The organism is Rhodococcus sp. MTM3W5.2, from assembly GCF_001984015.1.
GTDB lineage: Bacteria > Actinomycetota > Actinomycetes > Mycobacteriales > Mycobacteriaceae > Rhodococcus_G > Rhodococcus_G oryzae.
The window spans coordinates 461374-519044 of record NZ_CP019572.1; the positions used below are offsets into that span (position 1 = coordinate 461374).

Below are 57671 nucleotides of genomic sequence, written 5' to 3' on the forward strand. Positions count from 1 at the left end.
GCCGAGTCGCCGAACGCGGTGAGCACCTCGCCATTTCCGTTGTCCCACATGATGCCGAGGTCGGTGCCGAGGACGTTGGCGTCCTGGGTTCGATTGGGGCTGAGCAGGCCGGTGGCCTGGGCGATGGCCGAGGAGCGGCCGTTCAGCACGGGCAGCCCGTTGGTCCCGTTGAGCCCCGGGATGGGGTTCACAGTGTTCGGATCGGCGGCGGCCGGCCCGGCCAGCAGGAGCAGTGCCGCCGCCCCGATTGCCGAGACCTGCACCAATCGTTTCGAAGCTCCCACGATCACACCACCCCATCGACGTCCATCGTGACTTTTGGTCATGGAACACGAGTTCCCCGGGCGTGTGCGGCGACGCGCACGCCACGTAGATCCTAATCAGGGTTTGCCGGTATTGCAGGGATTCACGGGGATACCCTGGATTCATGTTGCCGGTGGTCGACTTCGGCGAACTGACCAGTGCGCGGGGCGACTGGCGTTGCGCCGGGCGACGCACGAGCTCGGCTTCTTCTACCTGACCGGTCACGGCGTGCCGAGGGTGCTGATCGACGAGGTCCTCGGGGTGGCCCACAGGTTCTTCGCGCTGCCGGTTGCGGAGAAGATGTCGATCGAGATGCTCGGCAGTCGGCATTTCCGGGGCTACACGCGGCTCGGTGGAGAGCTCACCGAGGGACGTACCGACTGGCGGGAGCAGATCGACATCGGGCCCGAGCGCGCGGCGATCCCCGGCGCGGCCGGGTACTGGAACCTGCAGGGACCGAATCGCTGGCCGAGGGCGCTGCCCGAGTTGCGGGCGACGATCATCCGCTGGGACGCCGAACTGTCGCGGCTCGGCCTGGAACTGTTGCGGGAGTGGGCGGTCTCGCTCGGGGCGAGTGCCGACGTGTTCGACCCCGCGTTCGCGACGGACCCGGCGACCCTGATCAAGGTGGTGCACTATCCGGGCCATCGAGTCGGCGATGCGGCGGAGCGGGAGAGCCACCAGGGTGTTGGCGCACACAAGGATTCGGGAGTGCTCACCCTGCTTCTTGTCGAGCCGGGGTCGAGCGGGCTGCAGGTGGAGGGTCGCGACGGCGACTGGATCGACGCCCCGCCGCTGCCGGGGGCGTTCATCGTCAACATCGGCGAGCTGCTCGAGGTCGCCACGGCGGGATACCTCAGGGCGACCAGGCATCGGGTGCTCTCGCCCCCTGGTTCGCCCGAGCGGATCTCGGTGCCCTACTTCTTCAACCCTGCACTCGACGCCGTGGTGCCGGTGCTGACGCTGCCCGCGGAGCTGGCAGGCCGGGCGCGCGGGGTGAGTGCCGACCCGGGAAACCCCATCTTCGACACCTACGGCGCGAACGCGTGGAAGAGCAGGGTGCGCGCGCACCCGGACGTGGCGGCCCGGTGGGGGTACGCCGGCTGAACCGCGCCGCCGGTACGCGATTGTGTACCGCATCACCCTTGTGGGCTGGATCACCGTCCAGTTTCTTTGGGCGCTACGGTGTCGAGCGAGGAGAGTTCGTGGGTTTCGCCCGAGCATCCCGAAGCGAAACTTTGAACAAGAGGAGATAGACCCATGGGTGCAGTGATCACGAACTCCACCGAAATCCGTAATACCGCCATGCTCGGACTCGGGGTGCACCGACCCGAGCGCGTGGTGACGAACGAAGAGATCTGCGAGTCGATCGACTCGACCGACGAGTGGATCCAGTCGCGCACGGGGATCAAGGAGCGGCGGTTCGCCAAGGCCTACCCGGAGGAGTCCGTGCTGGACATGTCCGAGTCGGCGGCCCGGTCCGCGCTCGCGGCCGCGGGAGTCGAGCCGGCCGAGCTCGACGTGGTCATCCTGGCCACGTCGACCTACCCGATGCAGACGCCGCAGGGCGCGGCGATCCTCGCCGACATGCTGGGCGCAGGCGGCCCCTCTGCCTTCGACGTCGCCGCCGGGTGCGCGGGCTTCTGCTACGCCCTCGGGGTGGCCTCGGACCTGGTCCGGGCGGGCACCGCGAACAAGGTGCTCGTGGTCGGGGTGGACCGCATGACGGACTCGACCGAGCCCACCGACCGCTCGGTGCGGGCCATCTTCGGTGACGGTGCGGGCGCTGTGGTCGTCGGCGTCTCCGACGAGGTCGGCATCAGCTCGACGGTGTGGGGATCCGACGGCGCGCAGGGCCGCTCGATCCGGCAGGAGCCGGACTGGGTCGGCTTCGCGCTGAACCCGGCGCAGAAGCGCCCCTGGATCATCATGGAGGGCACCGCCGTCTTCCGGTGGGCGGCATTCGAGATGGGCAAGATCGCCAAGACGGTTCTGGACCGCGCAGGCGTGCGGATCGACCAGATCGACGCGTTCGTGCCGCACCAGGCGAACCTGCGCATCAACGACGTGATCGTCCGGTCGATCGACCTGCCCGAGGGCGTTCCGGTCGCGGACGACATCATCGAGACCGGCAACACCTCGGCTGCGTCGATCCCGCTCGCCATGGAGAAGATGCTGCGGACCGGTCAGGTTCAGCCCGGCGCGACGGCGCTGCTGCTCGGATTCGGCGCAGGCCTGTCCTACGCCGGCCAGGTCGTCAAGATGCCGGCGCTGGCCGAGAGCTGATCGGGGCGGGGAACACCCCCGCGCCCGGCCGAGGGGGCATCCTCGCGCGACGTCGCGCGAGGATGCCCCCTTCGCGGTCCGCCGGTCAGTTGCCGGTGGTCAGGACCATGCGGAAGCGGGCCTTGCCGCTGAGCATCCGGTCGAAGGCCTGTCCCGCCTCGGCGAGGGGAGCCTCCTCGATCCAGGCCCGTACCCCGGTCTGCGCGGCGAAGCGCATGGTCGCCTCGGTGTCGAGTGCGGTTCCGGATGCGTGACCGTAGATCCTCTTGGTGCCCGTGATGAACTGCAGTCCGCTGATCCGCAGGACGTCCGGCGTCGCCCCCGCGATGATGAGTTCACCCCTGCGTCCCAGCCCGTCGACGGTGGCGGTCATGGCGTCGCCGTTGGTGACCGTGGCCAGCACGACCTTCGCGCCGCCCAGCGCCCGTAGTCCCCGGGCCACCTCCTCCGCGGTGCTGTCGATGTAGTGATCGGCACCCAGTTCGCTTGCCAATGACGCCTTTTCCGAACCACGCGCGATCCCGACGGTGACGAAGCCCATCTTGGCGGCGAACTGGACCGCCAGATGGCCCAATCCGCCGAGCCCGAGGATCGCGACCACGTCGCCGGGCCTGGCGGCGCTCCGACGGAGGGCATTGAACACGGTCACGCCTGCACACGCGAGGGGAGCGGCCTCGACCGCGGTCAGCTCGTCGGGAATCGCCGCGAGGGCGATGGCGGGGACGACGATCGAATCCGCGTATCCGCCCTGGTACGCGACGCCGGGAATCTGCAACCGCGGGCAATTGACCCCGTCGCCGTCGCGGCACGCATCGCAGAATCCGCAGCTGCCGCCGTACCAACCGACCGCCACCCGGTGGCCGACCCGCCACCCGTCGACGCCGTCGCCGACGGATTCGATCCGGCCCGCGATCTCGTGGCCGGTGGTGAGGGGAAATGTGGTTCCGGGGAACTGTCCCCCGGTGACCAGCGCGTCGGAGTGGCAGACCCCGCACGCTTCGACCACGAGGCGCACGTGACCGGGGCCGGGTTCCGCCGCGGTGATCGTGGACTGAACGAACGGCCCGCCCGGCTCGCTGACCTGCATCGCCCGGATGGTTGAGGGAGTCATGACGTGTCCTTACTCGAAGGATGTGATGGCCTCTCCAGACTGGCGCATCGGCGGGGTCACGAACAGGCCCCGCGAACGAGCAAACGGCGGGTGCGTCACCGGAAGGCGACGCACCCGCCGTGGGGTGAGCGGTTGGATCAGGAGCCGAAGATGCTGCCCGCCGAGCCGCTACCGCCGCCGGGGGTGCCCACCGCGGTCACGTTGACCACGTGAGCGTCCGAGGTGGAGCCCAGGAATCCCGCCGCGCCGCTGTAGACGGCGGTGATGCCGTGCGCGCCGACGGTGCCGAACGCGTGGGACAGCGTCGCGGTGCCGTTGGACAGCGGCACAGGGGCGCCGATCGCGGTGACGCCGTCGTAGAACTGCACGGTGCCACCCGCCTGGCTCGGTGCCACGGTGGCGGTGAGCGTCACGGCCTGGTTCTGGGTGGCCGGGGTCGGGGCGTCCAGCGTGGTGCTGGTGGTCGCCTCGTTCGGCGCCGGGACCGAGACCGTGACGGTCTTCGCGGCCGCGGTCGACGGGGCCGAGCCGGGTGCACCGCTGAACGACGCGGTGATCGAGTGGCTGCCCGCCGAGTCGAAGGTGTGCGCCAGCGTGGCCACGCCGCCCGCGACGGTCACCGGAGCGCCGATCGGGGCACCGCCGTCGAGGAACTGCACCGTGCCGCCGGTCGGTGTGGGTGCGACGGTCGCGGCCAGGCCGACCGACACCCCGGTCTTCGCGTGGGTCGGGGTGGTCAGCACCGTGGTCGTGTCGACGGTGGCGACGCCGACCTCGACCGAATGCGGCGCGGAGGTCGAGCCCGCGAACCCGGGAGCGCCGCTGTAGACCGCGGTGATGGCGTGTGCGCCCGCGGTCGCGAAGGTGTGGCTCAGCGTGGCGGTGGCGCCACTGAGGGTGACCGGCCCGCCGATGTTGTCGGCGCCGTCCTTGAACTGGACCGTGCCGCCCGCGGGGGCGGGGCTGACGGTGGCCGTGAGATCAACGGCCGCACCGGTGTTCGCGGTCGTGGGAGCGGCGACCGCGGTCGTTGTCGTCGCGTTCGGTGGGGCGGTCACATTGATCGTGGCCAGCGGGCCCGCGCCCGCGTTGAGCGGGACGCCGCTGCCGGGGTCGGTGCCGTTCTTCGGCACGCACCGGGTGGCGGACCAGTAGGACACGGAGAACACCGGGTCCTTCTCACGGACCAGCGAGGTGAAGAAGTTCTCGTCGGCCTTGTAGTTCGCGGCCGCTCCGGTGGTGCGAATCTTCGGGGTCACCACCGATCCGGCGGGACCGGCCACGGCCGTCACCTCGATGGCAGGCAGCCGGTACGAGGTGTCGCCGGAGCCCGCGGCGTTCACGACGATGCCGCCCTCGGCGCCGTCGTTGGTGGTCGGGCCGTTGCCCACGGTCTCGTTGTTTCCGGACAGGCGCAGGATCGTGCCTGCGGCGGAGGGGCTACCGTTCTCGGCCACCCGGGTGACCGTCGGCGCCGATCCGGCCAGGTTGACCCCGGTGCCGGGAACCACCGTGGCGGAGACGAACTGGGCGCCGGCGGGGATCTCGTAGTCGAACTTGATCCTGGACACGCTCGAGCGGATCCGGAGGTTCTCGCCGTTGCGCGCCAGCGTCATCGTCTCGGGCTGGAGCCGGTACGTGAAGGTCTCGCCGGTGACGACACTTGCGGGGGCCTCGACGGTCACGCCGGTGCCGATGGACTTGTGGGTGTTGTCCAGCAGGCTCTTGAATTTGCCCCAGCACGCGGCATCGAAGCCGGTGGTGGTGGGCACCGCGGTGGCCGGGGCCGCCAGTAGCAGTGCGCCCGCGGTCAATCCGGCGGCCGCGAGGGCAGCCGCGCCGCGGCGCAGGGTGGGGGATGTCAAAACAACTCCTGAGGGGGTGGGTCTAGGGAATGTGATCAGGAACCGAAGAGGCTGCCGGCCGATCCGCTGCCGCCCGGGGTTCCTGCGGCCGAGGCGGTCACCGCGAAGGTCGCGGACGTGGAGGCCACGAAGCCCGGTGCCCCGCTGTAGACGGCGGTGATGCCGTGCTCGCCAGCGGAGGTGAAGGTGTGCGCCAGGATCGCGGTCCCGTTCACGACGGTCACCGGTCCGCCGATCGGGGTGGTGCCGTCCATGAACTGGACGGTGCCGCCCGCCGGGGAGGGGGTGACCGTCGCGGAGAGGTCGATCGGCGTGTTGACGGTGGCCGTGCTCAGCGCGGTCACCTTGGTCACCGTCGCCACGTCGGTGGGAGCCGGGGCGTTGACCTCGATGGTCTGCGAGGCGGAGTTCGATCCCAGGAATCCGGCGGAACCGGAGTAGGACGCGCTGATGTTGCGGTGCCCGGTGGTGGTGAAGGTGTGCGCCAGGGTGGCCACGCCGCCCACGACCTCGACGGGTGCGCCGATCGGGGTGTTGTCGGCCTTGAACTGGACGGTGCCGCCGCTCGGGGCGGGCGCGATCGTCGCGGACAGGCCGACGGCGGAACCCGTGGTCGCGGTCGCGGGGACGGTCAGTGTGGTGGCGGTGGCGACGTCGACGGGGGCCGGGCCCTGGACATCGACGGTCGTGGCCGCGGAGGTGGAACCGGTGAAGCCGGTCGCGCCGCTGTAGACCGCGGTGATGGCATGGGCGCCCGCGGTGGCGAAGATGTGGCTGCGGGTGGCGTTGCCGCCTGTGAGGTTGACCGGTGCGCCGATGTTGGTGTCGCCATCCTTGAACTGGACGGTGCCACCGTTCGGGGCGGGCGCGACGGCCGCGGTGAGGTCGATCGCGGTGCCGGTGGTCGCGGTGGCGGGTGCGGTCAGGGTCGTGGCGGTCGCGACGGCGGCCGCGACGACGTTGACGGTGGCCAGCGGTCCGCCGCCGGCGTTGAGCGCTCCGCCGCTGCTGTCCTTGGGCACGCAGCGGGTCGGCGCCCACACGGTGCCGACGAACGGGGCGCTGGCCTTGGCCAGGGACGTGCTGTAGTTCTCATCGTTGTTGTAAGCGGCCGCGTTTCCGCCCACCCGCAGCTTCGGGGTGATGGTGCCCGCGGCTCCGGCCACGACCGTGACGTCCACGGCGGGCAGCTGGAAGACGCTGTTGCCGCCGGAGTTGTTGGTGCCGTCGAGGTTCTTCTTCAGCTTGGGCGCGGTGATGCCGCCCTCGCTGTTTCCGCTGGAGGAGGGGCCGTTGCCGATGGTCTGGTTGTTGCCGGAGAGGCGCAGGATCTGGCCTGCGGCGTCGACGGTGCCGGAGGTGTTCACGCGAAGCACGTTCGGGGCGACCCCGCCGAGGTTGGCGCCGGTGCCTGCCGCCACGACGGCATTGACGAACGTCGAGTTCGCGGGGATCTCGAAGTCGAACTTCAGCCGCGACAGTCCGGCGGTGGTGCCACCCGACTGGGAGTCCGGGTAGGAGCCGGGGCCCGGCTGGATCCGGTAGGTGAACGTGTCGCCGGGAGCGACGCTCGCGGGCGCGGTCACCGAGGCCGATGCCGCCACGACCTGGTGTTGCGGACCGGCGAGTGAGGTCGACGGCGTGGCCTGGCAGGCGGTCTGGAAGTTGACGGTGCCGGCGTGCGCGGGCCCGCCGATGAGGGCGAGCCCGGCGGTCAGGGCGAGGACGCCGACGGGCGCCACGGAGCGGCGCAGGGTTGAGCGAGGCATGGTGACCCGGTCTTTCGGAGAGGGGGGTGAGACCAAAGATCCGAGTAGAGCACAACCGGGGCCGTGTGGTTACGAGAATGAGGGAATTGATTGAACGCTTGTTTAAGTTCCCAGTTCGGGGCTATTGCCTGCTCAGGAGCCATCTGCCTTCGTGTCAGATCAGGGCGCAAACTTCCCGACGGCGTCGAGGTTGGCGAACAGCTCACCGGGGCTGACGAGGTTCGCGCCGGCAGTCTGGTTGAAGACCTGCGCGAAATACGGGGAGAAGCGGAACGGCCAGTACGTGGGGCCGATCCCGCCGCCGTGCGGCGTCATGACCGTCGGCATCATCTCACCCATGTTGTAGGTGGCGACCATCCTCTCGCCCTGGGCGACCCCGTTGATCTTCACGGTCGCGTAGGCGCCGTCCATCCGCAGCCAGATGTTCTCGGCCGCAACAGAGTTCCCGGTCTTGCTGACGAACCTCGGCCCGCCGGGGTAGTACACGCCCATGCACGCGTCGATGTGATTGGTGTGCGAGCCGATCGGCAGATAGAGACCGGTCTTCGCGGGCTTGGCCTGGAATGGCGTGATGCCCTCGACCGCGATCTCGTTGTCGTTCAGCAGTCCGACGATTCGCGGGGGAAATCGAAGTTGGCATATCCGAACGGCGTGAAGTACGGCATTCTCATGCACTCGGTCTGAGCGGTCGCCGCGGGCGCGTGAAGAGTTAGCGCTAGAACCAGGATGATCACCCCACCGACCGCTCCTACAAACGCACGCAAGATTCGCATCTCTGCTCCAATCCTCGGGTTTGTTCGCCGTGGCACCGGGCGAGAAGTAGCGCCCACCAGCGCCAAAAGCCTCACATGATAGATTACGCGCCCCGCGCCTGGCATTGAATCGCCATTTTGCTGCCAAAATCACACGGTACGGATGGGGTGGGGCGAGCACGCCGAAGGGCGCCTCCGTAAACGGAGACGCCCTTCGGAAGGTCTGACGGGTCGCGCCGTGTGGCGCGCGCCCGGAGACTAAGTCGCTTTAGACGGTGCGAACGCCGGTGGCCTGGGGGCCCTTCTGGCCCTGGCCGATCTCGAACTCCACGCGCTGGCCCTCGTCGAGGGACTTGAAGCCGCTGCCCTGGATCTCGGAGTAGTGAACGAACACGTCGGGTCCGTCACCGTCCTGCTCGATGAAGCCGAAACCCTTTTCGCCGTTGAACCACTTCACGGTGCCCTGTGCCACGTTATTACTCCTGTTACTGCGAGCCGGATCCTCAGGTCGAGAACCCTGGTCTCAGGGTAAGGATGCCACCTCGATGCCGCTGCGTCCACAGCGGGCTGTACTTTGTGGGGTTCAGGACGCTCTTAACGGGGTGCCGGACGCCTGCTTCCCACGAACTCCAGGGCCTCCCTGGCCAGCGAGAGCCACGTCAGGTCGTCGTCCACGGTGACCGTCAGCCATTCCTTCATCGGCCGCCCCTTGCCGGCCTCGAACCTGCCGCCCATTCCGCTCCCGACCAGGGACTCGACCCGGGTTCTCGGCAGCTTCACCACCAGCCGACCGCCCGTGAGCATGGCAAAGATCGAGCCGTTGACCTTGAGTGCGCCCGATCCGAAGCCCCGCCGGGTGCACTGTTCGGGCACCGTCACGCCCGCGAGGCCGGCGAACTCGTCGACCAGCGAGGTGAAGCGCTCCTCGGGGTCCACGAGTCAATTCGACCGCGTTTCGGGTGCCCGGCGCAACCCTGCCCGGCGATCGCCGATTCGAGTAGTCGGCTACTCATGTGATATCGGTCGCCCGCCGGAAGACTGGATGGTGAGCCCGCATGATCGAGGGCTGCTCCACACCCCCGCCGGTGCCGGGACGGGTTGTCCTTGGCGAGCCGGTGATGGCCGAGCCCCTGTCCCTCGAATCGGCACGGCGGGGTGTGAGCGAAAGGGATCGTGATGACCATCGTCACTCCCCGGCCCCGGGGAGAGCAGGACCGTGGCGGCGCCGCTGGATATGCGGGGACATTCGACAGGGAACGGCAACGACAGGACGAGGCCGCCGCGCGGCGCGCGCGGGAGCGGGCCCCGCAGCGGGGTGAGCACGTGAGCGTGCTCTCCGGGCCGGGCGGAGTCGCAGCGGCGGACACCCCCGAGCGCATCGCGAAGCGGCTGGATCGGCTGAGCCGTTACTACGCCGGTGAGGAGCCGTCCGCGCCGCCGACGGCGGACTCGCCGGAGACCGTGGTGGAGGAGGCGCTGAACCGGATCAGCGATGTCGCCGACGTCGACGGCAGCCCCGAGGTCGTGCTCGAAAAGATCATCAACACAGCGGATTTCGTTGGTGCCCGGTACCTCGATGCGGGCGTCGCGGCCGCGCGCGCCATCTGCCGGGTGGTCATTCGGGACGGACGCGGGATAGACCAGGGCTTCGGGACGGGGTCGCTCGTCTCACCCGCGCTGATGCTGACCAATCACCACGTGTTGCCGAACGCGGACACCGCTCGCAACAGCGTGATCGAGTTCAACTTCCAGGACGGCGTCGACGGCAAGGAACTGCCGAGGCAGACCTTCCCGCTCGACCCGGGAGCCTTCTTCGTCGCGGACCGGGAGCGGGACTTCGCCCTCGTCGCGGTTCGCGGCAGGCCCGAGTTGCTCGCACCGTTCGGCTTCAACCGGTTGATCGAGTCGGAGGGCAAGGCGATCATCGGTGACTTCGTCACGATCGTCCAGCATCCCCGCGGCGCCAAGAAGCAGATCGCCCTGCGCGAGAACCGGATCGTCGACATCCCGGAGCGGTTCCTGCACTACTCGGCGGACACCGAACCGGGGTCGTCGGGATCTCCGGTCTTCAACGACCAATGGGAGATCGTCGCCTTGCATCACGCGAGCGTGCGGGCGCCCGCGCACACCGAGTTCGGTGGGGTCCTGAACGAGGGGGTGCGGATCAGCCGGATCCTTCAACACCTCCGCGGTCTTGGCCTGCCGCCCGCGTGGCGACGACTGGTGGACGAGCTGTTTGTCGCCGACCAGGTGGAACGGGGGACACCGGTGGTGGACCTGCCCACGCCCGACGCCAGGTGGCGGGGCCAGGAGTACCGCGAGGGCGAGGTCACCGTGCAGATTCCGCTCGAGATCACCGTGCGCGTCGGCGCATCCGTGGGCGGCCAGCCGCTGTCCGGGACGGGCGGATCGCAACAGGCAGTCGGAGCCGAACCCGAGGCGATCTCCATCGACCCGGACTACCGGAACCGCGGCGGCTATGACGCGGGGTTCCTTGGTGTGCCGGTGCCGCTGCCGGAGCACGGCGGCGCGTTGGAGGCGGTCGCATCCGCGGAGCTGCGCTACCACCATTTCAGCGTCGTCATGCACCGGACCAGGGCGCTCGCGTTGTTCACCGCGGTGAACATCGACGGCAAGCAGTCGCAGGACCTGCGCCGCGAGAGCGACCGCTGGATCCTGGACCCCCGGTTGCCCGCGAACCAACAGACCGGTGAGGCGGTCTACCGGGACAATCCACTCGACCGCGGGCACCTGGTGCGCCGCCTCGACCCGGCTTGGGGTCCGGCCGCGAAGGCCGCGAACGACGACACCTTTCATTTCACCAATTGCACTCCGCAACACCACGATTTCAACGCGGGAAGCACGCTGTGGCTTGGGCTGGAGGATCACATCCTGAACAACGCCGACAATGCGGACCTCGCGGTCAGCGTCGTCGCGGGCCCGGTGCTGGCGGCCGACGACCCCCGGTACCGCGGGGTGTCGCTGCCACGGCAGTTCTGGAAGACCGTGGCCATGGTCAAGCAGGACGGTGAGCTGTCCGTCACCGGGTACCTGCTCAGCCAGGCGGCACTGCTCGACGAGTTCGCGGAGGGGGAGGAGTCGTTCTCCTTCGGCGCATATCGCACCTACCAGGTCCCGGTCCGGCGGATCGCCGCGTTGACCGGGCTCGGCATGGGGACCTACGTCGCCGCCGATCCGCTCGAGCGCATCGAGGCAAGCGGCCTGGCCCGGGAACTCGTCCGTCCACAGGACCTCATTCTCTGAAGTTTCACGGCTGCAAAGGAGTTCATCGCCATGACCAGCAACGACCCAAGTGTCGCGCTGCCGACTCGTCGTAAGTGCGGAGCGATGGAGGTGCACCGTAGGTTGCTGACCGAGTCGGAGGCCTACCGGATCGCGCGCTCGGAGATCGAGAATCAGACGATCGAGTTGGAATCGACCGGCGCGGCGGCGGCCCGCGGCCTCGCCCGTATCCCGGTCGTCGTGCACGTGGTGGCGCACACCCCGGAGCAGAACATCTCCGATGCGCAGATCGCGAGCCAGATCGAAGTGCTCAACCGGGATTTCCGCGCCGCCAACGACGACCTGTCGACGGTGCCCGGCGTCTTCGAGGAACTGGTCGGTGACGCGCAGCTCGAGTTCTTCCTCGCCACCGCGGATCCGCTGGGGCGGCCGTCGAGCGGCATCACCCGGACGTCGACGAACGTCGCCGCGTTCGACCAGGGCGACGGCGTCAAGTTCGTCGAGAGCGGCGGGGCCACCGCGTGGCCCGCCGAGAGGTACCTGAACATCTGGGTCTGCCAGCTCGCCGACGGGCTGCTCGGCTACGCGCAGTTCCCCGGCGGACCGGTCGCGACCGACGGTGTCGTCATCACGCACACCGGCTTCGGGACCGTGGGCACAGCTGCCGCCCCGTTCAACCTCGGTCGGACCACCACCCACGAGATCGGTCACTACCTCAATCTCTTCCATATCTGGGGTGACGACGGCACCGGCTGTCGCGGCAGCGACGAGGTGGACGACACCCCCAACCAGGCCGGTTCCAACGGAGGCATCCCGACCTTCCCAGAGTCACCTGTAACAACGGACCCAACGGGGACCTGTTCATGGACTACATGGACTACACCAACGACGCGGGGATGGTGATGTTCACCAAGGGGCAGGTCGCCAGGATGACGGCGTGCCTGGACGGAGTCCGCAGGCAGTTGTGGACCGAGCGGCACGCGCCCGAACCCGCGGTTCCCCGTGTGGGGGCCCCGCCTGCCACCGCCGAGGCCCCGGCGGTGGCAGGCGCGGTGTCCGTCATCGGTCAGCCAACCGTGGTTTCCACGGATTCCGGACGCATGGACGTGTTCGTGACTGCTGCGGACGGCGCCGTGCACCACAAGTGGTGGGACGGCTCGGGGTGGCGCCCCTCGCAGGACGGCTGGGAATCGCTCGGCCGACCGGACGTCGCGGGACGCACCGAGTGGCACGCCGGCGACGGCGAGGTGGCGGCCGCGCCATCGGAAATGTCGGCCTCCACGTAGCGGTGGCTGGGCGCGGCGCGGGTGATCTCCGCGGACGCTGGGGCACTCCTTCGAGGAGGACCACGACGGCCTCCAGGTGTATCGGCCTGCCGGGTTCGACTTCCCGAGGGCCCGAGGTCGTGACGGGATCGAGTTCCGGCCGGACGGTTCCTACGTCGACTGGGCGATCGGCCGGGGCGACGCCAACGAGCCGCGCGCGGGCATGTGGGTAGGGGGCGCGGAGAACGAGAGCCTCGAGCTGACCTCGGCCGCAGGTGAGCGCCGGGTCGTTCGGGTGGCCCGGGTAGACCGGGGCCGCCTGGAGCTGGAAGTGGGTGATGCACCGTGACCGGGGTCGAGTTCGCGACGGTGCCCGCGGAGTCGTTCGACTTTGCGGGTGTCGCCACGTCGGCCGCTCGCGGCGCGCTGCGGTGGGCGCGGCTGGCCGACGAGGTGGTGGTGTGGTCCGAATTTGCCGATTCTGTGCGGCGATCGACGGGCGTGGAGTCCGCGTTGGGCCGTGCCGCCGGGTTGAGCCTGGTGACTCAGGTGGGCAAGTCCTTTCAGGATGCGCACCCCGATGTGCCGGTGCTGGTCGACCACGGCCGCTACCTCGTGGTCGATCGGGATGAAGTCCCGGTGCCTACGGCGGACGAGCGCATCTGCTGGCGCGTCGAGGCCCTGGCCGCAGACGCTGTCGTCGTCGACCGTCCCCGCGCGGTGGCCCGGGAATCCGATTCGAAGATCAAGGATCTGCTCGGGCTGCTGTCAAGGTCATCGTATGAGGGACATCTCGCGCGGATCACAGGTCCCCGTACCCGGCACTCGACCAGCGGCGGGTTTCTCGCTGCGGCAGATTCAGCAGCCGCGGACCTGAAGTCCTTCAACTACACCGTTTCCCAGGTGCCCGTCTCGGTCGGGGTGGGGGACAGTCGCAACATCGTCGCGGAGCTGGCCGGTTCGAACCGCGGGCTGGTCGTGGTGACGGCGCACCTCGACTCGGTCAACCACGAGGACGGAGCGTCCGCGCCTGCACCGGGTGCGGATGACAACGCGAGTGGCGCCGCGGGTGTCCTCGAGTTGGGTCGCGTGCTGGCGACCCGAACCTGGCCTCACGATCTACGCCTGATCCTGTTCGGCGGTGAGGACCAGGGGCTGTTCGGCAGCATCGAGCATGTCGCAGGGCTGTCCAGTGGCGAGCGTGAACGGATCATCGCGGTGATCATCATGGACATGGTCGGCAGTCGCAACACCAGAGACCCGGGAGTGCTGATCGAGGGCGTCCCCGTCTCGCGGACGCTCGTCGACGATCTCGTGGCGGCGGCGGCCACGTGGACCCGACTCGTGGTGTTGATGTTCTTGTCCCCCTTCGTAAGTGACACGTGCCGTTCATCGAGGCCGACTTCCCGGCGGTGCTCACCATTGATGAGAATGGCCCTGCCAACCGAGACGCGCACAGCGCGTGCGACGTCGTGTCGACGCTCGATCCGGCGCTGGCGAGGGAGATTCTGCGGATGAGACAGCCTTGCTGGGATGTGGTGTCGGTCCCAGTGCGCGGCGGAAATCGTCCGGTGGATTTATCTGCACACCCCGATGGATGTGGGCCTGTTCGTCTGCTATGGACTGCTGCGGTGGGCCACTCTCAGGCACCTGCGCGTGATTGTCTCCACGCCCTGCCTCGGACTACTTCTCGTAGTCGAATTCCTCGAGACATCATGCTTCTGGCCTTCGGACCCTGAATGGGACCGAACGCCGCAGTCACAGAACAAGTGGGTATGGGCCGCAACGGCTCTCGCCGCGCCGAAATGTGTGGTCGGCACTGCGAAGGCAGGCCCACCCTCTCTGGGCCGACAGGGGCTGCCCGAGGGATCAGGCATCGATACCCATGCCCATGTAGCTCCGGCCATCGCTGAACTGATCGGCCATCACGACCGAGGCATGATCGATGAGGTCTGTGGTGACGCCGATGCCAGTGGGCCCCTGGGCGTGGGTCGAGATCCACATCGGAGCCACTTGGTGGTGCCCATCGTGGTCACCTCGAGGATGAATTGGCTCAAACCTCAAGCTCCGTTACACGCCGGGTTTCCAGAGCCGCATGTTCCGTTGTCGGCCGTGGCCCGCGTGCACCGGCCGACGGGTTCTGTACACGGGCGGTCACCACCCCAACTGAATTTCGGGTTGGAAGGAGCCTTACCGAGATGGGCCCTCTGACGAAGCCGTCGGTGGGGGCTCCTTCGGATGGACCCAGTCCAATGACTGCCTGACGTGCCTGCACGACGCCTTTGAAGGATCTGTGGCGGACTCGACTTTCATTGCGCCGGCCCCGCTGGAGACAGAACTCGGAGCATGCTGATCGGGCGGGGAGGGCGGGGTCGCAACGATTGACGCCGATGTGACGTTGCGATGACGGCTTGCTACGAGGGTGATCTTGTCTCATCAGTCCCGCAGCATCAGGAGGCGCCGTGCCGGTACGAATGGCAAACGCAACCTCCCGCCTTGTCACCGTGCTGCTCAATAGCGGCACCGTTGTGCACCTGCCGCCCGGCCACGCGATCGAGCCCGATCCGGTGGAGATCGAGAACAACGCAAAGGTTCGCAAGCTACGCGACTCGCTCGTGATTGCGGTCACTGGGCAGGATGGCGCAGCAGTGGATACCGAGGCGGTTGCGCGGCCCGCGGAGGATCCGGACGACCTCGACGGGCCGACCAGTCGGCGCCGCCAGACAAGCGCCTGACCCAACGAAGAGGAGCGCAACGATGGCGAGCGTGTCCTACCCCGGCGTGTACGTGGACGAGGGGTCCAGCGGCATCCGGCCGATCGCGGCCGCGGGAACCTCGATTGCGGCGTTCATCGGGCAGGCGCAGAAGGGCAGCCTCGCCGAGGCCGTCAAGATCTTCAACTTCACCGAGTACCAGAACCTGTACGGCGACTTCCTGAGCGGCTCGTTCCTGACGCACGGCGTGTTCCAGTTCTTCAACAACGGCGGGTCGCAGTGCTACATCGTGCGGGTGGCCGGGGCGAACACCGAGATCGCTAACATCGTGCTGACGGACCGCGGCACGACCGCCCAGGCGAGCCTGACTGTCGAAGCCCGCTCGCCCGGTGTGTGGGGCAACACCCTGGCGGTAGTCATCGCCGACGGTACCAACGACCCGGCGAACGACTTCAAGATCAGCGTGTTCCAGCAGGACCAACTCACAGCTGCCGAGGTCTTCGATAACGTCAGCGTGGTTCGCGGCGCACCGAACTTCGTGCAGACCGCGACAGCGTCGTCCACCCTTGTCCGTGTCACCGTCAACCCGAGCAACACCAACGTTCAAGCCGGGACCAGTCGCGGCGAGGCGGCCCCCCTGCCACTCGTGGCACCCCGATCCCGGCTCGCAATCAACATCGACGGCGACGGTTACCAACAGATCAACCTGACCTCGGCGGTCGGCGCGGGCGCAGGCCAGGTGCCCGACTTGAGCACGCCGGCCAACCTGGCAGGCGCGATCCAGTTCGCCGTGCGGACCCTGACCAGGCTGCGGAACTCAACCAACCCGGCCGCCTTCACCGGTTTCACCTGTGCCGTCGATGCCGGTGTGCTGCTGCTACGTTCCGGCTTCGTCAGCCCGGCGTCGTCGGTCTGGGTCGCCGACTCTCCGGACACCGCGGAGAACGCCGCGGGACTGTTGCGGCTCGGCAAGTCCCACGGGGGTGTAGAGATAATCGGCGCGGCCGTGACACGGCCCCGTGTCAGCCCCGCCGGTGGTCCACCCGCCAACTTCTACCTCATCGGGGACAACGCCGCACCGACCCCGGAAGTGCTGACGGTGCGCGCCGGGTCCGATGGCGACCCGATCACCAACGACCAGCCGTACATCAGCGGGTTGCAGCGTCTCAACCGACTCGACGACGTGAACCTGATCGCCGTACCCGGCATCGGATCTCCGGTACTCGTCGGCGAGGGGGTGAACTACTGCGCAGCACACCGGTCCCTATCGGACTGCTTCTTCATCGGCGATATGAGCCAGGACGACGACACCGTACTGGGGGCGGAGACGTTCATGGCCTCGGTGAGCCCGAAGAACTCGTACGGTGCGGTGTACCTGCCATGGCTCAAGATGCTCGATCCGAACGGCCTGTCGAGTGAGCCGATCCTGGTGCCGCCGTCGGGATACGTCGCCGGGGTGTACGCACGAAGCGATGCACAGCGAGGCGTGTGGCGGGCGCCCGCGGGCATGAGCCTCGGTCTCGGTGGGGCCACGGGTCTCGCCATGGACCTCACCGACGTGGAACAGGGCAACCTGAATCCCAAGAACATCAACGTGATTCGGAACTTCACCGGCTCCGGGATCGTGGTCTGGGGCTCCCGGACCATCTCTTCGGACGCCGAGTACAACTACGTCCCGGTCCGGCGGATGGCGATCTTCCTGCGAGTCAGTATCTACCGGGGTATTCAGTGGGCAGTCTTCGAGCCCAATGACGAACCGCTGTGGGGCCAACTGCGCCTCAACATACGGTCGTTCATGACCACGCTGTTCCGGCGCGGCGCGTTCCAGGGCGCGACCGCCTCGGACGCATTCTTCGTCAAATGCGACAGCGAGACAACCACCCAGGCCGACATCGGCGCGGGCGTGGTCAACGTTCTCGTCGGCTTCGCGCCGTTGAAGCCAGCCGAGTACGTGGTCGTCCGGATCAGTCAGCGAGCCGGACAAACCGCGTGATGCGGATCGGGAAGGAGCACGCGGCATGGCGAGGTTCACGGTCAACTCGGAACGGTTCGATCCGTATCACAACTTCAAATTCAAGATCAAATGGGACGGCCAGTACGTGGCCGGCCTGAGCAAGTGCAGCGCGCTGAAGAAGATCACCGAGGTCACCACCTGGCATGAGGCCAACGACCAGAGCGTGCCGCACAAGATCCCCGGCAAGACCAGCTACGATGCAATCACCCTGTCGGCCGGGGTGACCCACGACACCACGTTCGAGGACTGGGCCAACAAAGTTAACAACTTCCAGGGCGAGGCGGCCATGTCGCTCAAGTCCTTTCGCAAGGACATAACCCTGGAGGTGTGCAACCTGCAGGGCGCCACCGTCATGGCCTACAACGTCTTCCGCTGCTGGGTGTCCGAGTACACAGCGCTGCCCGAACTGGACGCGGCCGGCAATGCCGTGATGATCCAAACCCTCAAACTGGAGAACGAGGGCTGGGAACGGGACGCGTCGGTCGTCGAACCGGCCGAGAGCTGACGGGCTAGACATGATCCCAGCCACAGCTACCGCTGGTCTCGCGGCTTTGCCCGGCGGCCATTCCGACGCCCGGGGCGTGGTGCACCGCGAGGTCGAGGTCGTGGCCATGACCGGCCGGGACGAGGAACTACTGGCGGCAACCGGAACAGGTACAGCGGCACTGGTCACCGAACTGCTCACCCGCTGCGTTCGCCGGATCGGCGACATCGCTCCGGTGACCGAGGACGTGGCCCAGCACCTGCTTGTCGCGGACCGGCAGTTCTTGCTGTTGAAGGTGCGCGAGGCGACGTTCGGCACGGCAGCCCGATCCAGCATCTCGTGCCCGTGGGCCGACTGCGGGCAACGGATCGACATCGAGTTCGCCACCAGCGCGATCCCGGTCGTCGAATCCGTCGACAAAGGACCGGATTACTCGTTCTTGTTGGACGCAACCGACGCTGTGCGAGGGGCTGGGCAGGCTCATCGTGAGCTGACCTTCCGGCTGCCCAACGGCGCGGACCAGGAGGCGCTGTCGCCGTTGTTGCACCACAATGAGGCTGCCGCGCTGACCGGCCTACTAGGACGGTGCGTAACCCGGATCGGGCCGTTCTCCCCGGCACCTCCGGAACTTTTGGCCCGGCTGTCGCCGCGTGCGCGGCGGAGCGTCGAGCGGCGGATGGCGGAGGTTGCGCCGCAAGTCGACCTGACGATGGAGTCGACCTGCCCGAGTGCCGGCGGAACTATTCCGTCCCGTTCGAGATCCAGAGCTTCCTGTTCGGGGAGCTGCGGGTGAACACCGATCTGCTGCGGCGCGAGATCCACTACCTGGCCTACCACTATCACTGGAGCGAACGGGAGATCATGGAGATGCCGCGGCACCGGCGGCAACGGTACGTGACCCAGCTGGCCGACGAGATCGAGCGGTCCCATGACGACCTCTGAACCGCTGCCGGCGCCTGGGCTGCTCTACCTGTCTCTGCTCGACGGCGCGACCTCGCTGACGTACCGACCGGGCGTCCGCGGCCTGCTCGGCGGGGGCGGAGTAGTGCCGCTCCCAGCAGCACCGGTCACCGATGGCCTGGAGCTCGAACAGTTCGTAGAGGTGCCGGTGCCGTCGGCCGCCGGATCCCAGGTTGAGCCCGCTCCCGTTGCCCAGCAAGTCGTTCCAGCCGCGCCGCGGGATCTCCCCGTGGTTTCTCCCAGCGCCCCACACAAGGTTGTGACACCCTCATCACCACCAGAGGCATCGGTATTGCCAGCCCTGCCACGGCGCGCACTGTTGCCTTCTGCACCGGTGGCCGTCGACGATCAACCGCCGCCGGTATCCCCTTCTCTCCCGGCAGACCCACCGGAAAGCTTGCCGGTGCAGGTGCCGAGCCCGCCCGCATTCACGCAAGAGCCTCCCCCGACCGCACCGGGACAAGTGCTTCCCCTGTCAGGGGCGGGACAAGTGCCTCCCCTGACCGCACCGGAACGGGAGCCCGAACCGGTCGCACCAGATCGCGCCGACGCCAAGCCCCCTTCGGCGCCGCCTTCACCGGCACGGTCGGAGACGCAGAAACAGGCCACAGTGCCGCTCGACATGCCGGAGCCCAGACTTTCGCCTGCGCCGGCGGGCGAGCCGCGCACCCGAGTGGTGGAGGTACGTGGGCTGACCCCCGCCCCCACACATCTTCACCACACGGCGGCCACACTGGAAAGCCACGTGGTGACTGCTCGACCACCGACCGCTGCACGACCAGTCACCGTGGTGGAGCTGCGCCCGCCTGCGCCCGCATCAGCCCCTCCCATCAGGCCATCCACCGACTTGCCTCCACCCCAGCCTGCACGGGAATCGGCCGGCGAAGAGACCAAGGTGAAGCAAACAGACGGTCCACACAGGACAGCGAAGCCCCTGGCAGCGGCGGCAGAAGCTCCTCCGCAGCGGGACCTGCGCACCGAGTCCGATGTGGATCAACTGCGGCGCGCCCTGCGGTCACTGACTGCCAAAGTCGACAACGTGGTGACCGCGCCGCGCCCCGAACCAGAAGCCCGGATCCTTCCCACGCCGCCAGCCGTACCCGACCCGGCGCCAACCCGCGGCGTATCAGCACAATCCGCTCCATGTGTGCCGTCGGCGTACTGGGACCGCCGGCATCTGGGCATGCACCTGCGCAGAGAGGTGCGGCGATGAGCACGGCAACGGCGATCGGCATGGTGAGTGAGTCGTTGCGCGGCATGCTGTTCGCCGAGATGACGCTGACCCCCGCCGTACCAGTGACCGTGCTGGCGCCGGACGAGGCCGGTGGCCCGCGCCGGGTCAACCTGTTCCTCTACAAGGTCGACGAGAACCCGGTGTTCAAGAACGCGGACTGGCAGGTCTCGCGGGCCGACCCGGCCACACTAGTGCCGTCGCCGCTGTCGCTGAACCTGTACTATCTGATGACCGCCTACGCCCCGAACGACACGCAGAACGGCAACACCACCGCACACGCGATCCTCGGTGAGGCGATGCGGGTGTTCCACCAGAACCCAATGATCCCGCCGAGCGACCTTGCCCCCGGCCTGCAGGAGGCCAAGGAACGCATCCAGATCATCCTCAACCCGGTGAACCTGGACGAACTCAGCACCGTCTGGGCGACATTCGGCCAGCCGTTCCGAATGTCCGTGCTGTACGAGGTCACGGTCGTGCAGCTCGACCAGTCGGCCGAACTGGCGGCACCGACGCCGGAACGTGTCCGGACCATCGGCGTGCCAGACGTTCGCGCGCCGTTCGCGCCACCCTCAATCGACACCGTCACCGAAGTCTCAGGTCCGGCGGGCAGAACGGTGACCGTCTCCGGCACCCACCTGGCCGGTTGGCAAGCATCGGTCACGCTGTCGGGCGACCCGCTCGTCACCGCCCTTCCATTGACGGCCGACACGTTCCCGGTCACGCTCCCTGCCGGTCTGGCGCCTGGCTTCTACGAACTGCGAGTAGACATCTCTCGACTCACCCGTAAGACATTGTTCATCGAGGTGACGACATGAGCAGTGTCACCGAGATCAGGGCGCGGCCGTACGAGGACGGGTTCGGGCACCTCGCCGACCACCTACGGGTGCTGGACCGGCGGATCGGACGCTCGGTCGCGGTCCTGCGAACGTCACGGCGGGGGTCCGGTCTGGACGCTCGCAACCATGTCTTCGTTTCCGACGATGAGGTCGACCGGCTACTGCGCGTCGGCATCCTGGTCAGCGAGGAATCCAGCGCCGCGCCGGACGCCGGATATGAGAACGAGATCGCGGCGCGGGTCGCTGCCAGTACGGCGGAGGGCGTGGACCTCCCTCTTGACCGGCTCACCCAGATTTTCAGCCTGAGCTCCTTCGAGCGGGACGCGTTGGTGATCTGTCTGGCCCCGGAGATCGACCGCCGGTACGACCGGCTCTATGCCTACCTGCAGGACGACGCGACCCGCAAGCGCCCGAGTGTGGACCTGATCTTGCGCCTGCTCGTCGACTCGGCGGCGGATGCCTGGCGAGCCCGCGCCCTGCTGGGTCCGGACACCGTGCTGCGGCGGGGTGGCATTCTGCGCCCGGTCGACGGCGGGTACCACCTGTCCGGGTCGACGGACCTCGCCCGTTTCCTCAAGGTAGACGACCGCATTCTCCGGTTCCTGCAGGGACACGACACGGTCGACGACGCGCTGATCGACGCGGTGACCGTGATGCGCCCGAAGATCGGACTCGACGAGGTTCTCGCTGAAACGGCGCTAAAGAGCCGCCTGACGACGTTGGTCGACATCCATCTTGGTCGTTCGCCGCAGCACTGCAGCTTGATACTGGACCTGCACGGATTTGGCCAGCAGGAACTGGCTGAGGGCGTCTGCGCCGACTTGGACTGCTCTCTCACCGTGGTCCACGCGGCGCGGTGGGTCGGGTGTGAACGGGACGTACCGACCCTGTTGCCGCTGGCGTTCCGGGAGTGCCTGCTGCGTCAGGGCATCATCTATGTCGACGGCGTCGATGCGTTGGCCCGCTCCGACCCTCGGATCCTCGCCGTCCTCGGCCGGGCCGCCGCGGCGTGCAGCCCGTTGACGTTCCTCGGCACAGAGTCACCCCTTCGGCTGAAGGATCTCCCGGATCGGGTGCTGTATCACGCGATGGAGGTACCTCGACCCGGCGCCGCGGTACAGGAAGCGGCATGGCTGCGTGTGGTCGATCCTGCCTGGGCCGCGACCCTGGCCGCGACGTTCACCTTCACGCCCCGCCAGATCGCCGCCGTGGTCGACGAGACCAGGCTGACAGTTCAGCGACCGTCGCTCGACGACCTGTTCGCGGCGTGCCGAAGCCAGTGCCAGCACCAGCTCAGCGACCTCGCCACGAAGATCGCGCCTGGGCGCTCCCACCGAGATCTGGTCCTGCCGCAGCCGCAACTCGACCAGCTCGACGAGCTCTGCGCTCAGGTCCGCAACCGTGACCTGGTGTGCGGCGAGTGGGGCTTCGGGCAGGTAATGAGCCGCAGCCGCGGGGTGAGCACGCTGCTCGTCGGGGTGCCCGGCACCGGAAAGACAATGGCCGCCGAGGTGGTTGCCGGAGCGCTAGGCGTCGACCTGTTCGCCATCGATCTCTCGGCGGTGGTCAGCAAGTACATCGGGGAGACCGAGAAGAATCTCGCGGAGATCTTCCGCACCGCCGAGCACAGCAACGCGATCCTCTTCTTCGACGAGGCGGATGCATTGTTCGGCAAGCGAACCGAGGTCTCCGACGCGCACGACCGCTACGCGAACATCGAGACCAGCTACCTGCTGCAGAAGATGGAGCAATACGACGGCGTGGTGATCCTCGCGACGAATCTGCGGGAGAACATGGACGAGGCGTTCACCCGGCGCCTGCGCTTCGTCATCGAATTCCCCTTCCCCGATGAGGTCAGCAGGGCGCGGATCTGGCAGGCGCATCTGCCTGAAGTGGCACGGATCGCGGCCGACGTCGACGCGGAGCTACTCGCCCAGCAGTACCCCTTGTCCGGCGCGGGCATCCGCAACGCAGCGATCACCGCCGCATTCGCCGCAGTCGAGGACGGCGCCGGTGTCCTGGCGCTGCGCCACATCCAGCACGGGATCCGACGCGAGTACGAGAAGATCGGCAAACTCTGGACCGAGCCGATCCCGCACTGGCGTGCACCGTCGGGAACGGATTAGCGATGCGGACGATTTCTAGACAAGCAATGGCCACGCGCGAGGCGATGAGCCGGGACAACACCGCTCGGGTGGTTTCGATCCCCCGGGTTTCCGTTGTTCCCGAAGCGGACTCGAGCCTGGGCAACCACTACGCCGCACAGGCCGGCCAGCCAGGCCTGTGCGTGCAGCGCTCCGCCGACGGATCGTGCTCCGGCTGCTGCGGCGCCTGCCAAAGCGAAGAACGGACCGAGGGCAGCCAAGCCGGCCTAAAGGTCGGCGCACCCGACGGCCCGCATGAGGTCAAAGCCGATCACGTTGCCGACCAGATCGTCCAACGGCACGAGGATGAGGCCACTGAACTGGTCGGGTCGGGGTCCGGCGGCAATCCGGTGACCGACCAGATTGGGCAGCCCATTGCCGGGGACGGGATCGGCCACAAGTCCGTGTGCGGGCCTGCCGCCAACGCCGATGGAATCGCCTCCACCTTGGACCACACACGGGGCGAAGGAAAGCCGCTGCACGGCAAGGTTCGCCTGCAGATGGAGAACGCGTTCGGCGTGGACTTCGACAACGTCCGGCTGCACACCGACACTCGAGCCGCGGCGATGAGCCGACAACTTGGCGCACATGCCTTCACGCAAGGCAATGACATCTATTTCGGCGAGGGAGAGTTCGACGCCACCAGCCAAGGCGGTCGGCGCCTGCTCGCCCATGAGTTGACCCACACGTTGCAGCAGCGTGCCGGGCGCGGACGCCAACACCGGATGGACCCGGCTGAGGCGGGGGAATCATTCGACGTCCAACGAGCTTGCGGTCGAACCGAAATAGGATCCCCTACAGGATGTACGGGCTCCTCGGAAGAGCCGCCGGAGCACGAAGGGGCACGGTATCGATTCACCGTCAATTGCGATTCCTTCAGGCCGGGTGAGCGGGAGCGTCTCGCCGCAGCCGGCGCCGCAGCGTCGAAGGCCGGTACCGCGCTCGAGGTTCACGGCTACGCGAGTAGTGAAGGGGACCCGGCGTATAACGTCGATCTCTCCTGTGCCCGCGCCGTGCAGGCCGTGTCGGTTCTCGAAGGGGCCGGCGCGGTCGTGGCGCACGTCTACTCGCATGGACCGGTACACGGCGATCCTGGACTCAGGCGCAGTGTTGTGGTGAGGCACTCCGTCGTCCACCCACCGGTACCGCCGCCGACAAGGGAGTGCGTTCCGAAAGCGGGAATCGAGAACTCCGACTGTGGTCGGTATGCCAAGGAAACCTGGTGGCTACCCGAGGCGTACGTTCACAACGCGACTTGTGCGTGCAAGGAGACCCCGAACGACCCAACCGCAAAATGCGTCCGGAAGTTTCTGCAGGATCGCCTGGATCAGGTAGATCAAGCAAAGAAAGCCGAGGCGGCTCAGTGGCTGGGAGCATTGATGACCCGACGGGTCAGCAAGGACATGTATATCAACTTCGTGCAGCTCGAACTGGCACCGATGATTTTCAAAGACCACGTCGATGCGTATCGAGAATGCTGCTGTCCGTCGGGTCCCGCGCCGATCGAGGCCTGGCGAGGCGTGACGACCCTTGCTCTGCCTTGTTCGGTTGTCGGAGAGTCTATTCGACAGTTCGGCTCCTGCCATGGCACCCCAGGCAAATGGTGAACCCCGCTCTACCTTCGGGATGGGAGTAGCGATGCGGATAGCTTCTAGACAAGCAACGGCCACTCGCGAGTCGATCAACCGAGACAACACCGCGCCGGTGGTGTTGCCTTCCCGGGTTTCCGTTGTACCAGAGATAGATTCGAGCTTAGGCAATCACTACGCCGAGCAGGCCGACCAGCGCGTCCTGTGCGTGCAGCGCTCCTTCGACGGGTCGTGCTCCGGCTGCTGCAAGGCATGCCAAAGTGAGGAGCGGAGCGCCGACGGCGTTCAAGCCGACCTGGACGTGAGCGCCCCGGACGACCCGCTCGAAGTCGAGGCCGATAGCATCGCGGACCAGGTCGTCCAGCGAGCGCGGGGCCAAGACGAGGCGACGGAGCCCGCCTCGGGAGCTAATTCCATCCAGGAACAGATCCAGCATCGGTTAGCCGAAAAAGGGATCGGCCGTGAGGCATCCGGGCTCGCTCATGCCGGGGCGCGGGGCATCGATGTGGAACTAGACCGCACACGCGGCTCGGGTTCGCCGCTGCCCAGCAAGTTCAAGCGGCAGATGGAGAACGCATTCGCTGCGCACTTTGACAACGTCCGTGTGCACACAGACGAGCGCGCGGCGGCTCTCAGTCGCCAACTACGGGCGCACGCTTTCACCCAAGGCAACGACATCTACTTCGACAATGGGGAATTCGATCCGGACAGCCAGCAAGGCACACACCTGCTCGCCCATGAGCTAACCCACACCTTGCAGCAGCGCGACGATCACGTGCAGCCGCTCCCATGGCGCTCCATGACCTGGAACGGCGTCAGTAACGGCACACTGCCCACACTGGTGCAGCGGCAGAATGTCGTGCAGATCCCACCTGTCGTCATCGCCGCAGACCCTCCGAATCTTGTGCAGATCCCTCCTGTGGTCATCGCTAGTGACCCTAAGAAGGAGAAGAAGCTGCAGCAGCTCTCGGACGATGCGGTGAAGCGCCTACCCGAGGTCGGTAAGCGTTTTGTGAACGAATGGTACTCGGCGACGAACGGTGCGCTTGCGGCCTCGACCGAGCCAAATATCGCAGATGCGCTTCCGTACTGGTGGATCGCACTGGCCGGAAACCTGGCGTGGGCGGCGACATCCCTGTTCCCGTCGTCTAAGGCCGCAGTTGTGGCGGTCAGCTTCATAGGCGCCGCAGTCGGTTCCGGCTCGGTGGAGAAGTCGACGACGCCGGCCGGACCGCCGTCGGGCAAAGCCGACGTCGGACGACTGCTGGCGCGGGCTCGCGACAAGTTGGAGGCGGCGCTGCAGTCTCAGGTATTCGAAGCCGCGAGCGATATCGTCGACCAGAATGCCGAGCACACGGAGGAACAGGATAGGACCCTGTTCTCCAAACTCTTTGCGGAGGTTCCGTATGACCGCCGGTTCGAAGCCATCTACAACAGCACACTATCGGCGATCAACTCGAATCTTGCGAATTTCGCCGCACAGTACCAGGCGTGGCGGGATCAGATCCAACATTGCGCTGAGGACAAGGCGAAGAACAGGCCCATTTTCAGTGGTCCTACTGTGCAGGCATGCCACGACCCCGGGCAGCCTAACGACGCGTCGCACGCAGGACCTTCGAGGGCGACGGTCCAGCGCCAGCTCTTCCCGCCGTTGCCGATCTTCGTGCGGTCGCCAGTGGACGCGGATTTCAAAGCCTGTGAGATCGAGCATCCGTTCCAACCCAAGCTGAGCGTCCCGGGTTGATGTGAACCATCCCGGCTTTGATTCCGGCCGGAAAATACTGAGTCCTTTGCGACTAGATGAGGGAGGTGGGAAATGACGGACGGGCTCTCCAACCGGCCGAAGATCCTGCGCGGCGCATTAGTCGAGTTCGGGTTGAGCTTGCCGCCGCTGTTCGTGGTATTCCAGTTCAACCCGGTTCAGCTCACCCGCAACCGAACGTTGAGCTACTCGGCACCGGCCGGCGGTGCTGGGACCGGAAACCCGTTGCGCGAGTTTCACAAGCGGTACGACAGCCTCACCGAACTCCGCGACGCCCAACTGGTCACCATCCAGGAGGAGGTGATCGGACTGGAGATCCGGCTCGATGCCAGCGACGGCCTTGAGGAAGGCGACACGATCACCGGGCAGTTCGGGATCTCCCCGCAGCTGTCCACATTGGAACTGATGGTGCATCCGAAGGAGGAGAGCCTGATCGGCCAGGCGGTCGGCGCCCTGCTCGGCTCGCCGGGCGGGTTCAGCTTCAACAAGCGTCCCAATCCGCCGCTGACACTGTTCGTCTTCGGCCGCAAGCGGGTGCTGCCGGTCAACATCACCAGCCTCAACATCACCGAGTTGCTCTACAGCCCGGACCTCAACCCGGTCCGGGCAACCGCGACGCTCGGGCTGACCGTCATCGAGGGCACGAGCATGCCGTACCTCTACTCGAAGGCGATGAAGGAAACGATGTCCGTGCTCAACCTGGCCAACGCCGCCGACGTGGCCAACGTCGTGATTCCGGGATAGGCCGCCATGTTCTCGAAGATCTCCCGCTACCGTGCCCTCGACGACGTGGTCACCACCGACGCCGACGGACGCAGGCTGTCCTCCCGGGCGCTGCGTGTCGCGGCTGTGGCCACTGGCCAGTTCACTCACACGATCGCCGACGCAGACCGGCTCGATCAGCTCGCCACCCGCTACTACCAGCAGCCCCGAAACTGGTGGCGAATCTGCGACGCCAACCCGGAGATCCTCTCGCCGCAGGAGCTCCTCGGCGCGGAACCCGTTGTGACGTACCGCTGCGACATCTCTCCCGGCGCCGGCATCCCGAACCTGTTGCGTGCGTTGACCGAGATGGTCGGCGTATCCCGGGCCGTCCTGGACGGCGAAGCGACCGTGGTGGTGACGTTCAACCGGCTCAACCTCACAATGCCGGACCTCGCCGCCACCATGCTCGCGCACGGTTTCACTGCTAGCGCGGCCAAGCAGATCGGCCGGACGGGCAAGCAGATCGTCATCCCACCGAATATCACCGGTTAGGCGGCGGCATGCAGACAGAGCGCTTTCGCATCGAAATCGGCGGCACCGAGGCCACCGATCTGTACGAGAGCGTTCTCAGCCTGGAGATCGAGCTGGATGACGAGCTGGCCGCGATGTTCACGCTGCGGTTGGCGGTGGCACAGCAGCCGGACGGACGTTGGACGGTGGTGGACGACGACCGGTTGACAACGTGGCGACCGGTACTGATCTCCGCCGGGTTCGACGACGGCGTCGAGGAACTAATCGACGGAGTGATCACCCATCTTCGGACGGAGTTCGCCCCCGACCCGTCCGCCTGCACGCTGGAGATCTGGGGAATGGACCGCAGCGTGCTACTGGACCGCACCCAGGTCCGCAAAGACTGGCCCAACCGGCGCGACAGCGACATAGCCAGCGAGATCTTCCACGCACACGGGCTCACCCCGCAGGTCGAGGACAGCCCGGTGAGCCACGACGAACCCGTCTCCACGGTGATCCAGCGCGAGACCGACATCCAGTTCCTCACCCGGCTGGCGCTGCGCAACGGATTCGAGTGTTACGTCGAGGGGAGGACCGGATTCTTCCGTCCACCGCAGCTCAACGAGCCGCCGCAACCGGTGCTCGCCGCCCACTTCGGCGACGACACCACCTTGCGCCGGTTCTTCGTCCAGGTCGACGCGGCAACGCCCGCCGAGTACACGATGGCCCAACTGTCCCGTATCACCAAGGAGATCGTGGACGTAGCGGCGACGACGACCGCACAACCGGCATTCGGGGCGACGGGCAGCGCCGCACTGCGGTCCGTCGGCGTATCGCCAGCGCGGACGGTGCTAGCCCAGGCGGTGACGACCGGCGAGGCCGAACTCACCGCACTGTGCCAAAGCGGATTCGACGACAGCGAATGGTTCGTACATGGAGACGGCGAGGTCATCGCCAACCACTACAGGCACCTGTTGCGGCCCCGCCGGACCGTGACCGTCAAAGGTGTCGGCGAAACGCACAGCGGCGTCTACTACGTGTCCCACGTAACGCACGCGTTCACCGGCGACGGCTACATCCAGCGTTTCCGCGCCCGGCGTAACGGGTTGCGTCCCACCGGAGACGAGCAGTTCTCCGGCGACACCGGGTTGTTGGGAGGATTGCTATGACGGTGGAACGTGTCGTCGCCGATTTGGCGCAGCGGATGGATCACCGGTTCTTCGGTAAGTACCGGGGCCTGGTGGTGGACAACGCCGATCCCGAGCGGCTCGGCCGGCTGCGGCTGCGGGTGCCGAGCGTCACCGGGCCGGACGTGGTGACCGGCTGGGCCACCGCGTGTGTGCCGTATGGCGGCGCCGCCGACCAGGGAATGCTGATGGTGCCCGACGTCCACGCCGGGGTCTGGGTGGAGTTTGAGGAGGGCGACCTGGAATTCCCGATCTGGGTCGGCACATTCTGGAGCAAACCCGGCGGTGACACCGAACTGCCCACGGTGGACGGCTCGGCGCAGGACCCCCCACCCGCAAGATCCTTAAGACCGCCAAGGGCCACACCATCCAGTTCGAGGACAAGGACTCCGAGGAACTGGTCACCATCGTGGAAGCGGTCAACGGCAACGTGATCACGATGGACCGCAACGGGATCACCATCACCGAGGGGACCAACGGGAACGAGATCATGCTCGCGGCGGGGGGTGTCACCGTGAAGAGCACCGGCACCCAGGTCGTGGTCGGTGCGGGTGGGGTGCAGGTCGGCGGCGCTGGGGCGACGGAGCCGTTCGTGCTCGGCAACCAGTTCAAGGCGCAGGTGTTGTCTTTCATCACCGCGCTCTCGACCCACACGCACGTCGGCAACCTGGGAGCGCCGACGTCCCCGCCGGTGGCACCGATGAACCTCGACGTCCCGCTGTCGACGAAACACATGGTGGAGTGATGGCACTGACGATCGGCACACCGGACAAGGACGACGGGGACCCCGGCATGAGCACGGCGATCTTCGCGCAGCTCGACGAGGTGCTCTCGGCGGAACTCAAGTCCGCTGTGGCCGAGGCGAAACCCGGTGCGGAACTGGCGCTCGAGGCGGCCCGCGACGGCTGGCGCAACCTCGCTCTCGCGGTCGCCACAGGCGTGATCGACCACATTGTGGAAGAGATGGAGATCAGCGGTGTGACCGTCGCGGGCACGGTGATCGTGCCGGTCGCCGGCGATACCGACGCCGCGGCACCGAGTTCGCACACCCACACCGTGTCCATCACCCCAGAGGTGGCGGTCGCGTTGACCCAGCACAACGACGGAAAGGGACGGGTGCGATGACTGGGACTGCTTTCGGGTTTCCGTTCGCCGTGGATGCGGGTGGCGGGGTGGCCGCCAGCGAGGGTGATGACGCACTGCGTTCGAAGATCATCCAGGTGCTTCTCACCTCGCCCAGCGAACGGGTCAACCTGCCGGACTTCGGGTGCGGGCTGTTGCACCTCGTATTCGAGCCGGACGACGGGGTGCTCGCCGCGGCACTGGAGTTCACCGTCGGGCAGGCGCTGACCCGGTGGTTACGCGCGGACCTCGTGGTGGACGGCGTCGACGTGACCGCCTTGGACGCCATGGTCACCGTCGAGGTCGCGTACACCAGGCGCTCCGACCTCGTCCCGCAGGCCCTACGCGTCTCGTTCCGGTAAGGACTGCCATGGTTGACATCCGTTCCCCGGGGGCCGCCCGGTCATCGACTACATGGCCCGCGACTACGACAGCCTGCTGCGGGCGATGCTGACCCTGGTCCCGGACAAGCTTCCGGAGTGGACGGAGTACACCGCGGAGGCCGATTTCGGCAACGTGCTGCTGCAACTGTTCGCGCACATGGGCGACATCCTGAGCTACTACCAGGATCGGGTGGCCAACGAAAGTTTCCTCGGCTCGGCCCAGACCCGCCGCAGCGTGATCGACCACCTCAACCTGATCGGGTACCGGATGGCGACCGCCGTCCCGGCGGCGGCCCGGCTGACGGTGACCGTGCCGACGGCGTCGACCGGGGTGGTCACGATCAACCGCGGCGCGGCGGTCGGGACCGCGAGCCAGCCTGGCCGGCCGAGCGTTCGCTTCGAGTACAACGGAACGGAGGCGCTGCCGATCGACCTCGACACCCTGCCGACCGATCCGGCCGACGCGACCCGGAAGATCTACGTCGAAGGCATTCCGGTCGAGCAGGGCCGGCTGGTGCCCGACGAGGTTGTGGGGGTTTCCGACGGCTCCCCCGGCCAGCGCTTTCCGTTGTTGCGAGCCGGAATCATCCTCCGGTCGCTGGGCCCGACCCAGGCGGCGAGCCCGGACATCGTGGTGCAGACCGAACTCGGCGGCGAGCCCTGGTCCCCGCAGCGCAGCCTCGCGTTCAGCCGAGGTTCACAGCGGGACTTCGTGGTGGACATCGACGAGGACGACCGGGCGACCCTGCGGTTCGGCGACGGGCGGGTCACCGGTGCCATCCCGCCGCTCGGCAGCACGATCCGGGTCACCTACCGGGTCGGCGGTGGCGCGCTCGGCAACGTCGCCGCGAACACCATCAGGACAGTGGTGGACGCGCCCGCTCTCGCCACGATTGGTGCCCGGGTCTTCAACCCCGCGCCGGCCACCGGTGGCGCGGAACGGGAAAGCATCGAGCACGCCGTGGACAACGCACCGACGGTCTTCCGCTCTCTCGGACGGGCCGTGACCGTCGAGGACTACCGCGCGCTCGCGTTGTCCGTCAACGGGGTCGGTAAGGTTCGGGCCAGTGCCGACCGGCGCAACGTGATCACCCTGTTCGTCGCGCCGGCCGAGGGTGGTCAGGTCAGCGATGTCCTGGCGGCGGCCCTGCTGGCGTACTTTGCGGACAAACGGGCGATCACCACCGTGGTCGAGATCGCCGACGTCGACTACGTCCCGGTGTGGGTGACGGCCACCGTCGGGGTCGACAGCTTCTATGCCCAATCCGCTGTCGCAGCGGCGATCCGGACTGTGGCCGGTGGCCTGCTGGCGTTCCCGTCCGTGGACTTCGGACAGCACCTCTACCTGAGCAAGGTGTACGAGGCGATCGAGTCGGTGCCGGGCGTCGCGTACACCACGGTCACCGAGTTCCGCCTGGACGGCATGGCGCCCGGCGCAGTCGAGCCAACCGGCAAGCTCTCCCTCGGGCCGAACGAGATCCCCGTGGTCCCGGCCGCCGTGGACTACCGGGGCGGGATCAAACTGATCATGGAGGGTGGCTACTGATGCAGCTGCGCGCCCTCACCGCCACCGCCGACCCGGCCGGCAACCGGATCACACTCGCGTGGGAGAACCCGGAACCGTTGGCGTTTACCGGTATCCGAGTGATGCGCCGGACCTCTCGCTACCCCGATTCCCCGACCGACGGCACCCTGGTCACGCAGGGCGCCGGTCTTACCGGGGCCCTCGACATCGGGCTGCGGGGCGAGACCACGTACTACTACGCGCTCTTCCCGTTCTCCGGTGGTCCGCCGGTGTTCGACATCGACCCGCGCAACCGGGTCGCCGCGCTGGCCACCTCGCCGTTCGGCTACGCCGGTCAGATGTACGACCTGCTGCCCGCGCTGTACCGGCGATACGACACCCTGGGCGCGCTGCGCCGGCTGCTCGACCTGCCCGGTGGGCAGCTCGACCAGGTCCGCAGCCTCGCTCAGGCGCTCCTGCACCAGCACGATGTTGACCAGGTCGACGGCGCCTTACTGCCCCTGCTCGCGCAATGGATCAACTGGCCGCTCGACGTGAGTGTGGACCTCGCCGCGCAACGGGACGAGCTGCGCGCGGCACCCGCGGTGTATCGGGTGGTCGGGCTGGTCCCCACGTTGGAGGCGACGGTCAAGCGGATCCTCGGCCGGGAGAGCAAGACCAAGGAGTACGCCGCCAACGTCGCGCACTCCAACTCCCCGCAGCGCCACAATATCTGGGCGCGGCACCGCACCGGCGTGACCTGGACGATGCCCGCGGCGCCCCTGTCGCTCGACTTCGGCTACCAGGGCAGACCGGCCGCCGCGCGCGGCTCCGACGGAACACTGTGGCTGCTGTACCACACTCTCCGAAGTGGGGGCTGGCAGCTGTGGGTCAAGTCGGCGCGATCCGACGTGTTCGGCCCCAGCGAGCCGTTCTCGCCCGCCGGCGCCGCGCAGCTACATCCCTCCGCCGTGACTCAGGGTGCCCAGTTGTGGGCGTTCTGGTCGGCGTACGACGCGGTCCATGACAGCTGGGAGATCCGGTACCGGACGCGTGAGGGCGCCGGCTGGTCGGACGATGTAGTGTTCGGCACCCCCGGCATCCAACGTCGGCGGCCCGCGGCGGCCGCGGACGGTTCCGGCGGCGTCTGGTTGTTCTGGCAGGAGCGGGGGGCGGACACCTGGATTTTTCGTTACGCCAGGCATGACGGGACATCGTGGAGCGCGCCGGTTACATTCCCGCTTGACCTCGGGGGCCCGCCGCGGGTCGACGACCCGATCGCGATCGGCGGCGTAACCGGTGCGAGCGCGCGGCTCTGGCTGTTCTGGGCACGGCGGAGCCCAATCGGGAGATGGAGGATCGTGTACCGCACCAAGAGCACTCTGGTGCCGGACGCGGCCGGGTGGAGCGCGGTGACCCAACTGTCAGCACCGTCCACCTTCGACAATCGGGAACCCGCGCCCGTCGTCGTGGCGGGCCGGGTAGAGCTGTTCTTCTCGTCCAACCGCAGCGGGACATGGTCGGTGTGGCACAGCACGTTCGACGCCGTCACGAACACCTGGTCCACCGCAGACGCGGTGAGCAGCGGACCCTACGCCGAACGCGGGCCGATGCCACTGTCGACCCCGGCCGGGCTCTGGCTGTTCACCGGGTCTAACCGGCCGGTGACCTACGCCAGCGAGGTCTACCGGGCGACCCGGACCGTGGACCGGCGGTACTCCGGAAGCACCACCGTGGACACTCGCGACTCCGCGAAGCTCGCCCTGCGCGGCCATCTCGACGACTTCGCCACCTACAGCTACGCCACGGGCCCGAACGCCCGGTACGGCTACGACATCGTGGGGTCTTTCTGGACACGGCAATCGACCTGCCGCACCAGGCGGCCCGCGCCGCGCAACTCGAACAGGTCGAGCAGGGCCTGCGCGGGTTCCTGCCGGCCCAGGTCCGCGTCATCCTGATCGACAGCCCGAGCTAGGAGAACCACCATGGGCGACTTCTCCCGCAGCACGTTCGACCGGATGAAACACTACGTCGGCGTCCGGCTGCAGCAGGGCGTACCCATCGTTGACGCGGACTGGAACGAACTCGAGGACATCCGCAAGTACGAGCTGCAGGCGTTCCTGAAGTGGTTCGTCGGGGACGGTGTGCCGGCGGGCAACGACGGGTTCCGGATCGCGCCGCTGGCCGGAGGCGGCGTCGGGACCATCCGCCTGACATCGCTCGGCACCGGGCCGGCCCGCTCGTCGGTTACCGTCGACGTCGCAACGTCGACAGCCGCCGCTGCGCTCGGGTTCGCCGCGGCCAACCGGACCACCGCGCGCACCGGCTCCAGCCCAGCACAGCTCACCGGCGACGCGGCCCCACCGTTCGCCCTGACTGCGGGAATGACCCTCGCAGTCAGCGCCGAGGGGACGGCCAACGAGACGGTGACATTCACCGCCGGATCGTTCGCGAACATCGGCGCCGCCACCGCGGCCGAGGTCGTCGCCGCTGTCAACGCCACGGTCACCGGGGTGAGCGCATCGGTCGGCACCGGCGACGACTTCACAATCATGGGTGGCGATGGCACCCCCGAAGGGGCCGGCCGACTGCTGGTCGACGGCCGCGACGCGATCATCGAGGCACGCCTGACGTACAGCTCGCAGCCGTTGTTCGACAACAACACCCTCGCGGTGGAATGGGGCGTCCCCGTGGTACCGGCGTTGTCCGCGTCTCCGGGCAACCGGGACGATCTGGTGTACCTGGATGTCTGGGAACGTGAGGTCACTGCCGTCGAGGACGATGGGTTGATCAACCCGTTGATCGGGGTCGAGTCGTGCGTCCGCACGCGGCGGGAATGGGCGGTACGCGTCCGCCTCGGTAGCGATACGGTGCCGGTGGCTGGTAACGCGGACTTCCGGTCCGGCCATTCCTACTGCGCGCTGGCACGGCTCCCCCGCCAGGCCGTTGTCGCCGCCCTCAACACGGTGGCGGACCTGCGTCCACGCAGCCTGCTCGTGCCGCCAAGCACCCTGATCGAGGACGTGCTGGGCACCAGCCCGGACGCCTACCGGCGCGGCGAGAACCGGCCGCTCACCAGCCTGCGGGAAGCGATCAACGCGTTGCTGCGGGGTGAGCTGCCCAGCACCGCCGACACCGCGATTGCGCCGGCTCCCGCACAGGACTTCATGTCCACCGCGTTTTCGGTCGTGGATAACGACATCGTGGCCCTCTGGCACTCGCGCCGGGCCGCCAACGTCAATCAGATCTTCCTCACCCGCTGGCCACTGGCCGTACCCGCTGCAGCCGCGACAAACCTGCCGGTCCAGGTCACGCCCGGCCCGACAGCACACGCCTTTCCGGATTCGGTGACGCTTCCGAACGGCGATCTGGTCGTAGCCTACGAAACGGGTGCACTGGATATCTCCGCCAGACGCGGCACGCCCGCCGCCCTGGCTAGCGCGCCAGAGATTGCGGTTGCCACGACCGCAACGACCGACCGCCAACCGCACGCCGTGCTGGCCGGTGACCTCGTGGTGTTCTTTTGGCTGCAGGTCGGCGCTACTCGCACTTGGCACTTCCGGCGCTGGCGCCATACCGATAGCACGTTCGTCGACACGTCCGCCCAGCAGCTTTCGGCCACCAACGCCGCTGTGCATTCCGGCAGCATCGGCGACTTCTCAGCCGCGCTGGACGACAACGGAGACGTCTGGGCGGCGTTTCGGACCGATGACGGCGGTGGCAACGCCAGCATCAGGTTGGTCCGCCTGCGCCCATCAACGCTATCGATCGACGAGCAGACGGTGTCCGCTGGCGGCGTCAACGAGCAGCCTTTCGTGCTCGCCGACGGTGGCGAGGCAGTATGGGTGTTCTGGCACAGTGGCGTCGATCCGGCGTCATCCGTTTCATACCAACGGATCTCGCTTCCTGCGCCCGTGACCTGGCCAACCACGTCCCCGTCGGTGGCGGTCACCGGCGCGGGTGCTGCCAGGCCGAGCGCGGTTCGCGGCACTGACGGTGCGGCGTGGCTGTTCTGGAGCCAGGTCACCGCACCCAGCAGTGTCCGGTCGGTCTGGTTGCAGCGCTATCTGAAAGCCACCAACAGTTGGGGGAACGCCCGCCAGATCACCGGCTCGGCTGCCGCCGACGACCAGCCGTTCCCCCTGCTCGGCCCTGGCGGCATCGTGCTGCTGTTCTGGTTAAGCAGCCGAACCGGGAACCTCGACATCTTCTCGAAGCAGTTCATCACGGAACTCTAGCTAGTAATCCATGCTTGCAGAGGAAGGCCCGCCATGCCAGCCACGATCGCCCCTACGACCATCGGATCCTCGTCGTACGCCGTCGAGGGCTCCACCAATGCCTGGTACTACATCGACATCGATCTGGGCATCGGCGAGGAAGCTGAACTCGAGCTGCATTGTCCGGTGGCGGCCACAGTCACCCTCACCGAGGGGCGGGCGTGCCCATCGCTCTGTCGACCACCGGACCGATCCCGACCGACAGCAACGCGACGCGCAGCGTCGACAGCTCCGGTGCACCTGGCGGTGGCGGTTCCGTCGTCGTTGTCACAATCTCGGCCACGAACATGTTCCACACCACCTGGTTGCTGCGAGCAGGCGGGATTATACCGACGGAAACAGCGCAGTTCCAGGTTAACGCTGGCGACGCCGGGATCACCAGGATTCTCGCGGACCCGGTGGCCGCCGCGCCCGCCCTGGCCCCGCTGCTGGAGAAGACACCGATCAGCCTCACAGGAAGCGCAAACTACACCACGGTCCCTCTCGGCGTCGGCCCGGCTGGTACGCCGGCACCGCCGATCCTGCGCGCACGGTGGTCACAAACCACTCCCGCCATGATCAGCGCACCACCACCGAGCACGGCGTTCAGCGCGACCATTGCCACCGCGCCGGTCAACGCGACGATCACGGCCTCGCCCGCGTTTGTGGCGCCGGGGGTATACGGCCCCCTGGACATCGGATACCGCCTCACCGCGTTCTACGACGAAATTCCGAACATGACCCCCGATCCGTCCGAACCGGTCGCCACTGCCGACGTCACACTGCCGGTCACCCCACGCACCCAGCACATGCTGCTGGTGGTCGACCGGTCCGGCAGCATGCTCGCCAACATGCCCGGCACCTCGCTGACCCGGTGGGAGTTTGCCAGGCAAGCCGCCCACGTCTGGGCCGACCTGTGGATCGCGTTGCGGGGCAATATCGGCACGAACGACAGCGCCGGCATCATGATCTTCGAGGCTTCCATCTGCGGTTGGCGGAGCGAACCGGCCGGGCCGATCAAGATCGACCTGCCGGTAAGTGGGGATCTCGGTGCGGTCGCAGAACTCGAAACTCAGACCCTCGACCTGGGTGTACCGGGCGGGTGCACGCCGATCGGCGACGCACTGATCGCCGCGATCGACAAGTTCGGGGACATCAACGGAAGCGCCGATGACCGTTATGTGATCATGCTGATGACCGACGGGATCGAGAACTCCGGTTCGGTGGTCGTCGAGGATGATTCCCCGGTACCGTCGAACGCCACCGCGACCTTCGATAGCCAGCGCAGGATCGGCGGCCGAGACGCGGTGAATCGGAGACTGGCCATCTACACAGTCGGTCTGGGACCGCTGGCGACCGTGCAAGACTCCGCGCTGCAGGATCTCGCCGCCACCGCTTCAAGTCGAGGCTTCTACCGCGCGGCGCAAGCCAATGAGTTGATGCTCACATTCGGCGAAATGCTCGGCAACGCCATCGAGTCTGAGAACATCACCCCGGTCAACCCCAGCCACACGATTCCGGTCAGCACTAACGAACACCGCCTCGTGTTTGCGCTGAGGTGGAAGTCGATCAATGATCGGATGAAAGTGTTCCGCTCGTTCGGCGGCGGTGCCGAGCAGCAGGTGGCCGGGCCCGGTGCCATCGGGGCTACGGGGATTATTGAACACCAGCGCGCCAACCACGGGATTGCAACCGTTGACCTGAGCGCGCACTTCACCGGCGACGTGCCGCCGAGCACGTGGCGGGTGGAGTACTGGGAGAACGGCGTGACCCAGAAACCCATTGCGACCGGCGACCTCCTTGCGCTGGTGGACCTGTTCGTCAAGGCGGACATCCGGTTCGACCGTGACTGTTACTCCACCGGCCAGCGAGCTTTGTTGACGTGCCAGATCGCCGCGGGCGGTGAGCCGGTCGCCGGCGCCCGGGTGTTCGTCGAGTTGGCCAGACCGGGTGAAGGACTAGGTACATTCCTGGCCGCTGGCGCGGCCGATTACAAACCCGGCCGCCCGAGCGGCCCCGACCCGTTGGCACCCCAGGCTGCCATGCTCAGCACGCTACTGGGCGAACACAGCGGCGGCTTACCTGTTACGAGACCCACAGGAGTCTTCTGGGACGGCACCGACCAACTCTGGGATGATGGGCGCCACCTGGAAGGGATCCGCGACGACGGCACGTACACCAACTGCTACGACAACCTGAACACGGAGGGCACCTACACCTGGCGGTTCACGATCAGCGGCAGCACGCCGGATGGCAACCCGTTCTTCCGTGCCGCGACCCGGTCCTTCTGGGTATCGGTGGGCGTCGAGCCGGCATCGTCGAACGTCGAGCTTAGACCCGTCAATATCGATGGGGAGAGGCGTGCCGTGATGATCACGGTGACGCCGATGGATGCCCAGGGTGGGTGGCTAGGCCCGTTCCGGGCCAGTGACGTTGTGATCACCTCAACGGACGGACGATTCCTACCGTTCACTCCACCTCCGCCCGACGGTGTCGTCTACCCACAGCGGGACATGGGTGAACTCCTAAGCCACTACGACGGCCGGTACACCAGGATCTTGGCCTACAACTCCAGTGACAATCCAGTCGTTTCGATCACTGTCCAGGGTAAGGAGTTCCCCGACCGCACTGTGAACCCGTGTGGCGGACGTTGGTGGGGTTGGGTGTGCCGACTATGGCGATGGTTCAGGCAACTAATTCGGACGTGAATATGCGTGCTTGCTCGTGTGGTTGGAGGTTTGAGTGCCACGGGTTCGCAACGAGCAGAACGTGCGCGCAGGTGGACTGGAGGCGCGGGTATCCGGAACAGCGATGCGCACTGCCGCGTTCACCGCGGCCGCGGAGGGCGCGGTGGCGTTGCGCCACCTCAAGCACTGAATCCAGTGCGATACGACAAGATCGGCAAGCTGTGGACAAAGCCGATCCCGTCAGGAAGGGAGTAGCGATACGGACAGCCAACCCACGCGAAACCAAGAGCTACGAGAATGGACCGAGATTTGGAAGTCGACCGACGACAGCCATACCTGGCAGCACACCGGCGCCAAGTTCGATCCGGGGTTGCAGCGCGGGCTCGCTCAGCTGTGGACCTGGGATGTCGCCGAGGACGGGTGGGTGTACGTGTTCTCCACGGGCTTCCAACGCGACAAGCCCCTGATCTTCGACGCGTGCGCAGTGACCGGATCGCGGACCCGAGCGGGTACGAGGGCTGGGGATGGAGGAACGAGGCGTGGAGTTGGGGCAACGAAATCACGCCGGTGCTGGAGGGAGTGGGTTCGGCGGACAGGTTCGGGGAGATGTGCCTGCGCCGCATCCAGGGCAAGTGGGTGTTCGAACTTCGATTCTTCCAACCTCGGCGGCTCGACATCGACGTGCGCGTCTTTCCGAGATCACCGACAACCTCTACGACGCGCACGAGAGCACGCCCATCGGGCGCGGCGGCGGTTGGGGCAAGAAGGGGACGACACGGTGGCGCAGCTCTATGGCCGTCGATCGTCTCCGGTTCGAGATTGGATCGCGGGTTCCGCATCCTGTCGAGTCAGTGGAAGACCGATGGCCCCGATGCGGGGTAGCCGTACCGTGTTCTGCAAGTCAAGATTCCGGTATCAAGCGACGCCGAGCTCCGCGACGACGGGCAGTCGACGTCACAGTGGTCGCCGACGTGGACGTGGCTGTCAGCGACCGGTGACGATCCGGGTCACCCAAACGTCGATTGCCTCGCGAAGTTCCTTCTGACTGGCGAGGGTCGACGATACGCGCTCGGCGCCAAGCGCATATGGCGTCCTTGTGAGCCGGTACCGAACGGTGCCCCTCCGGTCGTCGAATACACGGACCGTTGCCACCGACACTCGATCGAGTGGATCGTCGCCGCAGCCGTCGCCAGTTCGGATGGTCACGGAAGCATCGTCACAGTGAATCGTCAGGGGATCGTTACGTCGGTGTCATCCGTACCACCCGTCATGGCACGCTCGAGCAGCGAATCCATCGTGGCGGAGGGCGGAGCCCGAGTTCGTCGCGGAGTAACGTCGCGTAAATGTGATACCGCTTGATCGCCTCGTATTGGTTTCCCTCACTGATGTGCGCACACATCAACAATCGGTGGGCACTTTCCCGCAGGGGTTCACACGCGACCGCCTCGAGGCCCGCGAGGACAGCGTGGGCGTGGAGATCGCGCCTCAATAGCTGCACGCCGAGGGCTTCGAGCGCATGGAGTCTCATCTGTCGAAAGTGCTCCTGCTCGAACACAATCCATTCATCGAACCAATCGGGTAGCAGATCCTGGCTCAGCAACTGGAGGGTACGAGGGACATCGGTGATCCAGATCGTGTCATCTATCAGCCTCCTCGCGACTCCGCTGGCATCGTGGAGATCCACAGCTGCGCCCGGGGACAGTGACAGCCGCGACGGACTCACCCGGACGATATTTGAATCGATCTTGTGCAGAGTCCACAGCGTGGTGCGCAAGCTGGCCAGTGCCCGGTCGACGGCTGCATCCGGCCAGAGTGATTCCGCAACGGTCGCGCGCCGGCACGAGCCGTTCCGCACCGCCAGTAATGCCAGCATCCGCTCCGCGCGATTACTCACGCTCACCTGTTTGCCATCGACTGCCAGGGTGAGCTGAGGCAGGAGTCGCAACGACAGTCGCCTGCTGATTGCTTCTCGTTCGACTGACGCTTCGGCGGCCGTGGACGAGATGATCAGCGAGCCCGGAATGGTCATGTGACGACACCTCTCGCGGGTGAATGTCGAACAGCCTGGGTGTGAGCCTATGTTTGTTCGCGGAGGACCGCACGGGTAGGCGACTACTCATTTCCGCCAGATATGAGGTTGAGCAATCGACAAATGAACGGCACTGGGGCGGTGCAGCGTCGAATGGGCTCCTCCCGATGACGCCGCGGTGACGGCGAAGTGACTGTTCTCTGCGAGTCTGGCGCGTGTCGAAGCTCGAAGGCCAGTTCGCTCCGCGAAGGTACCGTCCTCCCTTCACGGTTCGGGTTCGACGCACCGATACCTGCGGCGAGCCGGAATCGGGAGTCCGAAAGCTCAGGAGCAAATCCCATGGTAATCAAGCGGGTCATCGCGTATCCGATGTACGAACAGGAGTGGCTTGCGGCAGGCGCGATCGATCCTGTGCAACAGACGGACAGCTACGTGATCGGCACGATAGACGACAGCAGAATAGCGGCGCTGGAGGACCAGGGCTTGATCATCGATGAGTTGCCTGCCGCGGGACCTCCCACGACGTCGGCGATCGCCCGAAGAGCATTGACGGCATCGACCGGTGTGGAGGCTTGGACCGCCGGTAACAACGACGACATGCCGATTCCAGAGCCGAACGTGCCGATCCACTGGATGGTGAGTCTCGACGGCCCACTGGATGCCGACAGGAGAGCCGCAGTCGAGGCCGCAGGTGCCCGGCTCGACGAGTATGTGCCTCGGTTCGCCTACGTGGCGACGGCGACTCCGGAACAGGCCGAAGACCTCGTCAATCTGCCATTCGTTCACGATGTGGCCCGGTACGGCCCGGAGGTAACCGGACCTATCACCCTGACAGACGGCGCTCGGGCTGCGGACGACGGAGAGGAGTCGGCGCGTAGGCGTGTTTGGGACCTATGGCTCTCCGAGGAATCTGCGCACGATTCGGTACGGGACTGGTTGTCAGAGCAGCAGGTAGCCGTGATAGGTGTGGGAGGCCGGAAGATCCGCCTTGAAATGAATCCCGATCCCGCACTCGAAAGTCGCATTGCGACATTGCCCGGCGTCCTGAACATGGTCGAGTACGTTCCTCCGAAGCTGTTCAATGACGTTGCCCGCGTGATCCTCGGGGTCACCTCGTCGAACCCGGGACATGATCTTGCGTACCGCGGAGCAGGGCAGATTGTCGCGGTGGCGGACACCGGACTTGATGAAACCCACCCCGACTTTCAGGGGCGGATCGCTGCGGCGGTGGCCCTGGGGCGGCCGGGTAACGCATCTGATCCGAACGGGCACGGTACACATGTAGCAGGGTCGGTTCTCGGGGACGGCTCCTCATCGGCCGGAAAGTTCCGGGGGTGGCACCGGAGGCGCGACTGTACTTCCAGTCAGTTCTGGATTCGCATGGGAATCTTGGTGGCCTGCCGGTGGCACTAGAAGATCTGTTCGAACCTGCGTACCAGGCCGGCGCCCGGATTCACAACAACAGCTGGGGTGCCGCCACAGCATCGGCCTACACCGTGAACTCCAACGAAGTCGACGACTATGTCGCCAAACGGCGCGACATGCTGATTGTCATCGCAGCGGGAAACGAGGGGACGGCAGCAACACCGGTCAACTCTGCCCCTGGGTTTGTGGACTGGCTGTCCGTGGGGTCTCCGGCATCCTGCAAGAACGCGCTTACCGTCGGGGCCGCGCGCAGCAGCCGCACCTCCGGTGGCCTCTCCGCCAAGACGTACGGCGGGGTGTGGAGCCTGGACTTTCCGAACCCGCCGATCGCGACAGATAGGGTGTCGGGGAACCCGGAGTGCATGGCCGCATTCAGCAGCAGGGGGCCATGCGATGACCACCGCATCAAGCCGGACCTCGTCGCACCTGGCACTGACATTCTGTCGACCCGATCATCTTCGGCGCCGGCGGCAAACTACTGGGGTCAGCACGCGAACTCCCGGTACGCCTACATGGGCGGCACCAGCATGGCCTGTCCTCTTGTCGCGGGCTGCGCCGCATTGGTCCGCGAGTACTTCGTTACGAAACGGGACATGACGCCCAGCGCCGCCCTACTTAAGGCAACGCTTATCAACGGAACACGCTGGCTCAGCGGCGCCGACTCGATAGCAGATCACCGGTTGCGGCCCAATTACCACCAGGGTTTTGGGGAGGTGGACCTCGGGGCCACGCTGCCAAGCGCGGCTGCGCCGACCTTCCGACTCGAATTCGTGGACACCTGGAAGAGCACAGTGATGCAGTTCGCCGAAACAGGGCGAGCCTTCCGTTTCACTCTGCAGGTTGGTGCAGGACTTCCGCTGCGGATCTGCATGGCGTACACGGATCTGCCTGGTAGGGCGCTGCAGAATGACGTCAGCATGATTGTCGAGGATCCAGGCAGGCGGAAGTTCGTGGGAAATGTCGATTTGCCTGGGAGTGTCCGGCGGCCCTCCGACGCAGAGAACAATGTGGAGGTTGTCCGTGTCGAGGACCCCATGCCTGGCCGCTGGGTGATTCAGGTGTTTGCCCGCAATCTCCTACGTGGCCCTCAGGACTTTGCGCTGGTTGCCACGGGGAGCTTGTGTCGGCATTGCGCCGGGCCGTCCAGCCGTAGCGGTCGCACCACAATTGCCGCGTAGGCACGAGGTCAGCGCCATCGGGCCCGACACCGTGCGGGGCCACGCCTACAATTCCCCCATGGTCCTTCGGTGGCCATTGATCCCACGGGGGGACGAGATCGGGACCTCCTCCCCGGCGCCGTCACGCGGTGTCGTGATCGTCGGCCCCGCCGGGGTCGGGAAGACGACGCTGGCGCGCACCATCGCATCGCAGAGTCCCAGCGCCGTGTGGGCGGTCGGCGCCGAGTCGACCCGCCGGATTCCGCTCGGCGCCTTTGCGCACCTGATCGAGATTGGCGGGGCACCCGATCAGGTGATGGCCTTCGCGAATGCCCGATCCGTTCTCGGCGGTCGTCACATCACCCTTGTGGTGGATGATGCCGACCTGTTGGACCCGCTGTCCGCGGCCCTGATCAGGCAGCTCCTGGAGGACGACGTCCACCTGGTCGTGACCGTCGGCAGTGTCGACAGCGGCCCAGAACCGGCGATCGTGGCCGACGGAGCACTCGATCGAATCGATCTCGCTCCCTTCGCTCGCGAGGATGCCTATCGGGTGCTCGAGGCGGCGCTGGACGGGCCGCTGGATCGGGTCAGCGCGCAGTGGATGTGGGAGGTGTCGGAGGGCAATCCGCTGTACCTGAGGCACCTCGTCGAGGGGTCCTGGGATTCCGGATTGCTGTTTCAGATCGGTGGCGTCTGGCAGCTCAAGTCCCGCCCGGTGGTGACCGATGAGCTGGCCACGCTCCTCATATCGCGTCTGCCGACCGAGGAACCGGACGTGATGGACGTGTTGCGGCTGCTTGCCTTCGCCGGTGACCTCGACATCAAGATGCTCGCTCGCGCCGCGTCGCCCGGCGCGGTGGCCGCGGCGCGACGCCGGGGGCTCCTCTGGTCCGGTTCGGACGGGACCCTACGCGTGGTGCGGCTGGGCCACCCGGTCCTGGGCGAGGCCCTTCGCGAGCGAACTCCCATGCTGGCCGCGCGCAGCCTGCGGGGGCGATTGGTGCGCGCCCTCGCCGCGGGTCCGACCGCGGGCGAGGAGCTCCGGATGGCGACGCTCGCGCTGGACGGCGAGGTCGACCTCGACGACGCACTCCTGGTCGATGCGTCCGAACGTGCACTCGCGCTGTGTGACTACCCCCTCGCGGAACGGCTCGCGCAGGCGGCGCTAGTCCGCGGCTGCGGGCTCCGGGCAGCGGTGATCCTCGCGCGGGCCATGACGTGGCAGGGCAGGGCCCAGGAGGCCGATGTGCTGCTCGGCTCATTCGACCCCATCGAGGTGCCGGAATACGAACATCTCGCCTGGGGCTGTGGCGGGCGACCACCTACTTCTTCGACAACAGGCAGGACGCGGCCCGGCGTGAGCTGGACGGGCTGCGGGAACACGCGACCAGTCGCGAGGGATTGGAAGTGTTGATGTCGGCGGACGTGACCTTCGACTTCTTTGCCAACGAGGTGCCGCGTTCGATCGAGCTGACGCGCAGCCTCTTCGGGGCGGAGAATAGTTCGGCTCTGGCGCTGAGCTTTGCCGCATCCACGGGTGGGTTCGCTCTGGCCAGGGCCGGTCACACCGATGAGGTGCCCGAGATCACGTCCCGCGGGGTGGCGGCGGCCACCGGCACCGGGTTCCTGTTGGGGCGCATGCAGATCGGCGTGGCCGAGGTGTCGGCGGCTACCCTGTCCGGCAACCTCACTGGTGTCAGCGAGATGTTGGACCGTTATTCGATAGCCACTCCTCCTGGACGGTCGAGGTGGGTGGTGGAGGGGTATATCCACGGCCTCGCGCACCTGGCGGCGGGCCGGGTCATCGAGGCGGAGGACCACTTTCGGCGCGGTCGCGCCGCAGCCGTGAACGGTGGCCCACGAATGTGGGTTGTGCTGTGCTCGATCGGCCTGTGTCAGGCACTCGGCGTGCAGGGACGGGCCGAGCAGGCAATCGAGGCCCTCGACTGTGCAGAGGAGTCCTTCGGTGAGCATCTCGCAACGTTCGGACCGGATCTGTCACACGCCAGGGCGTGGATCATCGCGGCGCGTGGGGAACACCGGGAGGCGATCAGGGTGGCACGCGACGCCGCCGCACTCGCCCGGGAGGGGTCGATGTTCGCGGTCGAGGCGATGGCCTTGCACACCGCGGTCCGGTTCGGGGATCGGTCGGCGGCGGGAAGGCTGAACCGTCTCACGCGCCGCGTCGACGGCCCGTTCGTCCGTGTCGCGGCGGCACACGCGCAGGCGTGGCAGGATCGCGATGGTCACGGATTAGACAGTGTCGCAGCCGAGTTCGAGGCCATGTCTGCGAATCTGCTCGCGGCCGACGCAGCCGCGCAGGCTGCGATGACGCATCACCGGGGTGGGGGCAGCCTCGATGAACGGCGGTCCGCGGCCACGGCTCGGCGGCTCGCCGCCGAGTGCGCGGGCGCGCGCACCCCGGCGCTGAGCGTGCTCGAGAAGCCGATGGCACTGACCGGACGGGAACGCGTCGTCGCCGCCCTCGTCGCCACGGGCATGACCAATCGGGAGATCGCGGAGCGGCTGACGCTGTCCGTGCGGACGGTCGAGGGGCATGTGCACCGCCTGCTCGCGAAACTTGACACCAAAGATCGAGAAGCGCTGATGGACAGGGCGTATCGTCAGGATTGAGCTCCGCTACGGAGTGGTCTCCATGAGGATGGTTTCGGCCAGGCTCTCGCGATCGGGCACCTCGAGCTTCATGTAGATGTGATAGATGTGGCCCTCGATGGTGCGGGTCGATACCGCCAGCCGAGCCGCGATCTCGTGGTTCGTCAGCTTGGCGGCCGCGAGCACGGCCACCTCGTGCTCGCGCGGGGTCAGCGGCAGCGGTCCGGCGGCGGCGCGGATCGCGGGGGTGTCTGCGTCGCCGCACAGGCGGGCGAGGGTGTATGCCCGTGTGGATGCCCGCAGTTCGGCTCGCCGATTGCCCGCTCGCCGATAGGCCGCCGCGGATTGGGCGTATGCGTCTGCCGCCAGTAGTCGCGAGCCGCGGTGGTCGAACTGTGATGCGGCGGCCAGCAACCCGTCGCCGTCCGACGCTGCGGCGGCGACGGCCTGTGCGGTCATCGGGGCGATCAGGTGTCCGTCCACCACGTTCGCGAGCGCCGTCAACCGAGGGCCGCAGGCGCGATCGCCGAACCGGACGGCGGTGTGCATTGCCTCGGCCGCGACGGCGAACAGCCCGTGCTCGCTTGCCTGGTCGGCGGCCAGGCGGGCCAGTCCGATGGCGCGGCCGAGGTCACCGGAGGCGGCCGCGAGCCAGGCCCGGGTGATGCCGAGATCGGCCCGGTAGAGCATCGTGCCCTCGCCGAAGGCGCCCTCCGCACGCTCGGCGGCCGCGATCCCGTCGGATGGCCGTCCCAGTAGGGCAAAACACTGGGCCAGAAGGAGGTTGGAGAACACTCGCCACTCGGGATCGGTCCGCGCCAGCCCAGAGGCCGCCTCCTCGAGTCTCTTCCGCCCCTCGTCCAGCCGACCTCTGGCCAGTTCGAGCTTTCCGAGCAGCGAGCTCATGCGGTACCACGTGTCGTCGTGATTTCGTGCCAGCTCCAGGTATCGGTGTGCGCAGCGCTCGGCCGGTCCGAAATCGCCTGCATAGATCAGGGCGAGCGTTTCGCCCTGACCGATGGTGAACCGCAGTGCGGACGTGTCCCATCGGGTGAGTCCGTCCGTCTCGCGTGACCACTGCGGAACCTCGCCTCCGCGGCCCATCAGGCTGAGCGCGAGGCAGCCGGCGCCTGCCGCCCACATCCTGGCCTCGGACGGGGCGCACCGGGCGTTGCGAATCCGCTCGGCAACTTCTATTGCGGCACAGGTGTGTCCGAGCCGGACGTCGATGGCGGCGCGAGCGGCGTCCAGACGCTGGATGCTCGCCGGCGTGGTGACCAGCGCGCGGGTGAGGTGCAAGAGGTTTGTCGCGTGATCGCCGGAACCCAGTTTCCAGAACAGGTTTCCGGCCCGGAGCGTTGCCCACCGCACCAGTTCCGGCTCGGTCCGCCGGGTGGGGTCGAGCATGGACAGGAGCCATTCCGCCTCCGCGGCGCGGTCAGTTCCCGCCAGCGCGGCGGCGCGGATCAGGTTGGCCTCGAAGCCGCCGCCGTCGGTCGCCGCGGCTCGGGCCAGCTCGTCCGCCGTGCCGAAGGCGCCGAGGATGATCGCGTCGGCGGCCGCCGCTGTGAGCTCGCGGGTGCGAGCCGGTCGATCACTGCGCAGGGAGAGCTCCGCGGCCCGGATGCGTTCGGCGGGGTCTCCCGCGCCGGCGAGCCGGGTCGCCAACTCGCCTCTGATCCGGCGGGCCGTCGGAGCGTCCACACACTCGCGGATCACGTCGCCGAGGAACGGATACGCCAGCCGCGCGACCAGGGTTGGGCCCTCGGCGCCGAACCGGACCAGCCCGGTGTGCTCGGCACCCAGCAGCGATTCCTGCTTGGCCAGGTCGCTCAGCACCGCCAGGGTGAGGGGTTCACCGAAGGCGACCAATGCGACGGCCCTGCGGGTTCCCGGAGTGGTCTGGAGCCAGCGTTCGCGGAAGCGGCGGGCCAGCTCTGTGGTGACGACGGGTTCCCCGCGCAATTGCCAGATCCCGCTCGTGCGGCTCAGGTGGCCGACGGCAAGCGAACCCTCGACCAGGCGCCGTAGATACAAGGGGTTGCCCCCGTGGCCGTCGCGATGCGATCGACCGTTCGGCTCTCCACCGGCCCGCCGAGCGCCGCGACGAGCACGGTCTCGGTTTCGTCGCGATCGAAACAACCGAGGGTGACCCGGCCCAGCCCGCGGTCCTTCCGCAACGCGGTGATCGCAGCGGGTGCGGGCTCGCCTGTCCGGATCGCCACGACCAATGCCAGCGCGCCGCCGGTCGCCAGCTGGTTGAGCAGGGTTGCGGACAGAGGGTCCAGCAGGTGGGCATCGTCGACGACGATCGTGCCGTCCGCCAGTTCCTCGCTCAGGCCACGGCTCATGTCGGACAGCAGCGCCGCCAGTCGCCACGGGGAGGTCGGGTCTACCAGGCGGCGGACCGCGCCGAACGGCTTGCTCTGGGAGGCCGCCGTGCCGGTGAGCCACCGGATCGGGCGAGGAAGGGTGTCCGCGCAGGACGTGACGAGGGTGGTTTTCCCGGTGCCTGTGAGGCCCTCGACGAGAACGCCGCGGGAACCGTTGGTCGATTCCAAGGCTTCGGCGATCGCGGCGGATTCTGCACGCCGTTCGATCACCGGCCAGGCCTGGTTCACATCGTGAATTCTAGTCCGGTTGCAACGATCCGGAGAGGCCTGATCGGAAGGGTCCGCGCGTGCATGGTGCGCGGGGCGTACCGACAGCAGAATGCCCCGACCACCCGCCGATCTGGTCCACAGCGCTCTTGCGCGTGATGGGGGCCGGGCGAAGGATTGAACCCGTAGTGGCCGCCGCGCGGGCCGGGTGGTGCCCGCCGATCGGTGGACCGCGTCGGTCGGTCACCGTGATCCGTTGGGTCGGGGCCAAGGCCTCGGCTCGAGGAGGCAGAGATGTTCATCCAAGTCGTCCAAGGAAAGGTGTCTGACGAGGAGGGTCTACGCCGGTGCATGGACCGGTGGGCGGAGGAACTGCAGCCGGGAGCGACCGGCTTTCTGGGGTCGACCCGCGGAATGTCCGAGGACGGGACCTTCATCGTGGTGGCACGGTTCGAGTCCGAGGAGGCGGCCCGCCGGAACAGTGAGCGCCCCGAGCAGGGCGCCTGGTGGGCCGAGACGGAGCGATGCTTCGACGGTCCGGTCTCCTTCATGGACTGCCCGGAGGTGACCGAGTGGCTCGGCGGCGGCTCGGACGACGCCGGATTCGTGCAGATCATGGAGGGCCACACCAGCGACGCGGCCCGGATGCGGGAGGTGCTGACGCAGGCAGGCGACCAGGTGCACCAGTTGCGCCCGGAGATCGTCGGCGGAACCCTCGCCACCGACGGTGGTGGCGGGTACGTCGAGACCGTCTACTTCACGTCCGAAGCCGAGGCGCGCGCCCACGAGAAGATCGAGATGCCCGACGACCTGCGCTCGTTGTTCGAGGAAGAGGGTCGGCTGATGGGAGACGTGTCGTACTTCGACCTGCACGAGCCGATGCTCGTCACCGCGCGGCGGACCTGACGCTCCGAACCGCACGCGAAGCCTCCGGACCTGCCGGGGGCTTTCGTCTGCGCGGCCGCCTCCCGATTCCCGACACGAGCCGCCACCGAACTGATACGGTTCCGCATCGGATGCAGAAATGTATCGAAATGCGCGGTCTCACGGGAAGGAGCGGCTGATGCGTGTGGACGACACGGCCGAATCCGCGACGCGCAAGCGCGTGACGAAGCGCCGCATCCAGACGCGGGAGCGGCTGCTCGACGCTGCGCTGCTCGTCTTCGCCGAGGAGGGCTTCGGGCGCTCGACGGTGGAGCAGATCTGTGAACGCGCCGGCTACACCCGGGGCGCCTTCTATTCGAACTTCGCCTCCCTCGACGAGCTGTTCCTGGCGATGTGGGAGCAGCGATCGGCGCAGATGCTGATCGACGTCAGGGAGGCGGACGTCGCGACCCGCGCGAAGCAGCAGGGCCCGGTCACACTCGAGGAGATGACCGCGGCACTGCTCGAGGCCATCCCGGTCGACGACCGGTGGTACCGGATCACCGCGGAGTTCACCGCCCACGCCCTCCGCAACCCGTCGCTCAAGCGGGTGATGGCCGCGCGGGAGAACGCGATCCTGGCCACCATCCTGCCGCTCGTCGAGGCCGGCCTGGCCGGCGTCGGGCGGCGAGCGACGGATCCGCAGGCCCTCGGCCGGGCGTTGGTGGCCGTGCACGACGGGACCACCGTCCAATGCCTGATGGAACCAGAAAGTGACACCGTCCGCCGGGCGCGCACGAATCTGTTCGTGAGCGTGCTGCGCAACTACAGCGAGGAAGTGTGAATGTGAACGCCGATGTCATCGTGGTGGGGGCCGGCCTGGCAGGACTGGTGGCCACCCATGAGCTCGTGAAGGCCGGACGCCGGGTGTTGGTGATCGACCAGGAGAATCGCAACAACCTTGGTGGACAGGCATTCTGGTCGCTCGGCGGCCTGTTCTTCGTCGACTCCCCCGAGCAGCGCCGACTGGGGATCAAGGATTCCCACGAGCTGGCGCTGGCGGACTGGATGGGATCGGCCGGCTTCGACCGCGAGCGCGAGGACCACTGGCCACGCCAGTGGGCGCGCGCCTACGTCGACTTCGCGGCCACCGAGAAGCGGGAGTACCTGCGCGAGCTCGGGCTCAAGGTCGTGCCGACCGTCGGGTGGGCCGAGCGCGGTGGCGGAAGCGCGTCCGGGCACGGCAACTCGGTGCCCCGGTTCCACCTCACCTGGGGCACAGGACCGGAGGTCGTGCGTATCTTCGCCGAGCCGGTTCTCGAGGGCGAGAAGCGGGGCCTGGTCAACTTCGAGTTCCGGCATCAGGTCGACGATCTGATCGTCGAGGACGGCGCGGTCGTCGGTGTCCGGGGACCGTGCTGGAGCCGACGGACCTCGAGCGGGGCAAGGCGTCCTCGCGAACCGCCGTGGGCGAGTTCGAGTTCCGTGCCAAGGCGGTGATCGTCACGTCCGGCGGCATCGGCGGCAACCACGACCTGGTGCGCAAGAACTGGCCGACCGAGCGTGTCGGTAAGGCGCCGGAGACGATGATCTCGGGCGTGCCTGCGCACGTGGACGGCCGGATGCTGGCCATCACGGAGAACGCGGGCGGCAATATCGTCAACCGTGACCGCATGTGGCACTACACCGAGGGCATCATCAACTGGGACCCGATCTGGCCGAACCACGCCATCCGCATCATCCCGGGCCCGTCCTCGCTGTGGCTCGATGCCACCGGGCGCCGGCTGCCCGCGCCGAACTTCCCCGGCTTCGACACGAACCAGACCATGAAGGCGATCCTGGCGACCGGGCACGACTACTCCTGGTACATCCTCACCCAGTCGATCATCGAGAAGGAGTTCGCGCTGTCGGGCTCCGAGCAGAACCCCGACGTCACCGGCAAGGACGTCAAGCTGCTGCTGCGCAGCCGACTCGCCAAGGGTGCGCCGGGGCCGGTGGAGGCGTTCAAGCAGCACGGCGTCGACTTCGTGGTGGCGGACAACCTGCGCGAACTGGTGGACGGGATGAACAAGATCGCCCGCGGCCCGCAGCTCGACTTCGATCAGGTCGAGGGTGAGGTTCTCGCCCGAGATCGCCAGTTCGACAACAAGTTCGGCAAGGACCTGCAGCGGATGGCGATCACCAACGCGCGGCAGTACCGCAGCGACAAGCTCACCAGGGTCGCCAAGCCGCACCGGCTGCTCGATCCCGAGCACGGACCGCTGATCGCGGTGCGCCTGAACATCCTCACTCGCAAGACCCTCGGTGGGCTCGAGACCAACCTGGACTCGCAGGTGATCCGCGCCGACGGTCAGGCCTTCGATGGGCTGTACGCGGCGGGCGAGGTCGCCGGGTTCGGTGGCGGCGGGGTGCACGGCTACAACGCCCTCGAGGGGACCTTCCTCGGCGGCTGCATCTTCTCGGGCCGCGCCGCGGGCAGGGCGCTGGCGCGGGAGCTCGCATGACCGGTATGCGCACCGCGCTGGTGACAGGGGCCTCCTCCGGTATCGGTGCTGCGGTGGCGAAAACTCTTGTCGGCCGGGGATATCGGGTGTTCGGCACCAGCCGGAACCCCTCATCGATCGGCGATCCCATCCCCGGTGTCGAGTACCTGGCCCTCGACCTGACCGACCCGGCGAGCATCGAGGCGTGCGCGGCCGCGGCGGGCGAGGTGGACGTCCTGGTCAACAACGCCGGGGAGAGTCAGAGCGGGCCGATCGAGGAGCTTCCGATGGAGGCGGTCGAGCGGCTCTTCCAGACCAACGTCTTCGGCGCGGTCCGGCTCACCCAGCTCGTGCTGCCCGGGATGCGTGCGCGCGGGTACGGCCGGGTCGTCATGGTCGGGTCGATGCTCGCGAGTTTCCCGCTGGCCTACCGCTCGTCCTACGTCGCAACGAAGGCGGCGATCAAGGGCTTCGCGACCGCGGCCAGGCGGGAGGTCGCGCCCTACGGCGTTGGCGTGACGACGGTCGAGCCGGGATCGATCAGCACCGGAATCGGCGAGCGCCGCACCCACTACCTCGACGAGGGATCGCCGTACACGGACGAGTACCGGACCATGATCGCCGCGCTCGACGCCAACGAGCGCGCGGGCATCTCCGGGCAGAAGGTGGCCGAGACCGTCGTGAAGGCAATCGAGGCCGACCGTCCCAAGCAGCTCTACGCGGTGGGCAGCAACGCCCCGCTGACCTTCGCGCTGCGCCGGGTTCTCCCGCGGACGATGGTCGAGAAGCTCGTGGCCCGACGGCACGGATTGCGCTGAGCCGCACCCCGTCACGGCGGTTCGACCGCCGTGACGGGGGTGAGCGCAGGTCCTAGCCCCGGACGTCGAGGATCGGCTCGGCCAGTTCGCGGGCGGAGGTCGCGGGGTCCGTGCCGGGCCGGGTGACCCCGGCCGCCAGCGCACCGGTTCGCCGAACAGTTCGCCGAGGTCGGGCTCGCGCTGGTGGCCCGAAGGACGGGCGACCTGGATGCCGCCCGGGTGCATCTGCAGCACTGGCTCGAGTGGGATCGGCGGCTCGAGTCCGCCCAGGGGATCCCGTTCTACGGCGTGGTACTGATCCTCGCCGAACTGGGCTTCAACGCCGAGCAGCGGGGCGAGGTCGAGCAGGCATTGGCGCTGCACCACGAGGGTCTCGCCGCGGTCCGGGAGACCGGCGATCCCCGCGCGATTGCCCTGGCGCTCGAGGGGATCGCCGGTGCACACGCGGCGGGCGGCCGCCCCGAGTTCGCGGCCCGGCTGTTGGGGGCCGCCGCCGCGGCCAGGAAGGCGGTGGGCCAGCCGCTACCCGATGCCGAGCGAGGTGACGTGGTCCGGATCGAGACTCTGATCAGGGATGCCGTGTCCGCGGCGGTGTTCGCCGAGGAGTTCGACCGCGGCGCCGCCCGAGACCTCGCCGATGTCCTGGGCGATCCCATGCTCGCCGCCTGGCCCGCGACAGCGCGGTAACGGGACCCGGTCTCGAGCCGACAAACATACTGTCCGGGCTGTTCCGCGTCTCCGGGAGGTAATCGACGATGAACCGCATGCTCTTAGCCGGGTCCTGCGCTCTGGCAATCGGTCTCGGAACCCTGCTGGCCCCGGCCACTTCGGCCGAGGCGGTCAGGGGACAGGGTGGGCCGGAGTCGCATCCGTGCAGTGACCAGTTCGTGGTGCCGCTCGACCCGCGGGCCTGGACCACCGACGAGATGGTCGTCATCAGCCCGTACGGCACGGATCGCATCTCCTGCGGCTCGTGGCACGGGTTCTTCTACGCGAGCCAGACCGATCCGCAGGGCAAGGTGCACGGCCTGCAGAACCCGCTCGCCGCCATCGGGCTCTTCGGCTCGGGTTCAGGGGCCGGGTACGGGGGCGGCAAGGTCTACGTCTGGCAGCCGTAGTGGTTCTCTGGGTTCTGCGGATCGGTCACGGGCGCAGTCGCCGCATGCTCCACATGATTGGATCCCCGGAAAATTCAAGGTCGGCATAGGCTCAATCGATGACGCGAAGGCCGGTGTTCGATCCGACCAATCGGGAGTTGTTCGTCGACCAGCGGCAGCAATTCGACTGGAGCCTCCTGCAGAACGGGCAGGTGTTCCGGTACGACAACGGCTTCGAGCTCGACAGCGCGTGCGTTCGGCTTGGAGACCTCGGCTATCTGGTCCACCGGATCGATGGGAGTAGATGGACCTCGGCCGACGACATGCATGCAGCCTTCGCGGCTGCCATGTCATTCCCGTCCTACTATGGCAGAAACCTCGATGCCCTCAGCGACGTGCTCAGCGACGTCGCTGCGTACAGCTACGGCAGCGACCCCGTGACCACTGGAACGGTCCTCGCGATCGCCGGGTACGACACGCTGGTGCAGATCGACCGCCGCACGGCGCGCCTGGTGCTCGACTGTTTTGCCCGACAAGCGCGACTGGCGGGCCTGTACGCCCACCCGATGCTTTGCCTCGTCGAGTCCTCGGGAACCGATCTCGGTCCGGTCGGAGGACTCGACGTGTACCGAGGGAGCGTGTGGGATGTCGCGCCGGACCCGCCCGATCCCTTCGGCGACACCGACATCGTCGAGTTCATGATCCAGATCTACCTCTCTGACGCCGGCGCAGTTGAGTACGTCGCGGCCCTGCGGCCCGTTCTGGCGGACTTCCTCGCCGACGTCGGCCGGTGGCAGATCCTCGGCGTGTCCTCGGCGTCAGAAAGCACAGCGCAGGCTCGCGCGCAGTTCCGCGGGGAACCGCCGCCCGCCGGCACCCGACTGATGGAGGTGTTCATAGGCGTTCGGGGAGCGGGGACTTCACGGTTCTCGGTGATGGGCTCGTCCATGCCATTCATCGGCCCGACATGCGATTCGAGCAGATGGCGTCGCAGGTGTTCCGTGGAGGCAGTGAGGCGCGCGACGAGGCTCTGAGCCGGTATAGCGAGCTTCGGGATTTCGGCACCTGACTTCTGCTCCTTGTCGAACGCAACGCAGAATGCGATTCGGCCGCACCTCCACGAGTGATGTTCCGATCGGTGCCGACGCGGCGAGTGCAGGCGCGGATCTTCCCTGATCCTGCTTCGCCGCGAGATCGAGGAGCTGGCGGCAGAGCCGGGCTGGGCCATTCGCTTTTTCAGCTCAACCTATTGTCATAGAACATGTGTTCGAGTACAATTCGTACATGGATCTCGACGAGATGCTCACCGCGCCACCGGATGTGGCCGCGTGGCAGCTCGCGGACACCGAACTCCTGCGGCTGATTCCCGAGCTCTCGCTGCGGATGCGGCAGCTCGAGGCGCTGCGGGTCCGGCTGATGCACCAGGTCGATCAGCGGTGCGTGGCCGAACAGGTCGGGCCTCATCGCCCGGCAACTGGCTCGCCGGCGCGGCCACCATGACGCCCGGTCAGGCGGCCAAGATCGTCCGGCTCGGGCGAGAGTTGGCCAAGCGCCCGGAGGTGGCGGCCGCGTTCGACGCCGGAGAGACGGACCACGACCAGATTCGGGTGATCGTCGAACTCCTGAACAAGGTGCCCGACCCTGATGCCCCGGCCCGCTCCGACGACAACGCCGCAACCGAGACCGACAGTGCCGCTTCCGGTGACGGCGACGGCGACGGCGACGGCGAGAATGTGTTCGACATCGTCGGAACCGGCGCCACCCGAACACAGGCCTGCGCCCGCTACCTGCTCTACGCCGCCCGCACCGAAGACTCGACAGTCCTCGCCCGGCGCGCGAAGGCACTCGAGCTGATCCTCAACGGGGACAAGAAGAACCCCGACTCCGAGAACGCCGAGCTCAACGAATTCCACGCCTCACCAGGACTCGGCGGCCGCGTCCACCTCAAAGGACACCTCGACGCAGCCTCCGGCGAAGCCCTGCTCACCGCCTTGTCGGCGCTGTCCAAGTCGCGCCCCGGGGCAGACAACCGCGACGGACAAGCCGGCAAAGACCAACGCACACCCGCCCAACGCCGAGCCGACGCCCTCACCCACATCGTCCGCTCATATCTGGACTCCGGGCGGGCGCCCATCGAGGGCGGCGAGCGACCCCACATCAACGTCTTCGTCGACGCCGACGACCTCGCCGCCACCACCGACGACCACCAGCACCGTCACCACCACAAGGGGCGCCGGCGCGGACCGGCCTGGATGCCCTGGTTGGGGCCGATCTCCCTCGACCTCGCCGCCCGAATCTCCTGCGACGCCGACATCACCCCCATCACCATGGACACCGACGGCAACCCCATCGACGTCGGACGGACCACGCGCCTGATCCCCCGCAAACTCCGCCGCGCCCTCAACTCTCGTGACTGCGGCTGCGCGTTCCCCGGCTGCGGGCGACCCGCAGCCTGGACCGAAGGCCACCACATAATCCACTGGTCCAACGGCGGACCCACCAACCTGTCAAACCTGGTGCTGCTCTGTCGCTTCCACCACACCACCATCCACCGTGGCGACTGGACCGTTCACATCAGCAAAGACGACGGCCACCCCTGGTTCGCCCCACCACCATGGATCGACCCCAGGCGACAACCCGTGCCGGCACACAACCGGCGCAACCAACTCACCTTCGCCGCCTAAGGCGAAACCATCGGGCACTGCACTCGAAGGATGAGAGCTGGGTCAAGCAGAGCGCGGGGCACCAAGTGCGGTGATCACGCCGCATCCTCGGGCTCCCGCGTCCTGGGGCCGACCTCCCTCACGACGGTGTAGGTGGGGATCCCGCTAATGCGGGGCTCGGCCTTGCCCGCGATCGTCTTGAGTGCGGCGCCGATCGCCGACATCCGTCCCTCGGTGTCGGAGGTCTCGACGAAGTTGCGGTAGTCGGCCTCGCTGGCCCAGTGCACGATGTTGTACACCCGGGACCCGTCGGTGCTCACGTGGAACCGTGCGGATCGGTAGCCGGGATAGAAACTGACCCAACGGGTCTGGAGCTCGGCGAAGGCCTCGACGAGCTCGGTCTGGGTCCGTGGCCCATCGACGGTGTAGTCGATGATCGAGTAGAAGCCGGTGTCGGTGCTCATGGTGGTTCTCCTGTGTCGAGACGTGGTGGGTGCGGCGGGTTCAGGTCGTGGTCGGAGTGGTCTGGGCGGAGGCGATCCGCCAGCGGCCGCCGTCCTCGACCATCACGTAGGTGAGTTGTCCCGTGGTCGCGGGCAGGGCCGTTGCGGCGGAATCCCTTCCGTCGAAGACACGCTTGATGCAGGCCACGATCGCCACGTCGTCGCGGAGGAATCGGATGTCCTCGATGTCGACGGTGGTGGTCACGTCCGCGAGTGGCGTCGCCAGGGTCTGTCGCATTGCCTCGGTCAGCGCGTCCCGGCCCGAGACCCGCCGCCCACCGAAGTTGACGATGGTCACCTCGGGGGTGTGCAGCGGGATGAATCGGTCCACGTCGTTCTGGAACTCCACGGCGTCGGCGACGACGCGGCGGATGGCGGTGAGTGCGGGTGAATCGGTGCTCATATGGGTAGTCCTTGTGTGGGTCGAGGTGGTCAGGGCAGGTCCGTGCGGCCGTCCAGGTTGGCGACCATGCGCCGCAGGACGTTGACGGTCGCGACGTAGTCGGCGGTCGGAACCGCTTCGCGCATCTGCCGGTGTGCCTGAGCGTTCCGCTCGTGGGCGCGCAGTCTCCCGGCCTCGCCGTCGTCGGTCAGGGTCAGGGTGCCGGCTCCCTCGTCGACCCGCAGCCACCCCTGCCGACCAGATCATCAACGACCGCGCCGAAATCGGTTCCCTCGTCGGCGAATTCGTCGAGGCGCTGGGCCAGTGTGGTGCGGGTCCAGGCGCCGGG

54 protein-coding genes and 1 pseudogene (2 of these 55 only partly in view) are annotated in these 57671 nt (G+C 67.3%); 41 read left to right on the forward strand and 14 right to left on the reverse strand.

Features of this window, described 5'->3' with window-relative positions; translation table 11 throughout:
- A protein-coding gene (locus BTZ20_RS02160; RefSeq protein WP_411269134.1) for a DUF4185 domain-containing protein crosses the window boundary here: on the reverse strand, positions 1-266 show its start. The gene continues 829 nt to the left of window position 1, outside the view; 266 of the gene's 1095 nt are visible here — the first part of the coding sequence; its start codon is at positions 264-266; its stop codon lies beyond the left edge, outside the window.
- A 130-nt stretch (positions 267-396) separates the two neighbouring features.
- Here BTZ20_RS02160 and BTZ20_RS02165 point away from each other — a divergent pair, with 130 nt between their 5' ends.
- Entirely contained in the window at positions 397-1410 is a 1014-nt protein-coding gene (locus tag BTZ20_RS02165; RefSeq protein WP_411269135.1) for an isopenicillin N synthase family dioxygenase, read from the forward strand.
- Positions 1411-1563: 153 nt separating this feature from the next.
- Entirely contained in the window at positions 1564-2589 is a 1026-nt protein-coding gene (locus BTZ20_RS02170) for a beta-ketoacyl-ACP synthase III (protein ID WP_077040211.1), read from the forward strand.
- A gap of 85 nt (positions 2590-2674) precedes the next feature.
- Here the strand turns inward: BTZ20_RS02170 and BTZ20_RS02175 are convergent, their stop codons facing one another.
- The 6 genes from BTZ20_RS02175 to BTZ20_RS27550 form a co-directional block, all read right to left on the reverse strand.
- The gene (locus BTZ20_RS02175; protein WP_077040212.1) at positions 2675-3700 is read right to left on the reverse strand and encodes an alcohol dehydrogenase catalytic domain-containing protein; all 1026 of its coding nucleotides are present in this window, start codon (positions 3698-3700) and stop codon (positions 2675-2677) included.
- Positions 3701-3837: 137 nt separating this feature from the next.
- Positions 3838-5565 (reverse strand): Ig-like domain-containing protein, encoded by a 1728-nt coding sequence (locus tag BTZ20_RS02180; protein ID WP_077040213.1) that lies wholly within the window; start codon positions 5563-5565, stop codon positions 3838-3840.
- Positions 5566-5600: 35 nt separating this feature from the next.
- Positions 5601-7334, reverse strand: coding sequence for an Ig-like domain-containing protein (locus tag BTZ20_RS02185; RefSeq protein WP_077040214.1), 1734 nt, complete (start codon positions 7332-7334; stop codon positions 5601-5603).
- A 159-nt stretch (positions 7335-7493) separates the two neighbouring features.
- Positions 7494-8009: a hypothetical protein gene (locus BTZ20_RS02190; RefSeq protein ID WP_223263576.1), complete on the reverse strand. Its 516-nt coding sequence runs from the start codon at positions 8007-8009 to the stop codon at positions 7494-7496.
- 345 nt (positions 8010-8354) lie between these two features.
- A complete protein-coding gene (locus BTZ20_RS02195; RefSeq protein ID WP_027502787.1) occupies positions 8355-8558 on the reverse strand; it encodes a cold-shock protein in 204 nt (67 codons plus the stop codon).
- 122 nt (positions 8559-8680) lie between these two features.
- Entirely contained in the window at positions 8681-9022 is a 342-nt protein-coding gene (locus BTZ20_RS27550; protein WP_077040215.1) for a hypothetical protein, read from the reverse strand.
- Positions 9023-9262: 240 nt separating this feature from the next.
- On the opposite strand from BTZ20_RS27550, the gene BTZ20_RS02205 reads away from it, so the two are divergent.
- The 5 genes from BTZ20_RS02205 (at position 9263) to BTZ20_RS02220 (ending at position 14112) form a co-directional block, all read left to right on the forward strand.
- Entirely contained in the window at positions 9263-11350 is a 2088-nt protein-coding gene (locus tag BTZ20_RS02205; protein WP_077040216.1) for a DNA/RNA non-specific endonuclease, read from the forward strand.
- Between the two features lie 30 nt (positions 11351-11380).
- Entirely contained in the window at positions 11381-12232 is an 852-nt protein-coding gene (locus tag BTZ20_RS02210) for a M43 family zinc metalloprotease (RefSeq protein ID WP_223263577.1), read from the forward strand.
- Positions 12193-12615: a hypothetical protein gene (locus BTZ20_RS27555; RefSeq protein WP_223263578.1), complete on the forward strand. Its 423-nt coding sequence runs from the start codon at positions 12193-12195 to the stop codon at positions 12613-12615. The genes BTZ20_RS02210 and BTZ20_RS27555 overlap by 40 nt, the downstream gene beginning before the upstream one ends.
- 76 nt (positions 12616-12691) lie before the next feature.
- Positions 12692-12943, forward strand: coding sequence for a hypothetical protein (locus BTZ20_RS02215; protein ID WP_077040217.1), 252 nt, complete (start codon positions 12692-12694; stop codon positions 12941-12943).
- Positions 12940-14112 (forward strand): M28 family metallopeptidase, encoded by a 1173-nt coding sequence (locus tag BTZ20_RS02220; RefSeq protein WP_077040218.1) that lies wholly within the window; start codon positions 12940-12942, stop codon positions 14110-14112. The genes BTZ20_RS02215 and BTZ20_RS02220 overlap by 4 nt, the downstream gene beginning before the upstream one ends.
- 351 nt (positions 14113-14463) lie before the next feature.
- Here the strand turns inward: BTZ20_RS02220 and BTZ20_RS28810 are convergent, their stop codons facing one another.
- A complete protein-coding gene (locus BTZ20_RS28810) occupies positions 14464-14598 on the reverse strand; it encodes a hypothetical protein (protein WP_262982537.1) in 135 nt (44 codons plus the stop codon).
- A gap of 470 nt (positions 14599-15068) precedes the next feature.
- Here BTZ20_RS28810 and BTZ20_RS26480 point away from each other — a divergent pair, with 470 nt between their 5' ends.
- From BTZ20_RS26480 to BTZ20_RS28815, 21 genes are all read left to right on the forward strand, one after another.
- A complete protein-coding gene (locus BTZ20_RS26480; RefSeq protein WP_077040219.1) occupies positions 15069-15329 on the forward strand; it encodes a hypothetical protein in 261 nt (86 codons plus the stop codon).
- Positions 15330-15351: 22 nt separating this feature from the next.
- Positions 15352-17301 carry a phage tail sheath family protein gene (locus BTZ20_RS02230; RefSeq protein ID WP_077040220.1) on the forward strand — a complete coding sequence of 650 codons (1950 nt, stop codon included), beginning with the start codon at positions 15352-15354 and terminating at the stop codon, positions 17299-17301.
- A gap of 25 nt (positions 17302-17326) precedes the next feature.
- Positions 17327-17827 (forward strand): phage tail protein, encoded by a 501-nt coding sequence (locus BTZ20_RS02235; RefSeq protein WP_077040221.1) that lies wholly within the window; start codon positions 17327-17329, stop codon positions 17825-17827.
- A gap of 10 nt (positions 17828-17837) precedes the next feature.
- Positions 17838-18599 carry a hypothetical protein gene (locus BTZ20_RS27065; protein ID WP_189636709.1) on the forward strand — a complete coding sequence of 254 codons (762 nt, stop codon included), beginning with the start codon at positions 17838-17840 and terminating at the stop codon, positions 18597-18599.
- Positions 18596-18748, forward strand: coding sequence for a DUF6760 family protein (locus BTZ20_RS27070; protein WP_189636710.1), 153 nt, complete (start codon positions 18596-18598; stop codon positions 18746-18748). The genes BTZ20_RS27065 and BTZ20_RS27070 overlap by 4 nt, the downstream gene beginning before the upstream one ends.
- A gap of 1227 nt (positions 18749-19975) precedes the next feature.
- The gene (locus BTZ20_RS02245) at positions 19976-20815 is read left to right on the forward strand and encodes a DUF4255 domain-containing protein (RefSeq protein ID WP_077040223.1); all 840 of its coding nucleotides are present in this window, start codon (positions 19976-19978) and stop codon (positions 20813-20815) included.
- Positions 20812-22962, forward strand: coding sequence for an ATP-binding protein (locus tag BTZ20_RS02250; protein ID WP_077040224.1), 2151 nt, complete (start codon positions 20812-20814; stop codon positions 22960-22962). The genes BTZ20_RS02245 and BTZ20_RS02250 overlap by 4 nt, the downstream gene beginning before the upstream one ends.
- Before the next feature lie 26 nt (positions 22963-22988).
- Complete coding sequence (locus BTZ20_RS02255; protein WP_077040225.1) at positions 22989-24587, forward strand: DUF4157 domain-containing protein; 1599 nt, start codon at positions 22989-22991, stop codon at positions 24585-24587.
- 31 nt (positions 24588-24618) lie between these two features.
- Positions 24619-26313, forward strand: a complete 1695-nt coding sequence (locus BTZ20_RS02260; protein ID WP_145982433.1) for a DUF4157 domain-containing protein — start codon at positions 24619-24621, stop codon at positions 26311-26313.
- Between the two features lie 72 nt (positions 26314-26385).
- Entirely contained in the window at positions 26386-27075 is a 690-nt protein-coding gene (locus tag BTZ20_RS02265; protein ID WP_077040227.1) for a hypothetical protein, read from the forward strand.
- A gap of 6 nt (positions 27076-27081) precedes the next feature.
- Positions 27082-27588: a hypothetical protein gene (locus tag BTZ20_RS02270; protein WP_077040228.1), complete on the forward strand. Its 507-nt coding sequence runs from the start codon at positions 27082-27084 to the stop codon at positions 27586-27588.
- Between the two features lie 8 nt (positions 27589-27596).
- Complete coding sequence (locus BTZ20_RS02275; protein ID WP_077040229.1) at positions 27597-28715, forward strand: phage late control D family protein; 1119 nt, start codon at positions 27597-27599, stop codon at positions 28713-28715.
- The gene (locus BTZ20_RS26485; protein WP_145982166.1) at positions 28712-29167 is read left to right on the forward strand and encodes a phage baseplate assembly protein V; all 456 of its coding nucleotides are present in this window, start codon (positions 28712-28714) and stop codon (positions 29165-29167) included. The genes BTZ20_RS02275 and BTZ20_RS26485 overlap by 4 nt, the downstream gene beginning before the upstream one ends.
- Positions 29143-29478 (forward strand): hypothetical protein, encoded by a 336-nt coding sequence (locus BTZ20_RS26490; RefSeq protein WP_145982167.1) that lies wholly within the window; start codon positions 29143-29145, stop codon positions 29476-29478. Before BTZ20_RS26485 ends, BTZ20_RS26490 begins: the two co-directional genes overlap by 25 nt.
- The gene (locus tag BTZ20_RS02285) at positions 29478-29858 is read left to right on the forward strand and encodes a hypothetical protein (protein WP_077040230.1); all 381 of its coding nucleotides are present in this window, start codon (positions 29478-29480) and stop codon (positions 29856-29858) included. The genes BTZ20_RS26490 and BTZ20_RS02285 overlap by 1 nt, the downstream gene beginning before the upstream one ends.
- Positions 29855-30217 carry a GPW/gp25 family protein gene (locus BTZ20_RS02290; RefSeq protein ID WP_077040231.1) on the forward strand — a complete coding sequence of 121 codons (363 nt, stop codon included), beginning with the start codon at positions 29855-29857 and terminating at the stop codon, positions 30215-30217. The genes BTZ20_RS02285 and BTZ20_RS02290 overlap by 4 nt, the downstream gene beginning before the upstream one ends.
- A 52-nt stretch (positions 30218-30269) precedes the next feature.
- The gene (locus BTZ20_RS02295) at positions 30270-31784 is read left to right on the forward strand and encodes a baseplate J/gp47 family protein (protein ID WP_077040232.1); all 1515 of its coding nucleotides are present in this window, start codon (positions 30270-30272) and stop codon (positions 31782-31784) included.
- Positions 31784-33700 carry a hypothetical protein gene (locus tag BTZ20_RS02300; protein ID WP_077040233.1) on the forward strand — a complete coding sequence of 639 codons (1917 nt, stop codon included), beginning with the start codon at positions 31784-31786 and terminating at the stop codon, positions 33698-33700. Before BTZ20_RS02295 ends, BTZ20_RS02300 begins: the two co-directional genes overlap by 1 nt.
- Before the next feature lie 27 nt (positions 33701-33727).
- Positions 33728-35980, forward strand: coding sequence for a DUF6519 domain-containing protein (locus BTZ20_RS02305; RefSeq protein ID WP_077040234.1), 2253 nt, complete (start codon positions 33728-33730; stop codon positions 35978-35980).
- 200 nt (positions 35981-36180) lie between these two features.
- Positions 36181-38706 (forward strand): vWA domain-containing protein, encoded by a 2526-nt coding sequence (locus BTZ20_RS02310; protein WP_077040235.1) that lies wholly within the window; start codon positions 36181-36183, stop codon positions 38704-38706.
- A 34-nt stretch (positions 38707-38740) separates the two neighbouring features.
- Positions 38741-38875 carry a hypothetical protein gene (locus BTZ20_RS28815; RefSeq protein ID WP_262982538.1) on the forward strand — a complete coding sequence of 45 codons (135 nt, stop codon included), beginning with the start codon at positions 38741-38743 and terminating at the stop codon, positions 38873-38875.
- A 1077-nt stretch (positions 38876-39952) separates the two neighbouring features.
- Here the strand turns inward: BTZ20_RS28815 and BTZ20_RS02320 are convergent.
- The gene (locus BTZ20_RS02320; protein WP_083742468.1) at positions 39953-40714 is read right to left on the reverse strand and encodes a BTAD domain-containing putative transcriptional regulator; all 762 of its coding nucleotides are present in this window, start codon (positions 40712-40714) and stop codon (positions 39953-39955) included.
- 339 nt (positions 40715-41053) lie between these two features.
- Between BTZ20_RS02320 and BTZ20_RS28820 the strand changes: the two genes are divergently transcribed.
- The 4 genes from BTZ20_RS28820 to BTZ20_RS02340 are packed head-to-tail and all read left to right on the forward strand — an operon-like array spanning position 41054 to position 45933.
- Positions 41054-42127: a S8 family serine peptidase gene (locus BTZ20_RS28820; RefSeq protein ID WP_077040237.1), complete on the forward strand. Its 1074-nt coding sequence runs from the start codon at positions 41054-41056 to the stop codon at positions 42125-42127.
- Positions 42049-43317: a S8 family serine peptidase gene (locus tag BTZ20_RS02330; RefSeq protein ID WP_077040238.1), complete on the forward strand. Its 1269-nt coding sequence runs from the start codon at positions 42049-42051 to the stop codon at positions 43315-43317. The genes BTZ20_RS28820 and BTZ20_RS02330 overlap by 79 nt, the downstream gene beginning before the upstream one ends.
- Before the next feature lie 58 nt (positions 43318-43375).
- Positions 43376-44713, forward strand: a complete 1338-nt coding sequence (locus tag BTZ20_RS02335) for an ATP-binding protein (RefSeq protein ID WP_145982168.1) — start codon at positions 43376-43378, stop codon at positions 44711-44713.
- Positions 44713-45933 carry a helix-turn-helix domain-containing protein gene (locus BTZ20_RS02340; RefSeq protein WP_077040240.1) on the forward strand — a complete coding sequence of 407 codons (1221 nt, stop codon included), beginning with the start codon at positions 44713-44715 and terminating at the stop codon, positions 45931-45933. Before BTZ20_RS02335 ends, BTZ20_RS02340 begins: the two co-directional genes overlap by 1 nt.
- A gap of 6 nt (positions 45934-45939) precedes the next feature.
- Here BTZ20_RS02340 and BTZ20_RS02345 read toward each other — a convergent pair whose 3' ends face one another.
- Both BTZ20_RS02345 and BTZ20_RS02350 read right to left on the reverse strand, forming a co-directional pair.
- Entirely contained in the window at positions 45940-47877 is a 1938-nt protein-coding gene (locus BTZ20_RS02345; RefSeq protein WP_145982169.1) for a helix-turn-helix transcriptional regulator, read from the reverse strand.
- A gap of 23 nt (positions 47878-47900) precedes the next feature.
- On the reverse strand, positions 47901-48533 hold the full coding sequence (locus BTZ20_RS02350; protein WP_077040242.1) for an ATP-binding protein: 633 nt from the start codon (positions 48531-48533) through the stop codon (positions 47901-47903).
- Between the two features lie 273 nt (positions 48534-48806).
- On the opposite strand from BTZ20_RS02350, the gene BTZ20_RS02355 reads away from it, so the two are divergent.
- From BTZ20_RS02355 to BTZ20_RS02390, 9 genes and pseudogenes are all read left to right on the forward strand, one after another.
- A complete protein-coding gene (locus BTZ20_RS02355; RefSeq protein WP_077040243.1) occupies positions 48807-49418 on the forward strand; it encodes a hypothetical protein in 612 nt (203 codons plus the stop codon).
- Positions 49419-49575: 157 nt separating this feature from the next.
- On the forward strand, positions 49576-50220 hold the full coding sequence (locus BTZ20_RS02360) for a TetR/AcrR family transcriptional regulator (RefSeq protein ID WP_077040244.1): 645 nt from the start codon (positions 49576-49578) through the stop codon (positions 50218-50220).
- 56 nt (positions 50221-50276) lie between these two features.
- Positions 50277-51877, forward strand: a pseudogene (locus tag BTZ20_RS02365) (FAD-binding protein); the annotation flags it as partial.
- Positions 51877-52677: an SDR family oxidoreductase gene (locus tag BTZ20_RS02370; RefSeq protein WP_077040245.1), complete on the forward strand. Its 801-nt coding sequence runs from the start codon at positions 51877-51879 to the stop codon at positions 52675-52677. The pseudogene BTZ20_RS02365 and the gene BTZ20_RS02370, both read left to right, overlap by 1 nt.
- Before the next feature lie 183 nt (positions 52678-52860).
- Complete coding sequence (locus tag BTZ20_RS02375; RefSeq protein WP_077040246.1) at positions 52861-53364, forward strand: hypothetical protein; 504 nt, start codon at positions 52861-52863, stop codon at positions 53362-53364.
- A 68-nt stretch (positions 53365-53432) separates the two neighbouring features.
- A complete protein-coding gene (locus tag BTZ20_RS02380) occupies positions 53433-53795 on the forward strand; it encodes a hypothetical protein (RefSeq protein WP_077040247.1) in 363 nt (120 codons plus the stop codon).
- A gap of 98 nt (positions 53796-53893) precedes the next feature.
- Positions 53894-54808 (forward strand): barstar family protein, encoded by a 915-nt coding sequence (locus tag BTZ20_RS02385; protein ID WP_223263579.1) that lies wholly within the window; start codon positions 53894-53896, stop codon positions 54806-54808.
- A gap of 250 nt (positions 54809-55058) precedes the next feature.
- Positions 55059-55274 carry a hypothetical protein gene (locus BTZ20_RS27560; protein ID WP_145982170.1) on the forward strand — a complete coding sequence of 72 codons (216 nt, stop codon included), beginning with the start codon at positions 55059-55061 and terminating at the stop codon, positions 55272-55274.
- Positions 55271-56458, forward strand: a complete 1188-nt coding sequence (locus tag BTZ20_RS02390; protein WP_145982171.1) for an HNH endonuclease signature motif containing protein — start codon at positions 55271-55273, stop codon at positions 56456-56458. Before BTZ20_RS27560 ends, BTZ20_RS02390 begins: the two co-directional genes overlap by 4 nt.
- A gap of 74 nt (positions 56459-56532) precedes the next feature.
- Here BTZ20_RS02390 and BTZ20_RS02395 read toward each other — a convergent pair whose 3' ends face one another.
- The 3 genes from BTZ20_RS02395 to BTZ20_RS27565 form a co-directional block, all read right to left on the reverse strand.
- Complete coding sequence (locus tag BTZ20_RS02395; protein ID WP_077040248.1) at positions 56533-56901, reverse strand: antibiotic biosynthesis monooxygenase family protein; 369 nt, start codon at positions 56899-56901, stop codon at positions 56533-56535.
- A 40-nt stretch (positions 56902-56941) separates the two neighbouring features.
- Positions 56942-57343, reverse strand: coding sequence for an SgcJ/EcaC family oxidoreductase (locus BTZ20_RS02400; RefSeq protein ID WP_077040249.1), 402 nt, complete (start codon positions 57341-57343; stop codon positions 56942-56944).
- Positions 57344-57536: 193 nt separating this feature from the next.
- Positions 57537-57671 carry the end of a hypothetical protein gene (locus tag BTZ20_RS27565; protein ID WP_223263581.1) on the reverse strand. Its footprint extends 162 nt past the window's final position, so only the last 135 of its 297 coding nucleotides appear in the window; the start codon falls outside the window, past its right edge; the stop codon is at positions 57537-57539.

What these genes read in the sequence shown, in the direction of transcription:
- BTZ20_RS02245 (WP_077040223.1), top strand. Translation starts at nt 19,976, where the DNA reads ATGAGCACGGCAACGGCGATCGGCATGGTGAGTGAGTCGTTGCGCGGC.
- BTZ20_RS02175 (WP_077040212.1), bottom strand. Translation starts at nt 3,700, where the DNA reads ATGACTCCCTCAACCATCCGGGCGATGCAGGTCAGCGAGCCGGGCGGG.
- BTZ20_RS02320 (WP_083742468.1), bottom strand. Translation starts at nt 40,714, where the DNA reads ATGACCATTCCGGGCTCGCTGATCATCTCGTCCACGGCCGCCGAAGCG.
- BTZ20_RS02395 (WP_077040248.1), bottom strand. Translation starts at nt 56,901, where the DNA reads ATGAGCACCGACACCGGCTTCTACTCGATCATCGACTACACCGTCGAT.
- BTZ20_RS28820 (WP_077040237.1), top strand. Translation starts at nt 41,054, where the DNA reads ATGGTAATCAAGCGGGTCATCGCGTATCCGATGTACGAACAGGAGTGG.
- BTZ20_RS02275 (WP_077040229.1), top strand. Translation starts at nt 27,597, where the DNA reads ATGCAGACAGAGCGCTTTCGCATCGAAATCGGCGGCACCGAGGCCACC.
- BTZ20_RS02185 (WP_077040214.1), bottom strand. Translation starts at nt 7,334, where the DNA reads ATGCCTCGCTCAACCCTGCGCCGCTCCGTGGCGCCCGTCGGCGTCCTC.
- BTZ20_RS02170 (WP_077040211.1), top strand. Translation starts at nt 1,564, where the DNA reads ATGGGTGCAGTGATCACGAACTCCACCGAAATCCGTAATACCGCCATG.
- BTZ20_RS02205 (WP_077040216.1), top strand. Translation starts at nt 9,263, where the DNA reads ATGACCATCGTCACTCCCCGGCCCCGGGGAGAGCAGGACCGTGGCGGC.
- BTZ20_RS02340 (WP_077040240.1), top strand. Translation starts at nt 44,713, where the DNA reads ATGTCGGCGGACGTGACCTTCGACTTCTTTGCCAACGAGGTGCCGCGT.
- BTZ20_RS02385 (WP_223263579.1), top strand. Translation starts at nt 53,894, where the DNA reads ATGACGCGAAGGCCGGTGTTCGATCCGACCAATCGGGAGTTGTTCGTC.
- BTZ20_RS26485 (WP_145982166.1), top strand. Translation starts at nt 28,712, where the DNA reads ATGACGGTGGAACGTGTCGTCGCCGATTTGGCGCAGCGGATGGATCAC.
- BTZ20_RS02370 (WP_077040245.1), top strand. Translation starts at nt 51,877, where the DNA reads ATGACCGGTATGCGCACCGCGCTGGTGACAGGGGCCTCCTCCGGTATC.
- BTZ20_RS02295 (WP_077040232.1), top strand. Translation starts at nt 30,270, where the DNA reads ATGGCCCGCGACTACGACAGCCTGCTGCGGGCGATGCTGACCCTGGTC.
- BTZ20_RS02255 (WP_077040225.1), top strand. Translation starts at nt 22,989, where the DNA reads ATGGCCACGCGCGAGGCGATGAGCCGGGACAACACCGCTCGGGTGGTT.
- BTZ20_RS02265 (WP_077040227.1), top strand. Translation starts at nt 26,386, where the DNA reads ATGACGGACGGGCTCTCCAACCGGCCGAAGATCCTGCGCGGCGCATTA.
- BTZ20_RS28810 (WP_262982537.1), bottom strand. Translation starts at nt 14,598, where the DNA reads ATGTGGATCTCGACCCACGCCCAGGGGCCCACTGGCATCGGCGTCACC.
- BTZ20_RS02210 (WP_223263577.1), top strand. Translation starts at nt 11,381, where the DNA reads ATGACCAGCAACGACCCAAGTGTCGCGCTGCCGACTCGTCGTAAGTGC.
- BTZ20_RS02250 (WP_077040224.1), top strand. Translation starts at nt 20,812, where the DNA reads ATGAGCAGTGTCACCGAGATCAGGGCGCGGCCGTACGAGGACGGGTTC.
- BTZ20_RS26480 (WP_077040219.1), top strand. Translation starts at nt 15,069, where the DNA reads ATGGCAAACGCAACCTCCCGCCTTGTCACCGTGCTGCTCAATAGCGGC.
- BTZ20_RS27560 (WP_145982170.1), top strand. Translation starts at nt 55,059, where the DNA reads ATGGATCTCGACGAGATGCTCACCGCGCCACCGGATGTGGCCGCGTGG.
- BTZ20_RS02260 (WP_145982433.1), top strand. Translation starts at nt 24,619, where the DNA reads ATGCGGATAGCTTCTAGACAAGCAACGGCCACTCGCGAGTCGATCAAC.
- BTZ20_RS02355 (WP_077040243.1), top strand. Translation starts at nt 48,807, where the DNA reads ATGTTCATCCAAGTCGTCCAAGGAAAGGTGTCTGACGAGGAGGGTCTA.
- BTZ20_RS02285 (WP_077040230.1), top strand. Translation starts at nt 29,478, where the DNA reads ATGGCACTGACGATCGGCACACCGGACAAGGACGACGGGGACCCCGGC.
- BTZ20_RS02235 (WP_077040221.1), top strand. Translation starts at nt 17,327, where the DNA reads ATGGCGAGGTTCACGGTCAACTCGGAACGGTTCGATCCGTATCACAAC.
- BTZ20_RS02270 (WP_077040228.1), top strand. Translation starts at nt 27,082, where the DNA reads ATGTTCTCGAAGATCTCCCGCTACCGTGCCCTCGACGACGTGGTCACC.
- BTZ20_RS02305 (WP_077040234.1), top strand. Translation starts at nt 33,728, where the DNA reads ATGGGCGACTTCTCCCGCAGCACGTTCGACCGGATGAAACACTACGTC.
- BTZ20_RS02230 (WP_077040220.1), top strand. Translation starts at nt 15,352, where the DNA reads ATGGCGAGCGTGTCCTACCCCGGCGTGTACGTGGACGAGGGGTCCAGC.
- BTZ20_RS02300 (WP_077040233.1), top strand. Translation starts at nt 31,784, where the DNA reads ATGCAGCTGCGCGCCCTCACCGCCACCGCCGACCCGGCCGGCAACCGG.
- BTZ20_RS02335 (WP_145982168.1), top strand. Translation starts at nt 43,376, where the DNA reads ATGGTCCTTCGGTGGCCATTGATCCCACGGGGGGACGAGATCGGGACC.
- BTZ20_RS02380 (WP_077040247.1), top strand. Translation starts at nt 53,433, where the DNA reads ATGAACCGCATGCTCTTAGCCGGGTCCTGCGCTCTGGCAATCGGTCTC.
- BTZ20_RS27065 (WP_189636709.1), top strand. Translation starts at nt 17,838, where the DNA reads ATGATCCCAGCCACAGCTACCGCTGGTCTCGCGGCTTTGCCCGGCGGC.
- BTZ20_RS27555 (WP_223263578.1), top strand. Translation starts at nt 12,193, where the DNA reads ATGGACTACATGGACTACACCAACGACGCGGGGATGGTGATGTTCACC.
- BTZ20_RS02290 (WP_077040231.1), top strand. Translation starts at nt 29,855, where the DNA reads ATGACTGGGACTGCTTTCGGGTTTCCGTTCGCCGTGGATGCGGGTGGC.
- BTZ20_RS02360 (WP_077040244.1), top strand. Translation starts at nt 49,576, where the DNA reads ATGCGTGTGGACGACACGGCCGAATCCGCGACGCGCAAGCGCGTGACG.
- BTZ20_RS02390 (WP_145982171.1), top strand. Translation starts at nt 55,271, where the DNA reads ATGACGCCCGGTCAGGCGGCCAAGATCGTCCGGCTCGGGCGAGAGTTG.
- BTZ20_RS02400 (WP_077040249.1), bottom strand. Translation starts at nt 57,343, where the DNA reads ATGAGCACCGATTCACCCGCACTCACCGCCATCCGCCGCGTCGTCGCC.